The sequence below is a fragment of the Halobacillus massiliensis genome, from assembly GCF_900166625.1.
Classification (GTDB): domain Bacteria; phylum Bacillota; class Bacilli; order Bacillales; family Halobacillaceae; genus Halobacillus_A; species Halobacillus_A massiliensis.
Map to the genome: position 1 here is coordinate 1,893,764 of NZ_LT800499.1, position 57,671 is coordinate 1,951,434.

Annotated in this window: 61 protein-coding genes, 1 other RNA gene and 2 other annotated features (2 of these 64 running past the window's edge); of the genes, 47 read left to right on the plus strand and 15 right to left on the minus strand. The window is 40.5% G+C overall.

Features of this window, described 5'->3' with window-relative positions; genetic code table 11:
• Window positions 1–314, minus strand: partial view of a TIGR04086 family membrane protein gene (locus B7E06_RS09365; RefSeq protein ID WP_082233724.1) — the 5' portion only. It extends 70 nt beyond the left edge of the window; 314 of the gene's 384 nt are visible here — the first part of the coding sequence; the start codon lies at window positions 312–314; its stop codon lies beyond the left edge, outside the window.
• A 108-nt stretch (window positions 315–422) separates the two neighbouring features.
• Here B7E06_RS09365 and B7E06_RS09370 point away from each other — a divergent pair, with 108 nt between their 5' ends.
• The 9 genes from B7E06_RS09370 to dtd all read left to right on the plus strand — a co-directional run bounded on the left by B7E06_RS09370 (window position 423) and on the right by dtd (window position 11,532).
• Window positions 423–1,709, plus strand: coding sequence for an ArsB/NhaD family transporter (locus tag B7E06_RS09370; protein WP_082233725.1), 1,287 nt, complete (start codon window positions 423–425; stop codon window positions 1,707–1,709).
• Between the two features lie 71 nt (window positions 1,710–1,780).
• A complete protein-coding gene (locus tag B7E06_RS09375) occupies window positions 1,781–2,431 on the plus strand; it encodes a DUF421 domain-containing protein (protein ID WP_082233726.1) in 651 nt (216 codons plus the stop codon).
• Between the two features lie 150 nt (window positions 2,432–2,581).
• Window positions 2,582–2,887 (plus strand): post-transcriptional regulator, encoded by a 306-nt coding sequence (locus B7E06_RS09380; protein ID WP_082233727.1) that lies wholly within the window; start codon window positions 2,582–2,584, stop codon window positions 2,885–2,887.
• 105 nt (window positions 2,888–2,992) lie between these two features.
• Window positions 2,993–5,266 carry a protein translocase subunit SecDF gene (gene secDF / locus B7E06_RS09385; RefSeq protein ID WP_082233728.1) on the plus strand — a complete coding sequence of 758 codons (2,274 nt, stop codon included), beginning with the start codon at window positions 2,993–2,995 and terminating at the stop codon, window positions 5,264–5,266.
• 218 nt (window positions 5,267–5,484) lie between these two features.
• Window positions 5,485–5,796: a LapA family protein gene (locus B7E06_RS09390; RefSeq protein ID WP_082233729.1), complete on the plus strand. Its 312-nt coding sequence runs from the start codon at window positions 5,485–5,487 to the stop codon at window positions 5,794–5,796.
• 55 nt (window positions 5,797–5,851) lie between these two features.
• Entirely contained in the window at window positions 5,852–8,176 is a 2,325-nt protein-coding gene (gene recJ / locus B7E06_RS09395) for a single-stranded-DNA-specific exonuclease RecJ (protein ID WP_082233730.1), read from the plus strand.
• Entirely contained in the window at window positions 8,166–8,678 is a 513-nt protein-coding gene (locus tag B7E06_RS09400) for an adenine phosphoribosyltransferase (protein ID WP_082233731.1), read from the plus strand. The genes recJ and B7E06_RS09400 overlap by 11 nt, the downstream gene beginning before the upstream one ends.
• Before the next feature lie 185 nt (window positions 8,679–8,863).
• Window positions 8,864–11,068, plus strand: a complete 2,205-nt coding sequence (locus B7E06_RS09405; protein ID WP_082233732.1) for a RelA/SpoT family protein — start codon at window positions 8,864–8,866, stop codon at window positions 11,066–11,068.
• A gap of 14 nt (window positions 11,069–11,082) precedes the next feature.
• The gene (dtd, locus tag B7E06_RS09410) at window positions 11,083–11,532 is read left to right on the plus strand and encodes a D-aminoacyl-tRNA deacylase (RefSeq protein ID WP_082233733.1); all 450 of its coding nucleotides are present in this window, start codon (window positions 11,083–11,085) and stop codon (window positions 11,530–11,532) included.
• 103 nt (window positions 11,533–11,635) lie between these two features.
• On the opposite strand, the gene B7E06_RS09415 is transcribed toward dtd, so the two are convergent.
• Complete coding sequence (locus tag B7E06_RS09415; protein WP_082233734.1) at window positions 11,636–13,090, minus strand: N-acetylmuramoyl-L-alanine amidase family protein; 1,455 nt, start codon at window positions 13,088–13,090, stop codon at window positions 11,636–11,638.
• Between the two features lie 158 nt (window positions 13,091–13,248).
• Window positions 13,249–13,473 (plus strand) — a binding site (T-box leader).
• Window positions 13,474–13,531: 58 nt separating this feature from the next.
• On the opposite strand from B7E06_RS09415, the gene hisS reads away from it, so the two are divergent.
• From hisS to ssrS, 3 genes are all read left to right on the plus strand, one after another.
• Window positions 13,532–14,812, plus strand: a complete 1,281-nt coding sequence (gene hisS / locus B7E06_RS09420; RefSeq protein WP_082233735.1) for a histidine--tRNA ligase — start codon at window positions 13,532–13,534, stop codon at window positions 14,810–14,812.
• Window positions 14,809–16,578 carry an aspartate--tRNA ligase gene (gene aspS, locus B7E06_RS09425; RefSeq protein ID WP_082233736.1) on the plus strand — a complete coding sequence of 590 codons (1,770 nt, stop codon included), beginning with the start codon at window positions 14,809–14,811 and terminating at the stop codon, window positions 16,576–16,578. The genes hisS and aspS overlap by 4 nt, the downstream gene beginning before the upstream one ends.
• 75 nt (window positions 16,579–16,653) lie before the next feature.
• Window positions 16,654–16,841, plus strand: a non-coding RNA gene (gene ssrS / locus B7E06_RS09430) — 6S RNA.
• 53 nt (window positions 16,842–16,894) lie between these two features.
• On the opposite strand, the gene B7E06_RS09435 is transcribed toward ssrS, so the two are convergent.
• On the minus strand, window positions 16,895–17,521 hold the full coding sequence (locus B7E06_RS09435; protein WP_082233737.1) for an RsfA family transcriptional regulator: 627 nt from the start codon (window positions 17,519–17,521) through the stop codon (window positions 16,895–16,897).
• An 86-nt stretch (window positions 17,522–17,607) separates the two neighbouring features.
• Entirely contained in the window at window positions 17,608–18,882 is a 1,275-nt protein-coding gene (locus B7E06_RS09440) for a replication-associated recombination protein A (RefSeq protein ID WP_082233738.1), read from the minus strand.
• Between the two features lie 127 nt (window positions 18,883–19,009).
• On the opposite strand from B7E06_RS09440, the gene B7E06_RS09445 reads away from it, so the two are divergent.
• The 19 genes from B7E06_RS09445 to B7E06_RS09530 all read left to right on the plus strand — a co-directional run bounded on the left by B7E06_RS09445 (window position 19,010) and on the right by B7E06_RS09530 (window position 35,822).
• Complete coding sequence (locus B7E06_RS09445; protein WP_082233739.1) at window positions 19,010–19,690, plus strand: YczE/YyaS/YitT family protein; 681 nt, start codon at window positions 19,010–19,012, stop codon at window positions 19,688–19,690.
• Window positions 19,644–20,063: a cysteine metabolism transcriptional regulator CymR gene (gene cymR, locus B7E06_RS09450; RefSeq protein ID WP_082233740.1), complete on the plus strand. Its 420-nt coding sequence runs from the start codon at window positions 19,644–19,646 to the stop codon at window positions 20,061–20,063. The genes B7E06_RS09445 and cymR overlap by 47 nt, the downstream gene beginning before the upstream one ends.
• Window positions 20,064–20,076: 13 nt before the next feature.
• The gene (locus B7E06_RS09455) at window positions 20,077–21,213 is read left to right on the plus strand and encodes a cysteine desulfurase family protein (protein ID WP_082233741.1); all 1,137 of its coding nucleotides are present in this window, start codon (window positions 20,077–20,079) and stop codon (window positions 21,211–21,213) included.
• Window positions 21,214–21,225: 12 nt separating this feature from the next.
• Window positions 21,226–22,338 carry a tRNA 2-thiouridine(34) synthase MnmA gene (gene mnmA / locus B7E06_RS09460; RefSeq protein ID WP_082233742.1) on the plus strand — a complete coding sequence of 371 codons (1,113 nt, stop codon included), beginning with the start codon at window positions 21,226–21,228 and terminating at the stop codon, window positions 22,336–22,338.
• 64 nt (window positions 22,339–22,402) lie between these two features.
• Window positions 22,403–23,065: a tetratricopeptide repeat protein gene (locus B7E06_RS09465; RefSeq protein ID WP_082233743.1), complete on the plus strand. Its 663-nt coding sequence runs from the start codon at window positions 22,403–22,405 to the stop codon at window positions 23,063–23,065.
• 21 nt (window positions 23,066–23,086) lie between these two features.
• Window positions 23,087–25,411 (plus strand): SF1B family DNA helicase RecD2, encoded by a 2,325-nt coding sequence (recD2, locus tag B7E06_RS09470; RefSeq protein ID WP_082233744.1) that lies wholly within the window; start codon window positions 23,087–23,089, stop codon window positions 25,409–25,411.
• A gap of 55 nt (window positions 25,412–25,466) precedes the next feature.
• On the plus strand, window positions 25,467–25,643 hold the full coding sequence (locus B7E06_RS21860) for a hypothetical protein (protein ID WP_179134031.1): 177 nt from the start codon (window positions 25,467–25,469) through the stop codon (window positions 25,641–25,643).
• Window positions 25,644–26,717, plus strand: coding sequence for an AI-2E family transporter (locus B7E06_RS09475; RefSeq protein ID WP_082233745.1), 1,074 nt, complete (start codon window positions 25,644–25,646; stop codon window positions 26,715–26,717). It abuts the gene before it with no gap.
• A 43-nt stretch (window positions 26,718–26,760) separates the two neighbouring features.
• Window positions 26,761–26,972, plus strand: a binding site (T-box leader).
• A gap of 66 nt (window positions 26,973–27,038) precedes the next feature.
• Window positions 27,039–29,675: an alanine--tRNA ligase gene (gene alaS / locus B7E06_RS09480; RefSeq protein ID WP_082233746.1), complete on the plus strand. Its 2,637-nt coding sequence runs from the start codon at window positions 27,039–27,041 to the stop codon at window positions 29,673–29,675.
• 63 nt (window positions 29,676–29,738) lie between these two features.
• Window positions 29,739–30,008: an IreB family regulatory phosphoprotein gene (locus tag B7E06_RS09485; RefSeq protein WP_082233747.1), complete on the plus strand. Its 270-nt coding sequence runs from the start codon at window positions 29,739–29,741 to the stop codon at window positions 30,006–30,008.
• Window positions 30,008–30,424, plus strand: coding sequence for a Holliday junction resolvase RuvX (ruvX, locus tag B7E06_RS09490; RefSeq protein ID WP_082233748.1), 417 nt, complete (start codon window positions 30,008–30,010; stop codon window positions 30,422–30,424). The genes B7E06_RS09485 and ruvX overlap by 1 nt, the downstream gene beginning before the upstream one ends.
• A gap of 13 nt (window positions 30,425–30,437) precedes the next feature.
• The gene (locus B7E06_RS09495; protein WP_082233749.1) at window positions 30,438–30,722 is read left to right on the plus strand and encodes a DUF1292 domain-containing protein; all 285 of its coding nucleotides are present in this window, start codon (window positions 30,438–30,440) and stop codon (window positions 30,720–30,722) included.
• A gap of 131 nt (window positions 30,723–30,853) precedes the next feature.
• Window positions 30,854–31,945, plus strand: a complete 1,092-nt coding sequence (mltG, locus tag B7E06_RS09500; protein WP_245807713.1) for an endolytic transglycosylase MltG — start codon at window positions 30,854–30,856, stop codon at window positions 31,943–31,945.
• Between the two features lie 98 nt (window positions 31,946–32,043).
• Entirely contained in the window at window positions 32,044–32,673 is a 630-nt protein-coding gene (locus B7E06_RS09505) for an O-methyltransferase (RefSeq protein WP_143414478.1), read from the plus strand.
• 40 nt (window positions 32,674–32,713) lie between these two features.
• Window positions 32,714–33,358 (plus strand): uridine kinase, encoded by a 645-nt coding sequence (udk, locus tag B7E06_RS09510; protein ID WP_082233752.1) that lies wholly within the window; start codon window positions 32,714–32,716, stop codon window positions 33,356–33,358.
• A gap of 127 nt (window positions 33,359–33,485) precedes the next feature.
• Entirely contained in the window at window positions 33,486–33,965 is a 480-nt protein-coding gene (gene greA / locus B7E06_RS09515; RefSeq protein WP_082233753.1) for a transcription elongation factor GreA, read from the plus strand.
• Between the two features lie 124 nt (window positions 33,966–34,089).
• A complete protein-coding gene (locus B7E06_RS09520) occupies window positions 34,090–34,818 on the plus strand; it encodes a YrrS family protein (RefSeq protein ID WP_082233754.1) in 729 nt (242 codons plus the stop codon).
• Between the two features lie 18 nt (window positions 34,819–34,836).
• Entirely contained in the window at window positions 34,837–35,529 is a 693-nt protein-coding gene (mtnN, locus tag B7E06_RS09525) for a 5'-methylthioadenosine/S-adenosylhomocysteine nucleosidase (protein WP_082233755.1), read from the plus strand.
• 65 nt (window positions 35,530–35,594) lie between these two features.
• Window positions 35,595–35,822: a YrhC family protein gene (locus tag B7E06_RS09530; protein ID WP_082233756.1), complete on the plus strand. Its 228-nt coding sequence runs from the start codon at window positions 35,595–35,597 to the stop codon at window positions 35,820–35,822.
• Window positions 35,823–36,299: 477 nt separating this feature from the next.
• Here B7E06_RS09530 and sigK read toward each other — a convergent pair whose 3' ends face one another.
• The 8 genes from sigK to sda all read right to left on the minus strand — a co-directional run bounded on the left by sigK (window position 36,300) and on the right by sda (window position 42,855).
• On the minus strand, window positions 36,300–37,013 hold the full coding sequence (gene sigK / locus B7E06_RS09535) for an RNA polymerase sporulation sigma factor SigK (protein WP_082233757.1): 714 nt from the start codon (window positions 37,011–37,013) through the stop codon (window positions 36,300–36,302).
• 128 nt (window positions 37,014–37,141) lie between these two features.
• Entirely contained in the window at window positions 37,142–37,522 is a 381-nt protein-coding gene (gene mnhG, locus B7E06_RS09540; protein WP_082233758.1) for a monovalent cation/H(+) antiporter subunit G, read from the minus strand.
• Window positions 37,503–37,814: a monovalent cation/H+ antiporter complex subunit F gene (locus B7E06_RS09545; protein ID WP_082233759.1), complete on the minus strand. Its 312-nt coding sequence runs from the start codon at window positions 37,812–37,814 to the stop codon at window positions 37,503–37,505. Before B7E06_RS09545 ends, mnhG begins: the two co-directional genes overlap by 20 nt.
• Complete coding sequence (locus B7E06_RS09550; RefSeq protein WP_082233760.1) at window positions 37,814–38,290, minus strand: Na+/H+ antiporter subunit E; 477 nt, start codon at window positions 38,288–38,290, stop codon at window positions 37,814–37,816. Before B7E06_RS09550 ends, B7E06_RS09545 begins: the two co-directional genes overlap by 1 nt.
• A gap of 7 nt (window positions 38,291–38,297) precedes the next feature.
• A complete protein-coding gene (locus tag B7E06_RS09555) occupies window positions 38,298–39,785 on the minus strand; it encodes a Na+/H+ antiporter subunit D (protein ID WP_082233761.1) in 1,488 nt (495 codons plus the stop codon).
• Window positions 39,778–40,116 carry a Na(+)/H(+) antiporter subunit C gene (locus tag B7E06_RS09560; RefSeq protein ID WP_082233762.1) on the minus strand — a complete coding sequence of 113 codons (339 nt, stop codon included), beginning with the start codon at window positions 40,114–40,116 and terminating at the stop codon, window positions 39,778–39,780. The genes B7E06_RS09555 and B7E06_RS09560 overlap by 8 nt, the downstream gene beginning before the upstream one ends.
• 3 nt (window positions 40,117–40,119) lie before the next feature.
• Window positions 40,120–42,450, minus strand: a complete 2,331-nt coding sequence (locus B7E06_RS09565; RefSeq protein ID WP_082233763.1) for a Na+/H+ antiporter subunit A — start codon at window positions 42,448–42,450, stop codon at window positions 40,120–40,122.
• Between the two features lie 243 nt (window positions 42,451–42,693).
• Window positions 42,694–42,855, minus strand: a complete 162-nt coding sequence (sda, locus tag B7E06_RS09570; protein WP_082233764.1) for a sporulation histidine kinase inhibitor Sda — start codon at window positions 42,853–42,855, stop codon at window positions 42,694–42,696.
• Between the two features lie 333 nt (window positions 42,856–43,188).
• Here sda and B7E06_RS09575 point away from each other — a divergent pair, with 333 nt between their 5' ends.
• From B7E06_RS09575 to B7E06_RS09610, 8 genes are read left to right on the plus strand one after another with little or no spacing between them, the layout of a single operon-like run.
• Window positions 43,189–43,725 carry a YqeG family HAD IIIA-type phosphatase gene (locus tag B7E06_RS09575; protein WP_082233765.1) on the plus strand — a complete coding sequence of 179 codons (537 nt, stop codon included), beginning with the start codon at window positions 43,189–43,191 and terminating at the stop codon, window positions 43,723–43,725.
• A complete protein-coding gene (gene yqeH / locus B7E06_RS09580) occupies window positions 43,713–44,813 on the plus strand; it encodes a ribosome biogenesis GTPase YqeH (protein WP_082233766.1) in 1,101 nt (366 codons plus the stop codon). Before B7E06_RS09575 ends, yqeH begins: the two co-directional genes overlap by 13 nt.
• A 17-nt stretch (window positions 44,814–44,830) precedes the next feature.
• Window positions 44,831–45,670: a shikimate dehydrogenase gene (gene aroE, locus B7E06_RS09585; protein WP_082233767.1), complete on the plus strand. Its 840-nt coding sequence runs from the start codon at window positions 44,831–44,833 to the stop codon at window positions 45,668–45,670.
• The gene (gene yhbY, locus B7E06_RS09590; RefSeq protein ID WP_082233768.1) at window positions 45,670–45,960 is read left to right on the plus strand and encodes a ribosome assembly RNA-binding protein YhbY; all 291 of its coding nucleotides are present in this window, start codon (window positions 45,670–45,672) and stop codon (window positions 45,958–45,960) included. Before aroE ends, yhbY begins: the two co-directional genes overlap by 1 nt.
• A 12-nt stretch (window positions 45,961–45,972) precedes the next feature.
• Entirely contained in the window at window positions 45,973–46,542 is a 570-nt protein-coding gene (locus tag B7E06_RS09595; protein WP_082233769.1) for a nicotinate-nucleotide adenylyltransferase, read from the plus strand.
• Window positions 46,532–47,098 (plus strand): bis(5'-nucleosyl)-tetraphosphatase (symmetrical) YqeK, encoded by a 567-nt coding sequence (gene yqeK, locus B7E06_RS09600; protein ID WP_082233770.1) that lies wholly within the window; start codon window positions 46,532–46,534, stop codon window positions 47,096–47,098. Before B7E06_RS09595 ends, yqeK begins: the two co-directional genes overlap by 11 nt.
• A 41-nt stretch (window positions 47,099–47,139) precedes the next feature.
• A complete protein-coding gene (gene rsfS, locus B7E06_RS09605) occupies window positions 47,140–47,493 on the plus strand; it encodes a ribosome silencing factor (RefSeq protein WP_082233771.1) in 354 nt (117 codons plus the stop codon).
• Window positions 47,490–48,215: a class I SAM-dependent DNA methyltransferase gene (locus B7E06_RS09610; protein ID WP_082233772.1), complete on the plus strand. Its 726-nt coding sequence runs from the start codon at window positions 47,490–47,492 to the stop codon at window positions 48,213–48,215. Before rsfS ends, B7E06_RS09610 begins: the two co-directional genes overlap by 4 nt.
• A gap of 79 nt (window positions 48,216–48,294) precedes the next feature.
• On the opposite strand, the gene comER is transcribed toward B7E06_RS09610, so the two are convergent.
• A complete protein-coding gene (comER, locus tag B7E06_RS09615) occupies window positions 48,295–49,098 on the minus strand; it encodes a late competence protein ComER (protein ID WP_082233773.1) in 804 nt (267 codons plus the stop codon).
• A 74-nt stretch (window positions 49,099–49,172) separates the two neighbouring features.
• Between comER and B7E06_RS09620 the strand changes: the two genes are divergently transcribed.
• The 3 genes from B7E06_RS09620 (at window position 49,173) to B7E06_RS09630 (ending at window position 52,649) form a co-directional block, all read left to right on the plus strand.
• Window positions 49,173–49,739, plus strand: coding sequence for a helix-hairpin-helix domain-containing protein (locus B7E06_RS09620; protein ID WP_245807714.1), 567 nt, complete (start codon window positions 49,173–49,175; stop codon window positions 49,737–49,739).
• Between the two features lie 64 nt (window positions 49,740–49,803).
• Window positions 49,804–50,382: a ComE operon protein 2 gene (locus tag B7E06_RS09625; RefSeq protein ID WP_082233775.1), complete on the plus strand. Its 579-nt coding sequence runs from the start codon at window positions 49,804–49,806 to the stop codon at window positions 50,380–50,382.
• A complete protein-coding gene (locus B7E06_RS09630; protein WP_082233776.1) occupies window positions 50,379–52,649 on the plus strand; it encodes a DNA internalization-related competence protein ComEC/Rec2 in 2,271 nt (756 codons plus the stop codon). The genes B7E06_RS09625 and B7E06_RS09630 overlap by 4 nt, the downstream gene beginning before the upstream one ends.
• A gap of 48 nt (window positions 52,650–52,697) precedes the next feature.
• On the opposite strand, the gene B7E06_RS09635 is transcribed toward B7E06_RS09630, so the two are convergent.
• The gene (locus tag B7E06_RS09635) at window positions 52,698–52,832 is read right to left on the minus strand and encodes a YqzM family protein (protein WP_082233777.1); all 135 of its coding nucleotides are present in this window, start codon (window positions 52,830–52,832) and stop codon (window positions 52,698–52,700) included.
• Between the two features lie 332 nt (window positions 52,833–53,164).
• Here B7E06_RS09635 and holA point away from each other — a divergent pair, with 332 nt between their 5' ends.
• Window positions 53,165–54,166 (plus strand): DNA polymerase III subunit delta, encoded by a 1,002-nt coding sequence (gene holA / locus B7E06_RS09640; protein WP_245807715.1) that lies wholly within the window; start codon window positions 53,165–53,167, stop codon window positions 54,164–54,166.
• 151 nt (window positions 54,167–54,317) lie between these two features.
• Here the strand turns inward: holA and rpsT are convergent, their stop codons facing one another.
• A complete protein-coding gene (gene rpsT, locus B7E06_RS09645) occupies window positions 54,318–54,578 on the minus strand; it encodes a 30S ribosomal protein S20 (protein ID WP_082233779.1) in 261 nt (86 codons plus the stop codon).
• 153 nt (window positions 54,579–54,731) lie between these two features.
• Between rpsT and gpr the strand changes: the two genes are divergently transcribed.
• The 4 genes from gpr to lepA all read left to right on the plus strand — a co-directional run.
• Window positions 54,732–55,829, plus strand: coding sequence for a GPR endopeptidase (gpr, locus tag B7E06_RS09650; protein WP_082233780.1), 1,098 nt, complete (start codon window positions 54,732–54,734; stop codon window positions 55,827–55,829).
• A gap of 78 nt (window positions 55,830–55,907) precedes the next feature.
• Window positions 55,908–57,056 carry a stage II sporulation protein P gene (spoIIP, locus tag B7E06_RS09655; RefSeq protein ID WP_245807716.1) on the plus strand — a complete coding sequence of 383 codons (1,149 nt, stop codon included), beginning with the start codon at window positions 55,908–55,910 and terminating at the stop codon, window positions 57,054–57,056.
• Between the two features lie 12 nt (window positions 57,057–57,068).
• Window positions 57,069–57,323, plus strand: coding sequence for a hypothetical protein (locus B7E06_RS09660; protein WP_082233782.1), 255 nt, complete (start codon window positions 57,069–57,071; stop codon window positions 57,321–57,323).
• Window positions 57,324–57,443: 120 nt separating this feature from the next.
• Window positions 57,444–57,671: the 5' portion of a translation elongation factor 4 gene (lepA, locus tag B7E06_RS09665; RefSeq protein ID WP_082233783.1), read on the plus strand. It continues 1,587 nt past the right edge of the window; 228 of the gene's 1,815 nt are visible here — the first part of the coding sequence; its start codon is at window positions 57,444–57,446; its stop codon lies off the right edge, out of view.

Consider the following 57,671-nt stretch of genomic DNA (forward strand, 5'->3'; position numbering starts at 1 on the left):
CCTCCAAAATAGCTTAACTGAGCTACAGATACCCACCGGTTCTCAAAGACAACCTGGAATAATACAATCATTACTACAAACGAGAGTCCTGTCGTCAAGCCGGTAAGCCAGCCTTTTTTCTCACCTTTGTGAGCCGCCATTAATCCTCCAATCAGCAAAGTACTCAATCCCGCTAATAAGGCTAATTGATTTAGAGAATCCGTATTCATAGTAGTAAACCTGAGCAGTCCGGAAAGAACAGTGGAAAATAAAATCATTAAAATTAAAATCGTTCCTATCCCATAGCCAAAGACCCCTTGCAACCACTTTTTCATCTTCCAACCTCCTTAATTAGCTTGTCTTAATTACTATATGCATGCATATAAATGAGTTAGAAGCAGAATTATGAGCAATGGAATATTAGATGAAAAAGGGGCAGATATATGACAACAGTTTTGTCGATTCTTATTTTTATTATCAGCTACCTTCTCCTGATGGTAGAGAAATGGAACCGCGCGCTCATTGCTCTTACAGGAGGAGTCCTGCTTCTAGTGTGTAAAGTGTATGAGTGGGAAGATGCATTTGAATTTATCGATTGGGAAACAATCTCCCTTCTTTTTTCGATGATGATTCTCGTATCGATAACGAAAAAAACAGGGGTTTTCAGCTATTCTGCGATCCGGCTTGCCCAGCTTGTAAAGGGCAGACCTATTCCTTTATTAATTGTTTCTGGTTTATTTACTGCTATAGGCTCAGCTTTCTTAGCGAACGTAACTATCGTTTTAATATTCGTACCCATTCTTTTATCTCTGGTAAAAGAGCTAAAGCTTCCTGCATTTCCATATTTGCTTACTACCATATTTGCCTCGAATATCGGAGGAGCTGCTACACTGATAGGCGATCCCCCAAATCTTATGATTGGCCAGGCTGTTAATCATTTTACTTTTTTGTCCTTTATTAACCACTTGGGATTGGTGACGGTGATCGTTTTATGTGCAACTTTATGGATTACGATCATTATTTTTAAGAAACAGCTTATCTGTGATGAGGAAAGAGCTCAGAAGATACTCGAAATGGATGCCGGAGCATATCTTGTTAGAAGCTCTCTTCTCTATAGATCTGTTAGTGTAATGCTGCTTACGATTGCCGGTTTTATGCTGCATTCTTTTATCCATATGGACTTGACGACAATTGCCGTTTGCGGAGCGCTGCTGTTAATGTTTCTGACAGATAAGGAAATTGAAGTAGAGAAGATTTTTCATGAAGTCGAATGGGTGACATTGTTTTTCTTTATCGGGTTATTTATGCTCGTCGGTGGATTGGAAACAGTCGGTGTCATAGATGAATTTGCGAGAGGAATTATATGGGTTTCAGGAGGGGATCTTCCTATAACAGCCATGATCATGTTATGGACGTCCGGCATACTTTCAGGAATCGTTGATAATATCCCATTTGTAGCCGCAATGATTCCGGTCGTGCAGGAGCTGCAAGGTTATGGAATGATGAACGTTGATCCTATCTGGTGGTCACTGGCCCTCGGGGCATGTCTGGGTGGAAATGGGACATTGATTGGTGCTTCTTCCAATGTAGTGGTCGCTGGGTTGGCTGCCAGTTACAGGGAACCGATTCCGTTTTTTAAATATGCGATGTACGGTATACCAGTTCTCTTGTTATCTCTAGTAATCAGTACAGTTTACATTATTATTAGATATCTGCTTCCATTTTTTTAAGAGAGTAATGTCATAAAATAATAAATATAGGTCATCTTAAGATATAGAGTTTATGAAGGGTTTGATGACCTATGGTAATTGGTGAGTTAGTATTTCGGACGTTAATAACCTACTTACTGATCCTGTTGATTTTCCGAGTGATGGGAAAGCGGGAAATCGGGGAGTTAAGTGTGATGGATCTCGTCGTTTTTATCATGCTTGCAGAAATTGCAGTATTTCTAATTGAAAAGCCGGGCTCTTCGATATGGAATGCGATTGTACCTATGGCTGTATTGCTGCTTGTCCAGTGGGGATCGGCTTATTTTTCACTGAAAAGCAAAAGATTTAGAGAATGGTTTGATGGAAAACCGACGATTATTATAAAAAACGGAAAAATCGATGAACGCGAAATGAGAAAACAGCGTTATAATTTTTCAGATTTGCTAATTCAATTAAGAGAAAAAGGCTATCAGCATATAGATGACATTGACTATGCTATTCTTGAACCTTCCGGCAAGCTTTCGGTTTTTGAAAAAGATGATAACAACGGCTCTAACTATGCTGTTGTATTAATTGCAGATGGGAAAATACAGTATACCGGGCTTAAATCCATTCAGAAAAATAAAGACTGGCTAATGAATGAAATAAAGAAACAAGGATTTCGTTCTTTTTCGGAAGTTTCGCTTTGTACGTTGAACACAGAGGGTGAATTAGCCATCGACCGGAATAATGAAGAAGAATAATCAGGGAGAAATCCAGCGGCAGCTGGATTTTTTTGTGGGGAGAGACCCGGGTTTTTGGAATGTTCCTTCTCAAAGGTATGAAATTCATATACAATAAAAACGTGCTGATAATATCGTATATTTTATTATACATAAAAAGGAGAACTAGACATGGAGGAGCAAATGCCAGTCAGCCTGTGGAAAGACACCGTACAGCCGGTTTTAGAAAGTAAAGCTGAAGAGTTTAAACATCTTGGATACAGTAATACTGATAAGGAAGCCATATGGAAATGCATGATGAAAAAGGTTTGGAAAAATAATCCTAATAAACGTATACATGAGGTCGTCCAAGATATTTTTCACTTAAGTACTAATCAGTATATCAGTTTCATTACAGTAGAAGCTTATCAAAACGATGATCTGATGGCGTCCATCCATGCAGTAAATACTCATTCAGATAAAAAAGCTAAGTCTTGATTCTTCATAAGATAGTAGTAAAATTGGAAAAGTAATCAAAGTAATAGGGCTCGCTGTGTTTTATACATATATACGAGATCGTTTTGAAGTGAAAGGGGAAGAGTTATGGTTAAGAGAGGGCGGATTGTTGCCTTTTTTCTAATAGTTATATTAATAGCAGCTATGATTGGAACTACAACGACAGGAATTACAAAGAATATTAATCTGGGATTGGATCTCCAGGGCGGTTTTGAAATTTTGTATGATGTGGAGACAGTAGATGAAGACCAGGAAGTTAATGAACAAGTTCTGCAGGCTACTGTGCAATCATTAAATGAACGTGTCAATGTACTGGGGATCAGTGAGACAAACATTTCTATAGAAAGCGGAGATCGGATCCGGGTCCAGCTTGCTGGCGTAGACAATCAGCAGCAGGCACGGGAACTACTTTCCACTACAGCTGAACTATCTTTTAGAGATGTTGAAGGTAACGAGCTGATGAGCGGTTCCGATGTTGTCGAAGGGAGTGCCCGGCAGTCCTATGACCGAAATAATTCACCAATAGTCACACTCGAAGTAAAGAGTGCTTCAGATTTTTATGACATAACAAGTGAAGTTGCTAATAAGGAACCGATCAGCGGAGCACCTTATCCGCCAAACTTAATGGTCATCTGGCTGGATTATGATGAAGAGATTTCCTTTGAAGAAGAATACTTATCCGATGACCCTGCTTATATCTCTGCGCCATCAGTTAAGCAGGGAATTAGAAGCAATACTGTCCAGATTGAAGGGAATTTCACTCAGGAATCAGCCCAGCAGCTGGCAGATATTTTAAATGCCGGTTCTCTTCCGGTTGAACTAGAAGAAACTTATTCTACTTCTGTAGGAGCCCAATTTGGAGAGCAGGCCATGGATAAAACTATTTTTGCCGGTGCTCTCGGAATAGCCTTAATCTTTATTTTCATGGTAATTTTCTATCGATTCCCTGGACTAATTGCTGTAGTTACTCTATCGGCGTATATTTATCTCATATTATTAGTGTTCGAACTGTTAAATGGTGTTCTTACACTTCCAGGTATTGCAGCCTTAATTTTAGGGGTTGGTATGGCTGTTGACGCAAATATTATTACTTATGAAAGAATTAAAGAAGAATTAAAATCTGGGAAATCAGTAATGTCTGCATACAAATCAGGTAATCAGCGTTCTCTTTCAACGATTCTAGATGCTAACATTACTACATTAATTGCTGCTGGTGTTCTTTTCATTTTCGGAACGAGTTCTGTTAAAGGTTTTGCAACCATGCTTATCATCAGTATTCTCGTAAGTTTTGTCACCGCTGTTTATGGTACACGGCTTATGATGGGTCTTTGGGTGAAGAGCCGATTCCTAAATAAACGTCCAGGCTGGTTAGGCGTTAAGAAAGAGGATATTCATTCCCTGGAGGAAGGCAAAGAAGTAGAACCGAAGTTTTTAAACAGGAAATTCGATATTGTGAAGCTTCGAAAACGCTTCTTTATCATTTCGCTGCTTCTCGCTGCGATTGGCGGTGTTTCTCTCGGATTGTCCGGTTTAAACTTAGGAATTGATTTTACCAGTGGATCCAGAGTGGAAATTATGTCTGATCAATCATTGGATGCAGACGACCTGGAACAGTCTATAGAGGAGGAAGTGGGCGTTTCTCCACAGCAGGTTGTGCTTTCAGGAGATAATAATGATCGAGCAATCGTACGATTTGGAACGGATTTATCTCAAGCTCAAATTGCCTCCATGCAGGACTACGTTTCGGCGGAATACGGAAGTAACCCGAATGTCAGTACAGTATCACCGGTAGTTGGACAAGAACTGGCTAAGAATGCCGCCCTTGCTGTGCTATATGCATCGATAGGGATTATTCTCTATGTAACGATAAGGTTCGAAATATTCTTTGCCTTAGCCGCTATTCTGGCACTGTTACATGATGCATTTTTCATGATAGCTTTCTTCAGTATTACAAGACTGGAATTTGACGTTACAATTATTGCTGCAATCCTGACTATTGTCGGTTACTCTGTAAATGATACGATTGTTACGTTTGACCGGATCAGGGAAAACTTGAAAATGCGTAAGAAAGTCAAGTCTTTCAAAGAACTGGCTGTAATCGTTAATAACAGTCTGCTTCAAACAATGACCCGCAGTTTGAACACTGTTCTAACGGTTATCTTTGCAGCGGTTATGCTTGCTGTCTTCGGAGCATCTTCGATTACGTACTTTTCCCTGGCTCTCGTCGTCGGATTAGTAGCTGGAACCTATTCTTCTTTGTTTCTTGCCGCTCAAGTTTGGCTTGTATGGAGAGGAAAGAATATTAAGGAAAAACCGATTGAGTACGTAAAGAAAAAGAAACCATCAGGACCACAGGTATAAGCAAAATGCGAAGTCTGCAGAAAAACTAATCAGTTTTCTGCAGACTTTTTGATTAAAAATTTCTGCGAGGCAGAAATAATTACTTTTGAGAAGGTATAGATTTACTAAGTATTTTCTTCGAAAGAAAGAGAGATTCTTTTTTACTCTGTATACTCTCCCGATTATAAGAGATTTAAAAAGGGTATAAATTTAAGAAGATTTAGTAAAGGAGGTCAATTATGAAAGGACAGTCCTACATTATTCTTGCACTTATTTTTGCTTTAATAATTGCAGTGTTTGCGGTTATAAATGTAGACGCAGTTGAAGTGAATTATTTATTCGGCACAGGGGAAGCCCCGTTAATTTTAATTATTTTAGTTTCTGTGCTGTTAGGAGGGATTACCACAGCTTCTGTAGGTGCCGTGAAATACTTTCGTCTGAAGCGGGAGAATAAGTCTCTCCATCATCAGTTGAAAAATGAAGAAAAATCTGCGCCGACAACAGGAATAGATACAGATGAAACAAATACTCGGGCACATGATTTTGAATAAGTTGATTGATACCCCTTTTCCCCTCTAGTATAATAGATGGGTCAGGGGTGAATTTATGTTACGAAGTAAAATGAAATGGAACTTTACATATACAGAGGAACAGGAGCAGGGTTCCTCTTTTAAAGGCATGACTGATTTAACCGAACAGCTTTTGAAACAACGTCATTTGAAAGACCCGGATGCAATCGATCGTTTTCTGCATCCGTCTGTTAACGATTTACATGATCCTTTCTTACTGAGCGGTATGAAAGAGGCAGTTGAGCGTGTGAATAGAGCTATAGAAACTGGAGAAAGTATTTTAGTTTATGGCGATTATGATGCCGATGGTGTCAGTTCTACCACCGTTATGGTTGAGGCACTGAGGGAAGCAGGCGGGATTTGTGAATTTTATATTCCGAATCGTTTTACGGAAGGATATGGACCTAATGAAACAGCATTTCAGGAAGCGGCAGAAGCAGGATTCGGTCTAATTATTACGGTAGATAATGGGATTGCAGCAGAATATGAGGCAAAGGTTGCTAAAGAACTGGGTATTGATTTAATTATTACTGATCACCATGAAGTGCAGGAGGTACTTCCTGATGCTTATGCGATCATTCACCCGAAAACATCAGAGAATTATCCATTTAAAGAATTAGCAGGTGTAGGAGTGGCCTTTAAGTTTGCGCAGGCCCTGCTTCCTGAATTTCCTAAGCATTTGCTTGATCTAACTGCTTTAGGGACAGTAGCAGATCTCGTCCCGTTAAAAGATGAGAATCGGGCGCTCGTATATCTCGGTCTTCAGGCGATGAACAACACAAAAAGAATTGGTCTGCTTGCTTTAATCGAAACATGCGGCATTGACGGAACAATTGATGAAGAGACGATAGGGTTTACAATTGGTCCCCGCGTAAATGCTGTCGGCAGGCTTCAGGATGCCTCGCCAGCGGTAGAACTCTTTCTAACTGAAGATACAGAAGAGGCTGTTCAGCAGGCAGAAATGATAAATGAGCTCAACCAGGAGCGGCAAAAAATTGTGGCTGACATTGCAAAAGAAGCAGAATCTATGCTCATGAGTAACGAACAGGAGCTTGGAGAAGTTATTGTTGTGGCAAAGGAAGGCTGGAATCCGGGTGTGCTTGGAATTGTTGCTTCTAAGCTGGTACGTACCTTTGACCGTCCGGCCATCGTGCTGGGAATAGATGAAGAAAAACAGCAGGCAAAAGGATCAGCTAGGAGTATCGAAGCTTTTGACTTATTTTCGAATTGTATGGAAATAAGAGAATTGTTTATTCATTTTGGCGGTCATGCTCAAGCTGCCGGAATGACCGTTGAACTCGACAAAATCTCCCAGATTAGAAGCTCGCTTTGTAAGTTAGCCAAAGAGAAATTAACTGAAGAAGATTACCAGCAGACCTTAAATATAGAAATGTCGATTGGACTTGAAGATGTTTCTGTTCAACAGATTAAGGAGATTTCAAAGTTTCGTCCATTTGGTATGGGAAATCCAAAGCCCCTCTTTCATGTGAAAGAGACACCTAAAGAAATCCGCTTAATCGGCAGCCGGCAGAACCATTTAAAAATGCAATTTATCAATGAAAAAGGAAAGCTTGACGGAATAGGATTTGGCATGGGAGATTGCTACCATAAAATCGGCTCCTCAAGTGAACTGGAAGTCGTAGGAGAACTCAATATCAATGAGTGGAATGGACGAAAAAGCCCTCAAATTATGATCAAAGATCTGCAAGTGGCTCATTGGCAGCTGTTTGACCATAGAGGTTCTAAACATTTGGATAAGCAGCTAAGTCATGTAGATAGCGAGCGTACTGCGGCTATCCATTTTACAGATCAAAAGCTGCCTGCTGTTCCGTGTAATGTATATCATTTTGCAGATATCCATAATACTCTAAGTGCAGACAATATTGATGGGATAATCTTACTAGATTTACCTATACAGCTCTCACAGCTGTCAGAAGTGATACAAAAGCTTAATCCTTCCCTTGTTTATGCCTGTTATCAGGTAGAAGACGGTGCTTTTTTTCAATCGCTCCCTACACGTGAACATTTTAAGTGGTTTTATGGTATGCTTGTGAAGCGGGAAAATTTCAATCTTACCTCAGATAAAGAACTTCTTGCCAGAAAAAAAGGCTGGAACCGATCGATGATTGATTTTATTTCCCAGGTGTTTTTTGAACTGGGTTTTGTTAAAATGGAAGACGGGAAAATCAGCCTTCATTCAAATCCGGTTCAAAGGGACTTAGGTGAGTCGGACCTTTATAAGCAAAGGAAAGAACAACTGAACATAGAGCAGACTCTCTATTACTCCACATATAAAGAATTAAAAGACTGGTTGAACCAACAGAGAAAGACCGTCAGAGAGGAAGTATTAAATGGATTATAAAAAACATATAGCGATCGTAGAAGACTGGCCTAAAGAAGGTATAAGATTTAAAGACATTACTCCATTGATGGACAATGGAAAGGTTTTTAAATCGGCGGTTGATGAGATCGTAGAATATGCCAAAGATAAGGAAATCGAAATTGTCGTTGGACCTGAAGCACGCGGCTTTATCGTAGGATGTCCGGTCTCTTACGCTCTTGAAGTCGGATTTGCTCCAGTTAGAAAAGAAGGCAAGCTGCCTCGGGAAACAATTAAAATAGACTATGGCCTTGAATATGGTAAGGATGTCCTCACTATTCATAAAGACGCCATAAAACCAGGACAGCGAGTGTTAATTGTAGATGACTTGTTAGCTACCGGCGGAACAATCGAAGCCACAGTAAACCTTGTGGAACAGCTGGGCGGAGTAGTAGCAGGATGTGCTTTTCTTGTGGAACTAACTTACCTCGAAGGCCGCAGCAAGCTAGAAGGATATGATGTTTTAACACTAATGCAATATTAATGATTTGATGAAGAGTGCCCTCCTAATTTAGGGCGCTCTTTATTTTAAAGGGTAGAGACTCCGCTGTGCTAAAGACGAAATCGATAAAAAAGCACCATTTTCCTTTACAATTGCAGCGCTTTTTTTGATAATGAGAGGAAACTACTAATTAATTTGAGAAAGCAAAGAGGAATCAGGGTGATTGAATGGCTAAAGACAAAATCTTAACAGCCGAAGAAGTGATTGAGCAGGCGAGCGTTTATATGAATGAAAGAGACCTTGCATTTATCCGCAAGGCTTTTGAGTTTTCCAATCAAGCTCACAGTGAACAATATCGCAAATCAGGGGAACCTTATATAATTCACCCTATCCAAGTAGCAGGCATTCTCGTTAATTTAGAGATGGATCCTGAAACGATAGCTGGTGGGTTTCTTCATGATGTAGTAGAAGACACTGATTTTGGCTTGGAAGATATTGAGAGAGAATTTGGAGAAGAAGTCTCCATGCTTGTCGACGGAGTAACGAAACTAGGGAAGATCAAATATAAGTCTAAAGAAGCCCAGCAGGCTGAAAATCATCGTAAAATGTTTGTGGCTATGGCTAAAGATATGCGTGTGATTTTAATTAAGCTTGCGGACAGGCTTCATAACATGCGAACACTGAAACATCTTCCTTCTGAGAAACAGCGCAGAATTTCAAACGAAACATTAGAAATCTTTGCACCGCTTGCTCACAGGCTCGGAATTTCCGCAATTAAGTGGGAGCTTGAAGATACAGCGTTAAGGTACCTGAATCCTCAGCAGTACTATCGAATTGTTCATTTAATGAAGCAAAAGCGGAATGAGCGAGAATACTATATTGAAGATGTCATTAACGAAATCCGAAAGCAATTGGCGGATGTTGATATTGAAGCGGACTTGAATGGACGGCCGAAACACCTTTACAGTATTTACCGTAAAATGGTGCTGCAAAATAAGCAGTTTAATGAGATTTATGATTTGCTCGCTGTACGAATCCTCGTTAGCAGTATAAAAGACTGCTATGCTGTGCTTGGAATTATTCATACGTGCTGGAAGCCGATGCCGGGAAGGTTTAAGGATTATATAGCGATGCCAAAACCTAACCTCTATCAGTCGCTTCACACTACCGTTATTGGTCCAAAAGGAGATCCTTTAGAAGTTCAGATCCGCACTCATGAAATGCATGAGATTGCTGAGTATGGTATTGCAGCACACTGGGCGTATAAAGAAGGAAAACAAGCGGCCTCCAACCATTCTTTCGAAGAAAAACTGACATGGTTTCGAGAAATTTTGGATTCCCAGAGTGAAACCCATGATGCGGAAGAATTTATGGAATCATTAAAAGTTGATTTGTTTTCTGATATGGTCTATGTGTTTACTCCTAAAGGGGAAGTCGTGGAACTTCCTTCGGGATCCGTTCCGATTGATTTTGCTTATCGAATTCATACCGAAGTCGGCAATCAGACGATTGGAGCGAAAGTAAACGGAAAAATGGAGCCGCTTGATTATGTGCTTAATACGGGTGACATTGTAGAAATGATGACATCCAAGCATTCCTATGGTCCGTCAAAAGACTGGATAAAGCTGGCACAGACATCACAGGCAAAAAATAAGATTAAACAGTTCTTTAAACGCCAGCAAAAAGAAGAAAATGTTGAAAAAGGGCGTGAAGCTGTAGAACGTGAGATTCGAAACATGGGTCTACAACCGAAAGAAGTGTTTACAGCGGACAATTTAGACAGGGTCTCAGAAAAATTTAATTTCGCTAATGAAGAGGACATGTTTGCTGCCGTAGGCTACCAAGGTATAACAGCTGCACAAATTGCGACAAGGCTGACGGAGAAGCTGAGAAAGCAAATACAGAAGGAACAGAATCTAGAGCAGACACTGGCAGACGTATCGACAACTGAGATAAAGACTTCTGCTTCACGCGGAAAGAAAGATTCCGGAGTAAGAGTAGAAGGTGTAGACAATCTGCTCGTCCGCTTATCTAAATGCTGTAATCCTGTCCCAGGAGACGAGATTATTGGTTATATAACGAAAGGCCGCGGAGTTTCCGTTCACCGTACAGACTGCCCGAATGTTCATACAGAAGAGGCCAAATCACGACTGCTTACCGTTTATTGGGAGAAAGGTTTCACTGACAGCAAACAATATCACGTGGATCTTGAGATCTGGGGCTATGACCGCCGAGGCCTCCTCAATGAAGTCCTGCAGGCAGTTAATGAAACAAGAACAAATATAACGGCGGTTTCCGGGAAATCAGACCGAAATAAAATGGCTACTATTCACATTACTATCTTAATACAAAACACAGAGCATTTAAGAAAAATAGTTGAACGAATAAAGCAGATTCAAGAGGTATATACGGTTAGAAGAGTGATGCAGTAATTGGAGGATTTAAGATGAGAGCAGTAGTGCAGAGGAGTAATAAAGCTTCTGTTACCGTAAACGGTGAAGTGGTTGGGGAAATTAATCACGGGCTTGTCGTTTTATTGGGAGTTACCCATGAGGATACTGAAGAAGATGCCAAGTATTTAGCTAGTAAAATTCCTCACCTTCGTATCTTTGAGGATGAAAATAGCAAGATGAATTTATCTTTATCCTCTATAGAAGGAAGTCTTTTATCTATTTCTCAGTTCACTTTATACGGTGACTGCCGAAAGGGAAGAAGACCTAATTTTATGAACGCTGCAAAGCCTGAGCAGGCACTTGAGCTTTATGAAACATTTAATCAGCTGATAGCCGATGAAGGGGTTCATGTAGAAACTGGAACTTTTGGAGAGATGATGGATGTCCAGTTGACAAATAGTGGACCGGTGACGCTTATTTTAGACAGTAAAGAAAGAGGCTGAGGCAGAACGACTGGCTGACAATGGCTCCGGCTATTTGAAAAATATGAAGCGGTTTTGGTGAAGGATAGGAGAAGAAACAAGGGGTACTATACCCCTTGTTTTTTTAATTAAAATATTGGATAAGACCGTTTGTAATGCCTTGGCTTACTTTATTTTGATAGCTTGGCGTTTTCACCATTTTTTCTTCGTTGACATCAGAGGTAAAGCCTAATTCCATTAAAACCGCAGGTGTATTGCTGTAACGCAGGAGATGAAAACTTTCATTTATAATTCCGCGGTCTCTTTGACCCGTAGCTCGTGCTGCAGAGGATTGGACCAGGGAAGCTAAATAGCTCGAGTTGGAGCTGTAAAAGAAAGTGGAAATACCATTTGCTTTAATCGAAGAAGGGACACTGTTGAAATGAAGACTAATAAAAGCATCACCATTGGCCGCGTTCGCAATGGATGTTCTTAATGCCAGTGATACGTAGGAGTCATTCGATCTAGTCATAACCACTTTGGCTCCATTACTTTCCAGGTCAGCTTTTAGTTTATGAACGGTTTTTAATGTTAAGGTTTTTTCGTAGCTGCCGCTTCTTCCAATGGCTCCTGGATCAAATCCTCCGTGGCCTGCATCTAAAATAATGGTTTTGCCTTTTAAGCTTCCTGATGTGGAAACTGGTGCTGCGTCGGAGGTTTCTTTAACAATCCAGCCGGCAACGTATGCTGATTTATTATTGTAGGATACTTTAAACCATTGACCGTCTTTTGCGATTACATTAAATTCTTCTCCTTTATTAGCTCTTCCAACAATTTTATAACCCGTAGACGGACCGCTTCGAATGTTCGTTGCATTATATTCCAAGGAAATCTTCGTGCTGCTTCTTTTTGGAGTAGAAGCAGATGATTCGCTCCCGGTAGTGACAAGCCATCCTGCAACCCAGCCCGTCTTACTGCCGCTTAGCTTAATTTCATACCAGCCTGATTTCTTTTGAATATAATCAAAACCTTCATTTTTTCTTACCTGTCTTAAGATTGAGCTGCTTGTAGTACCACTAGCTCTTACATTTAAGACAGCCGCAGTGACTTTAAGCTTTCCTGCAGATTTCTTGTTGTTTACTGCGGGAGCATTAGAGTATGTACTCAAATAATCTCGGTGTACCCAACCGGAACTTTTGGCGCGGCTGATTTTTATCCAGTCGCCTTTCTCGTCAATTTTTGTTACTGCTTCATTTTTCATAAGATAGTCTTTTACTGTTCCTGAGAGACTGCCGGTTGAGCGTACTCTTAAGTAATCAGCTTTTGACACGACGGTTGCGGATTTCTTTAAGGAAACTAGCCAGCCGGCAACCCAGCCGGAACGCTTTTTCCACCTAATCTTTAGCCAGTCACCTTTTCGATCTTCTACTGTAAACGTTTCATTCTTATGAACTTTCCCAAGAATTGAATCGGACAGACCAGGGCCTGACCTTACGTGTAAGTTATTCACTTGTACGGTGGCTGAATCGGCATTCACTGCCCCTGGAAAGAATAGGATAAAGCCGGTGAGAAGAATAATAAATGACAGCCATCCTTTCATAAACTTGTATACACCTCCATTTTTTAGTAATGCTATGACTAATTCGACAAAATTCTATGGTTTCCTTCATTTTTTTTAAAAAGCCTTTTCCCTTTAAATAAACTTGACATTGTATTCATAAAACCATTATTATAGTATCCATATCGAAATTGAAACGAATAAAACCATTGAGGAAAAAAGTAACACGGATATTGTCATAACAGAGAGAGAATGCCGTCTGGCTGGAAGCATTCTTTTTGACGCCCGGGTGAAAGACATTTCCTAGGTGCCCCATTGAAACCATAAGGCAGTAAATGAGGACGTATGCAGGCGTTAACTGTATCGAGTGGAAGCGCACAAAGCTTCAACTAGGGTGGCAACGCGGGTAAAGTCCCGTCCCTTTCTATTAGAGAGGGACGGGACTTTTTTGTGTTATAAAGCTATATTTAGGAGGAAAATTAAATGAGAGCACCTCGAGGAACTCAGGATATCTTGCCAGGTACTTCAGAAAAATGGCAATTTGTTGAGAAGAAGCTTATCGACCTTTGTCGTCGTTATAATTATAAGGAAATTCGTACACCGATTTTTGAACATACGGAACTATTCCAGCGTGGAGTAGGCGACAGCACTGATATCGTTCAGAAGGAAATGTATACATTCGAAGATCGGGGAGGAAGAAGCGTCACATTAAGACCTGAAGGAACCGCCTCAACCGTTCGTTCATTTGTACAAAACAAATTATTCGGTCTTCCTAATCAGCCGACAAAACTGTTTTATATTGGACCAATGTTCCGTTATGAACGTCCACAGCAAGGAAGGCTGAGACAGTTTGTTCAATTTGGAATTGAAGCAATGGGCAGTGAAGATCCGGCTATAGATGCTGAAGTGATGGCCTTAGCCATGAACTCCTATAAGGAGCTCGGATTAAATTCTTTAACTTTAGTGATAAACAGTCTTGGAGATAAAGAAAGCCGCCAAAATCATAAGGAAGCGTTAATTTCCCACTTCACACCATATCGTGAAGAGCTTTGTTCAGATTGTCAGGTGCGTCTTGAACAGAACCCTCTGCGAGTTCTTGATTGCAAAAAGGATAAAGATCACCCAGCAATGAAGACAGCACCATCCATTCTTGAATATTTAAATGAAGAATCTCTAGAATATTTTGAAAAGGTTAAAGCATTTCTCGATCTTATGGAAATTGACTATGTAGTTGATCCAAATCTTGTTCGCGGGCTGGATTATTACAATCACACAGCTTTTGAAATTATGAGCAATGCGGAAGGTTTTGGAGCAATAACCACACTAAGCGGAGGAGGCCGTTACAATGGTCTTGTCGAAGAAATAGGAGGTCCACAGACGAGCGGCATCGGTTTTGCGATGAGTATTGAACGCTTGCTGATGGCACTTGAAGCAGAGAATATCAAGCTTCCTATCGAAGAAACCCTCGACTGCTATGTTGTAGCCATGGGAGAGAAAGCAGAGCAGGAAGCTGTACGCTTAACCTACCAGCTTAGACAATCGGGAATTCAGGTGGAGAAAGACTACCTGCAGAGAAGAATGAAAGGCCAGTTTAAATCAGCTGACCGTTTAAAAGCTAAATATGTCATCGTTATTGGTGACAATGAACTTGAAAATAACGCCGCTACTATGAAAGATATGAACAGTGGTGAACAGAAAGAAATTAAGCTGAATGAAATTACAGATTATTTAAGGGATAAGCTGGCAGGAGGGAAAGTTATATGAAACGTACACCGTGCGGAACATTAAGAACAGAAAATAAAAAAAGTAAAGTTAAGTTAAAAGGCTGGGTGCAAAAACGGCGTGATCTTGGAGGAGTAATATTCATTGATCTTAGAGACCGTTCAGGCACTGTGCAAGTTGTATTTAATCCTGAAACCTCTGAAAAAGCTCTTGAAACGGCAGAAAATATCCGCAGCGAATACGTCATTGAAGTAACTGGGGAAGTCGTCTTGAGAGAAGAAAATACTGTTAACCCGAATATGAAAACTGGCCAGGTTGAAATTCTTGCCTCTGAGGTTGCTGTTTTAAATAAAGCAAAGACTCCTCCATTTATGATTGAAGATGAAACGGAAGTTTCTGAGGATATCCGGTTAAAGTACCGCTATCTTGACCTGCGACGCAAGGAAATGCAGGAGACGTTTAAATTACGTCATCAGACTACCCAGTCGATCCGGCAGTTTTTAAATGAAGAAGAATATCTGGAAATGGAAACACCAATGCTTACTAAAAGTACACCGGAAGGAGCACGCGACTACTTGGTGCCAAGCCGTGTTCATGAAGGAGAATTTTACGCTCTGCCACAGTCTCCACAATTATTTAAACAAATGCTGATGATGGGAGGCTTCGAAAAGTATTATCAAATCGCCAGATGTTTTCGCGATGAAGATTTACGAGCCGACCGACAGCCTGAATTTACCCAGGTAGATATTGAGACATCTTTCATGTCTAAAGAAGAAATCATGGCAATGACTGAACGCATGATGGCGCGTGTAATGAAAGAGGTAAAAGGAGTGGAGATCCCGACTCCTTTTAACAGAATGAGCTATGATGAAGCTATGGAACGCTTTGGCTCTGATAAGCCGGACACTCGTTTTGGGCTAGAGCTAGTGAATCTTTCGGAAATGATGAAAGACAGCGGCTTTAAAGTATTTAACAGTGCTGTTGCTTCTGGAGGTAAGGTAAGTGCGATTAATGTCAAAGGGAAAGCTGATGAGTTCTCCCGTAAAGACATTGATCATTTAACGGAGGATGTTAAAGTTTATGGAGCAAAAGGGTTAGCGTGGATGAAAGTTAAAGAAGGTAAACTCAATGGCCCAATTGCCAAGTTTTTTGAGGGAGAGGAAGCGGAGCAGCTTCTAAAAGCGCTTGAAGCAAAGAATGGTGACTTGCTGCTGTTTGTAGCTGATCAGCCATCGATCGTTTCCGATAGTTTAGGAGCCCTTCGTTTGAAGCTTGGAAAAAGGTTAGGTTTAATTGATGAATCGAAATTTAATTTCTTATGGGTAGTTGACTGGCCGCTGTTTGAATATGATGAGGAGCTTAATCGCTTCTTTGCCGCCCACCATCCATTTACTATGCCTGAAAATGGCGATGTAAGCCGTATTGTTGAGGATCCGGCCAATGCCAGAGCGGAAGCCTATGATATCGTATTAAATGGGTATGAACTCGGGGGCGGTTCGCTGCGTATTTATCAAAAAGAGATGCAGGAGCGTATGTTTGAAGCGTTAGGCTTCTCGAAAGAAGAAGCAGAGGAACAATTTGGTTTTCTTCTTGAAGCCCTTGAGTACGGCACACCTCCACACGGGGGGATCGCTTTTGGTTTAGACCGTTTAATCATGCTGCTGGCTGGAAGAAATAATTTAAGAGATACTATTCTTTTCCCGAAGACAGCATCTGCTCAAGATCCTTTAACAGATGCACCAGGGCGAGTAAGTGATGCCCAATTAAGAGAACTCAACCTGCAGGTGACAACGAAAAAACAGGTCTGAAGACTCACTCATAAAGCGTCGTTCTTTGCTTGATTGCAATAATTTTTTGTGCTATGATTTGATTACAATAAATAACCAATCCTGATGTGTGCGTTGTTCGAATGTACGTTTTGACCGAACATTTTTGAAACGGGAGCCTGACGTCTTCACATGGAATGCAAGCCTCTTATCGATAGTGGAGGACGCAAGAAGTGTGGAGCAGGGCACCCACCTGCCTGGAGCGGGTTCAAAACTCATGATACGACGGCACAATTGGGATTGGTTTTTTGTTGTTAAAAAGGGCTGTTTCCAATAGGAAACAGCCCTTTTTCTCTTGTTATTTAGCTAAATGTTCCATGTGACCCCCTGAATCCATTCCAAACAGTGGATGGCTTCTAAAATCCTGGTCATCAAACATTGTCATTTTACGAGCACGATCCATTAGGGAAATAAAAGCCTGATAATCTTCTTTTAAAGATTGAAGCTGAGACTGCAGCTTCTCGTTTAATGCTTTCAGCTCTATATTTTCCTCTTCTAATTCTTCTACTCTTTCATTTAACTTCGGCTGGATGCTAGTGTCAGCTTGTACGTTTTCTAAGAAAGCGATGACTTGAGACATATCCAGTTCTCCTGCAGGCACTGGTTTTTCTTTAGATTGCTGAACGACAGGTGAAGCTGCTTTTTCAGTTTTAGAAACTTTAACTGCAGCCGGCTGCTCGTAGACAGCTTCTTTCCTTTTCTTTTCTTTCCGTTGTTTTTTTGCTAATTCAACGGCTTGCTCATATTTTTGTCTAATTTCAGCATTCCATCTGAATCCGCAGGCGGCGGAAGTTCTGTTTAACACATCTCCTACTTCATCGAAAGCTTTTAACTGTGTGCTTCCTTCACGTATATGTCTAAGGACAGTTTCTGCTAGTAATAAATCATCTTCATGAGACCAGGCATCTTGTCTTACTTTTGGCATATTAACCCTCCAGTTTAAACTATGAGAACAATAGTTTCTCAGATTTTGATACTAGTTTGACCAAAGGGTAAACGTTTTATACTTGCTTAAGATTTTTGGCTGTTAATATTTTCATACACTTGTTTTAAAGCTTGTTCAAATTTGCCGGTAGCTTTAGGTTCATAATATTTTTTCTTTTTGAGTGGATCAGGGAGATACTGCTGATCTACCCAGGCATTCTGATAATTATGAGGGTATTTATACTCTATACCTCTTCCAAGCTTGGCGGCACCTTGATAATGAGAATCCTTCAAATGGGCCGGTATGTTACCAATATCTCCTTTGCGTAAATCGGCGAGCGCTGCATCTAAGGCTTTATAAGAACTGTTTGACTTAGGTGACAGAGCAAGTTCAGTGACCGCCGATGCAAGCGGAATTCTCGCTTCAGGGAAACCAAGTCTCTCAGCTGCATCGACAGCAGCGAGAGCCCGCGGCCCTGCCTGTGGATTTGCCAGGCCGATATCTTCATATGCAATGACGACGAGCCGCCTGGCGATGCTGTCTAAGTCTCCTGCTTCAATGAGCCGGGCTAAATAATGAAGAGACGCATTTACATCACTTCCTCTAATAGACTTTTGAAAAGCGGAAAGAACGTCATAGTGTGCATCGCCATCTTTATCATGAGAAAAACTTTTTTTCTGCATACATTCCTCAGCTATTTGAAGGGTGATATGAATGGTTCCTTCTTTATTCTCAGGAGTTGAAAAAGCGGCAAGTTCAAGCCCGTTCAATGCTGAACGCATATCTCCGCCCGCACTTTCCGCAAAGTGATTAAGAGCCTCGTCTGTAAGCTTTATGCTATAGTTTCCTAGCCCTTCCTTTTGATTGGTCAGCGCCCTGTTTATCGCTTCTTTTATATCTTCTGGAGTTAATCGGTACAGTTCAAAAAGATGACAGCGGCTCCTGATCGCAGGATTTATTGAATGATAAGGATTGCTCGTCGTACAACCGATTAATGTCAACCGGTTACTTTCTAGATGCGGGAGAAGGAAATCCTGTTTGCCCTTATCCAGCCTGTGAACTTCATCTAGAATGAGCACCATCTGGCCGTGCATCTTTGCCTCTTCTACAGCGATCTCCATATCTTTCTTTTTATCCGCCACGGCATTCAGCGTTTTATATGGCAGCTTAAGGCTTTTAGCTAAAGCCATAGCCATGGATGTTTTTCCAGTGCCCGGAGGGCCGAATAAAATCATAGAGGCCAGCCGCTGGGCTTTTACCATACGATTTAAAGTTTTACCTTCAGCGACTAGATGTTTTTGGCCGATGATCTCTTCAATAGTTGAAGGTCTCATTCGAAAAGCCAGTGGTTGTATACTCATAGGTTTAGAACTCCTTTATTTGTCTTCACTATTTTTAAGAGTAGATTCAATTCTATAAAAATGCAAGAGGGTTGCCATTCGTGCTATAATAACGTTTGGTATAATTGAAGAAGGAGATAGATCAGCTATGCAATTGACTCTGAAAAAGCCAAATTTAAGGCTGCGCTGGTCTTTTTTTATCGTGGGCTTAATTCTGCTTGCACTTGGTATATCCATGACAATGCAAGTGAAGGATTTTGGTATTGGCCCCTGGGATGTCCTGCACTACGGGCTTTTCATCCAACTTGGCCTGTCAGTAGGGACGTGGTCGATTATTGCAGGTTTGACCATTGTCATTATTACATCCATTGTATTAAAGAGACTTCCGCAAATCGGAACACTATTAAATATGGTATTAGTCGGTCTATTTATAGACTTATTTAATTTTATTTTAGCAGAGCCGGAATGGCTGCCGGCCAAAATCATTTTATTTATATTAGGGACCCTCGTGACTGCCGCAGGTATAGGGATTTACGTTGCTCCTAATATCGGGGCAGGGCCGCGTGACAGTTTAATGCTTGTGCTGACAGATGCGCTGCAATGGAAAGTTTCAACTGTCAGGAATGCCATTGAAGTTACGGTGGGTGTATTAGGATGGCTTCTCGGTGGTCCTATAGGCATAGGTACGGTATTCATTGCACTATTTTTGGGTACATTTGTTGGTAAAACACTACCGATTTCCAAAAACTTATTGGATTACTTTATAAAGAAGGGTGAAAGCTATGAAAATTTCAACAAAAGGACGCTACGGATTAACCATCATGATTGAACTTGCAAGAAAGTATGGGGATGGACCTATTTCTCTTAAACAGATTGCCAGAGACAATAATTTATCTGAACACTATCTTGAGCAGTTAATCGCACCTCTTCGAAATGCAAGCCTCGTAAAAAGTGTCAGAGGAGCATATGGGGGATATATGCTTACAAAAGCCCCTCACGAAATAACTGCAGGGGATGTTATTAGAATCCTTGAAGGTCCCATTACTCCTGTGGAAGGAATCGAAGATGAGGAACCAGCGAAACAAGCTTTATGGAAGAGAGTAAGAGATGCTGTAAAGGACGTACTGGACACGACAACGCTTGAAGATCTTAAAGATCATGTAGATGATCAGACACAGGATGCGTATATGTTCTATATTTAAAGGGGTGAGGAGAATGGAACCAATATATTTGGATCATGCAGCAACAACTCCAGTAAATCCAGGTGTTATGGAAGCCATGATATCTGTCTATCAGGAAACATTCGGCAATGCATCGAGTGTTCACCAGTTCGGCAGGAAAGCCAGAAAGCTTCTTGATAATGCGCGTTTAACCATAGCTGAAAGCATCCATGCAAAAGAAAAAGAAATTATTTTCACTAGCGGCGGAACGGAAGCAGATAATTTAGCAATTATAGGAACAGCATTGGCCAATCAGCATAAGGGGAAGCATATTATTACGACTTCTATCGAGCATCATGCTGTATTGCATGCTGTAGAATATTTAGAAAAAGAAGGCTTTGAAGTAGAGTATCTCCCAGTGGATGAAGCTGGACAGGTTAGTATAAAAGATTTTCATTCGAAGCTCCGGGACGATACAATATTAGTAAGTATTATGATGGTCAATAACGAAACAGGTGCAGTGCAGCCCATCGAAGAAATCGCGGAGATTACAGCCGAGCATCAGGCCTATTTGCATTCAGATATTGTCCAGGCTTACGGCCTTTATTCTATTGACGTGGAAAAACTTCCAATTGATATGCTTACGGTTTCAAGCCATAAGATAAACGGGCCTAAAGGAATAGGCTTTTTATATGTAAGAGAAGGAACTTTGCTTCAATCCCTTCAGTATGGGGGAGAACAAGAGCGCAAGAGACGGGCAGGTACTGAAAATATTCCTGCAGCCGTCGGTTTTGAACAAGCTGTAAAGCTCCTTTTAGAAAATAGAACCGACAGACTCAATCACTATAAAAAAATGAAGCATGTCTTTTTAGAAAAACTCGGAGAAGAAACAGTATTTAACATAAACGGCGAGGAAGAATCAACAGTGCCTACAATTGTGAATGTCAGCTTTCCGGGAATGAACGTGGAAACACTATTAACGAACTTTGATTTATCCGGAATTGCAGCTTCAAGCGGCAGTGCATGTACAGCAGGTTCAGTCGAGCCGTCACATGTACTATCAGCGATGTTTGGGTCTGAGGACCCGAAAACTACAAATTCGATTCGATTTAGTTTTGGCTCAGCCAACACGGAAGAAAATGTAGCAGAAGCTGCCATGCGTGTCGGGCAAATCGTGAAGAGACTGAGTTAGGAAGGTGAAAACATGAAAGACCCTAAAGATACAAGAGTAGTTGTAGGGATGAGCGGCGGTGTCGATTCATCTGTTTCTGCTCTTCTACTTAAACAACAAGGGTATGACGTTATCGGTATCTTTATGAAAAACTGGGATGATACAGATGAAAATGGAGTGTGTACAGCAACAGAGGATTATGAAGATGTTATTCGAGTCTGCAACCAACTTGATATTCCGTATTATGCGGTGAACTTTGAAAAGCAATACTGGGATAAAGTGTTTACCTACTTTTTAGATGAATATAAAGCCGGAAGAACGCCAAATCCTGATGTGATGTGTAATAAGGAAATAAAGTTTAAAGCATTTATGGAGCATGCGATGTCCCTGGGTGCCGATTATTTAGCAACCGGCCATTACGCCCAGGTTCAGGAAGTCAATGGTGAGTATCAGATGCTTCGTGGTGTGGATAATAACAAGGATCAAACTTACTTTTTAAATCAACTTTCCCAGGATGTGCTCTCAAAAGTCATGTTCCCATTGGGACATCTGGAAAAAAAGGAAGTACGCCGAATCGCAGAAGAACACGAACTTGCTACGGCCAAGAAAAAAGATTCAACTGGCATTTGCTTTATTGGCGAGCGAAACTTCAAAGAATTCCTCAGTGAATATCTTCCTGCACAGCCGGGAGAAATGCAGACTCTTGAAGGTGAAGTTAAAGGAAAGCATGACGGCCTGATGTATTACACACTCGGCCAGCGTCAAGGCTTAGGCATTGGCGGGGCAGGAGACCCCTGGTTTGTTGTCGGAAAAAACCTTGAAGATAACATTTTATATGTTGGTCAAGGATACCATCATGAGGCGCTTTATTCTGACGGTTTAACCGCTGTGGATGCAAACTGGACGAGAGGTGCTGCCCCTAAAGAAGCTTTTGACTGTACAGCGAAGTTCCGCTATCGTCAGGAAGACAGTCCTGTCACTGTATATCCTCAGAAAGATGGAACCGTTCAGGTTGAATTCAAAGAAGCGGAGCGCGCCATTACTCCTGGCCAGGCCGTTGTATTTTATGAAGGCGATGTGTGTCTTGGTGGAGCTACAATTGATAAAATTATTAAAGAAAATAAACCGCTGACTTATGTCGGCTGATTAAGAGTAGATTAATGGCCATGTCCATATGGTAGGGGACATGGCCTTTTTAGGAGGAATACTAATGAACAAGTTAGAACAGGCCATTGAGAATATGCAGCAGCAAAACTTTGAAAAAGCCACTCAGCTTTTTACGGAAGCTATCGATGAAAATCCAAAAGATCCGGTAGGCTATATCAATTTTGGAAATCTGCTTATCCATGTAGGGGAGTACGAAAGAGCAGAACGTTTTTTTAACAGAGCTATTGAACTTGATGAAACAGCTGCTACTGCTTATTACGGATTGGGAAATGTTTTTTATGAACAGGAAAAATACACAAAGGCCCAGGCTCAGTTTCTGCAGGCGATTGAAAAAGGACTTGATGAAGCAGATGTTCATTTTATGCTTGGAATGACATTCGTTCATCAGGATTATACGAAGCTTGCTCTGCCATATTTGCTTCGCGCGGCCGAGCTTAATTCTGAGGATGTGGACATTCAGTTTCAATACGGGCTCTGTCTTGCCCAAAATGGCCAGTTAGAAGCAGCTGAAGAAGCTATGAAGTCTGTGCTAAAATTAGAAGAAACACATAGTGATGCCTATTATAACTTAGGGGTTGTGGCTCTTCACCGTGAGGATGCTTCAGGAGCACTTAAATATTTCCGCAAAGCACTTGAACACAACCGTGAGCACATGCTGGCTGCCCATGCGAAAGCACAAGTTGAACAAGCATTAGGCGAAGAATAATTTAAAGGGGAACATAAAGTCATGGAAGAACATACGCTTTTTTCAACGTCCGGTGAAGAAGAAAAGCCTTTTATTAAAGGCCGGTTAAACCGAATGATTTTTCATAAAGAATCAGAGGTTTTCTCGATCGCTTTAATTCAGGTTACGGAATCAAGCGAAGATGTCGAAGAGAAAAGTATAGTGATTAAAGGACATTTTCCTCCACTTGAGGAAGGGGAAACGTATGTTTTTTATGGGACGCTTCAGAACCATAAAAAGTTCGGCCGCCAGTATCAGGTGGATTTTTATCAGAGGGTAATGCCAGAAACGAAGGATGGTATTATTGCTTACCTTTCTAGTGATCTGTTTCATGGGATCGGAAAGAAAACAGCCGAACGAATTGTAGAAGAATTAGGGGATCAAGCGGTTTCTATGATTTTGAATAATGCCGATGTGCTTGACCGTATCCCGAAGCTTGCTAAAGAGAAAAAGAAACAGCTGCATGATGCTCTTCTCGAACATCAAGGATTTGAGCATGTCATGATCCATCTTAATAAGTACGGTTTTGGTTTGAAGCTGTCGCAAAAAATTTATCAGGCGTTTAAAGATCAGACATTAAGTATTATTGAGGAAGATCCTTATCAGCTTGTCTTTGAAGTGGAAGGTTTCGGGTTTCACCGAGCAGACGAGATGGCAAAGGTCCAGGAGCTTCCAGAAGATCACCCAACAAGGCTGAGGGCGGCTTGTATTTACATTATGCAGCAAAGCTTATCTGCAGGCCATGTTTATTTGCCAACAGAAGTCTGCCTCACTCAAGTGGAAACATTATTAAACCGCGGCAGTTCTGAAGCAAAAGTTTCATTTGAACAGCTTTCCCAACAGGTAATCGAGTTAGCGGAAAATCGTTATGTTTTTATTGAAGAAGACCGTATATACCTGCCTTCTTTATATTACGCGGAAAACGGGTTCTGTCATCAGCTCGAACGGATAACATCAGATGAGCTCGAAATTGAATTTACCCAGGCGGATCTCATGAAAATTATCGGAGATATTGAAGAAAAAGAATCTATCAGCTATGGGGAAGATCAATTTAATGCGATTGAAAAAGCTCTCCATTCGAAAGCCATGATCTTAACAGGGGGACCAGGTACTGGAAAAACTACGGTTATCAAAGGGATCATACAGTCTTATGCAATACTTAATGAACTGTCCACTGATCCTAAGGATTATGCTCAGGGTGATCCATTTCCTTTCATTCTTGTTGCGCCAACAGGAAGAGCGGCCAAGAGAATGACAGAATCAACTGGACTTCCGGCAAGTACGATCCATCGGTTATTAGGCTGGGATGGGCACGAAACTTTTGATAAAAACCAAAACAATCAGCTGGAAGGCCAGATTTTAATTATTGACGAATTTTCAATGGTTGATATGTGGCTTGCGAATCAGCTGTTTCGAGCTATCCCCTCAGATATGCAAGTGCTTATTGTAGGAGATGAGGATCAGCTTCCCTCTGTGGGCCCGGGCCAGGTCCTTGCAGACTTGTTAAAGTCTGGTTCGGTGCCGTCCGTTAACTTGAAGGAAGTATACCGGCAAAAAGAAGGTTCAAAAATTATCCAGCTGGCCCATGAAATAAAAAATGATGAGTGTACGGCAGCTTCCTTAACTAAAGACAATGACTTTAATTTTATACCAGCCGGTGAGCATCAAATTAAAGAGCTGGTTACAAACATTGTTAAAAAAGCGTTAGACAAAGGGATTGAACTTCGTGAAGTCCAGGTTTTAGCCCCTATGTACCGCACCGATGTCGGCATTCACCAATTAAATGAAGAGATTCAGAATACCGTCAATCCAAAAAGCAGTCAGAAGCGAAACATTACATTTAAAGAAGTGGATTATCGAAAAGGCGACAAGGTAATCCAACTGGTCAATCAGCCGGAAGATGGTGTTTATAATGGGGACATCGGAGAAATAGCTGCTATTTTCCGTGCAGAAGAAAACGTCGATCAAGTGGAACAAGTAGTCGTTGAATATGATAACAAAGAAGTCGTTTATCCCAAAAAGGATTTGAACAATATCATGCACGCATACTGCACATCCATTCATAAGTCACAGGGCAGTGAATTCTCGATCGTTATTCTTCCGGTGGTCAGAAGCTACCGTAGGATGCTTCGGAAAAACCTGTTATATACGGCAATTACAAGATCTAAACAATCCCTGATTATATGCGGGGATCAGCAGGCTTTTCTTGAAGGAGTACAGACGACAGATACAAACCTAAGGTATACCCATCTGGCAGAAAAGCTTCAACAAGAAGAGATGCCGGCCGTGGAAGAAGAGGAAGATCTATCACCTTATGATTTTATGTAATGTATAAATTGGAATTCATAGGGTTAGACTAGCAGACAAAAAGGAGTCTGCTCTTATGAAGTGTCCAAATTGTCAAGGGAAAAACCTTGGGCGTATCGGAAATGAACAATATTACTGCTGGACATGTTGTATTGAACTGTCTGTAAATAAAGACAAAATTGACGTTCATCAAATCGAGGAAGACGGCAGCTTAAGCTCACTAAACGATCTATTTTATCAATCGGGATCTTAAATGAATAAAACAATTGTGAAGTGGGGAGTGCGGATTTCAGTTTTTTTCGTCGTCCTGCTCATGCTGCTCTTCCTTGCCTGGATATTTCCTTATTATGACCATGTAGTAATGGTGATTCTCAGAATTATCACCCCTTTTATTATTGCTATAGTCATCGCCATGCTCCTTCATCCTGTAGTAAAGTATTTGCAGCAATTTGGATTGAATCGGGTGCTGGCAATCCTGTTCATTTTTATCATTTTTTTTACATTGTCAGGTTACGGGATTTACCGCGGGTATCCCCATCTCGTCCAGCAGGTCAAGCTGTTAAATGATCAGCTTCCATCGGTTATCGAAGCCTATCAGAACTGGACACGGGAGTTCTATAAACAGACAGAGCGTCTACCCGACGGGCTTCACGAAAGAGTAGAAGACGGCTATCTGCGCCTTGAAACGTGGCTGAACACAAAGCTGATGGCAATAATGTCAGGAATGAGCGGTATTTTTAACCTTATCGTACTCCTTGCAGTTATTCCTGTCATGACTTTTTATTTTTTAAAAGACTATCATTATATTATGAATGCTCTGCTAAAACTTTCTCCAAGAAAGTGGCATAGGGAAGCTGTCAGGCTGACGAAAAAATTGAACCACTCGCTCGGCGGTTATATTAGAGGCCAACTGGTTATCAGTTTGTTTGTAGGTGGACTTGCATCGATAGGTTTTTGGCTGGCAGGACTTCCGTATCCACTCGTCCTTGGTGTGGTGGCCGGTATCACTAATATCATTCCCTACTTCGGGCCATTAATCGGAGCCGTCCCAGCTTTAATCGTGGCAGCGACAATCTCTGTGAAGGTCATCCTTTTAACAGTGATTGTAATCGTAATTATTCAACTTACAGAAGGGAATCTTTTGTCCCCTTATATTATGGGGAGGAGTATTCATATCCACCCGCTTCTTATTATCTTTGCACTTCTAGCGGGGGGAGAATTGGCGGGCGTACCGGGTATGGTGCTGGCTGTACCTGTCTTAACATGCATAAAAGTAATCATGGAAGAGATATATCATGCCCGCGCGGCCCGAAACGTTGACAGATAAACATAAATTTTCTATAATTACGCATATCTACACTATATGAACGATGAATACGAAGAAGGAAAAAAGTAAACAGCCCGCCGTTCTAAAGAGAGGTTCTTCCCCAGGCTGAAAGAAGAACTGAAAAGGCCCTGTTGAAAGCTATTCTTGAGTGCGGCTAATCACCGCCGGTCTTTCGCGCCGTTATCCGCGATATGAGTGACAGGCAATTTTGCTTGTAATCAGGGTGGTACCGCGGATTTAAATCCCGTCCCTGCCAAAATCGGCAGGGACGGGATTTTTTCGTTTGTATAGAGATTGAATCAAACCAAGGAGGCTTATTATATGAAAAACTTAACATCAGCAGACGTAAGACAGATGTTCCTGGACTTTTTTAAAGAAAAAGGTCATGACGTGGAGCCGAGTGCTTCTCTAGTACCGCATGAGGATCCTTCTCTTCTATGGATAAACAGTGGGGTAGCTACCTTAAAGAAGTATTTCGATGGACGGGTTATTCCGGAAAATCCTCGAATTGTTAATGCACAAAAGTCCATTCGAACGAATGATATTGAAAATGTAGGGTTTACGGCCCGTCACCATACGTTTTTTGAAATGCTGGGTAACTTCTCTATTGGTGACTACTTCAAAGAGGAAGCCATTGAATGGGGATGGGAATTCCTTACAAGCCCTGACTGGATTGGATTTGACCCGGCTAAGCTTTCGGTAACTGTCCATCCTGAAGATGACGAAGCTTATGCGATTTGGAAAGATAAAATAGGAATTGATGAAGAAAGAATTATCCGTATCGAAGAAAACTTCTGGGATATTGGAGAAGGTCCGAGTGGTCCAAATACAGAAATTTTCTACGACCGTGGGGAGAAGTACGGCAATGATCCGTCTGACCCTGAACTTTATCCGGGAGGCGAAAATGAAAGGTATCTGGAAATCTGGAATTTAGTATTCTCCCAGTTTAATCACAATCCAGATGATACCTATACTCCGCTGCCGAAGAAAAACATTGATACTGGAATGGGTCTTGAACGTATGGTCTGTGTTATTCAGAATACAGAGACAAACTTTGAAACAGATCTATTTCTTCCAATAATTCAGGCTGTTGAAAAAATCTCCGGCGTACCGTATGGCGAAAAACAGGAACAGGATTCAGCCTTTAAAGTAATTGCCGATCATATGCGGACTGTCAGTTTTGCAGTGAGCGATGGAGCACTCCCGTCAAATGAAGGGCGAGGCTATGTGCTCAGACGCCTGCTTCGCCGTGCTGTAAGATTTGCAAAGCAGATCAATATAAATGAGCCGTTTATGTTCAAACTGGTTCCTGAAGTGGCTGGTATTATGAATGACTTTTATCCGGATATCCGTAAGAAACAAGAATTTATTCAAAATGTGATTAAGACAGAAGAAGAGCGATTCCATGAAACTTTAAATGAAGGACTTACGATTCTGTCTACTATTATGAAAGAAGAGACAGCCAAAGGAAGTAATGTGTTCCCAGGAAGTGAAGTGTTCCGCCTCTATGATACGTTTGGGTTTCCTAAAGAACTAACGGAGGAATATGTGGCCGAGGCCGGGTTCACTATTGATGAAGAAGGCTTCCAGAATGAAATGGAAAAACAGCGGGAGCGTGCTAGAAGTGCCCGCCAGAAATCAGACAGCATGCAGATTCAGGATAGCGTACTTGGCGATATAAATGTGAAAAGTGAATTCGTCGGTTATGAGACATTGAGCGCAGAAGCGACCGCAGTTGAGATAATTAAAGATAATGAGCTTGTAGAGTCAGCAGCTGAAGGGGATACGGTTTACCTCTTTTTAGATCAAACTCCTTTCTATGCAGAAAGTGGTGGACAGATTGCTGATAAAGGGATGCTGAAGAATCAAGACACAGAGCTAGAGGTAACGAACGTTCAGAAAGCTCCTAACGGGCAGCATATGCATGAAGCAATTGTTCTAAAAGGTATGATCAAGAAAGGGGCTCAATTCACAGCGGTAGTAAATAAAGAGACCCGTTCTTACATCGTGAAGAACCATACTGCTACACATTTGCTTCACCAGGCCTTGAAAGATGTTTTAGGTGAGCACGTAAATCAAGCCGGATCGCTTGTAGCTCCTGACCGACTTCGATTTGATTTTTCACACTTCGGTTCAGTTTCAGAAGCTGAAATGGAACAAATCGAACAAATGGTAAACGAAAAGATATGGAAATCTATTCCTGTAAGTATTGAAACTAAATCACTAGAAGAAGCAAAGGAACAAGGGGCAATGGCCTTGTTCGGCGAAAAATATGGTTCTGAAGTACGCGTTGTGCAAGTTGGTGATTACAGTTTGGAACTGTGTGGAGGCTGCCATGTTGTTAACACGGCAGAAATCGGATTGTTTAAAATTATCAGCGAGACAGGTATTGGTGCTGGTACAAGACGTATAGAAGCTGTAACCGCAAAAGGGGCTTACGAGTATTTAAGCGGTAAGGAAGCTCTTTTAAAGCAGGCCGGCGAACTGCTTAAATCTAAGCCTAATCAGCTGATTGATCGTATTTATAGCGTGCAGGATGAGATAAAATCCTTACAGCGAGAAAATGAATCATTAGCCTCAAAATTATCGAACATGGAAACAGCCTCAATTTTTGAAGAAATCGAAGCTGTTGAGGGAGTTAACCTACTGGCTAAAAAAGTGGACGTTAAAGATATGAATGCCTTACGAAATATGATGGACGATCTCAAACAGAAGACAGATTCGGGCGTATTTCTCCTTGCTGCAACGAGTGGAGAAAAAGTTCAGCTGATCGCAGGAGTTTCTAAAGATCTCATTGAAAAAGGCTTTCATGCAGGCAACCTAATTAAAGAGGCTGCAGCGATCTGTGGAGGCGGAGGAGGCGGCCGTCCTGACATGGCACAGGCAGGCGGTAAAGATCCTTCCAAAATTTCCGAAGCTTTAGCATATGCAAAAGAATATGTAAAAAGCAATGCTTAGTTTTTAAATTATAGTAAATAAGTATATAATGAAAGAAACATTAAAAGTGCGAGGTGATCTTAAATGAGTTCGATGGATAAAACAATGCGATTTAATTTCTCAGAGGAGCCATTTGATAAGGATGTCCGATCCCTGCTGCTTTCTGTTCACAATTCTTTAGAGGAGAAAGGCTATAACCCTATTAATCAAATTGTAGGCTATCTGTTATCTGGAGACCCAGCATATATTCCTCGCCACCAGGATGCAAGAAACCTTATTCGCAGAATGGAAAGAGATGAATTAATCGAAGAATTAGTGAAGTTTTATTTAGAAAAGAATAAAGAGGAAGCTTAATGAAGAAAATAGGTTTGGACGTAGGAGAGAAAACAATAGGAATTGCCTTGTCGGATGCCATGGGTTGGACAGCGCAGGGAATTACTACTCTCCATTGGGATGAAAATGATTATTCCACAGTAAAGGAACCTTTGCGAAAAGTGTTGGAAGAAAATGAGGTTACTGAAGCGGTAATAGGTCTTCCTAAAAACATGAATGGCACAATTGGTCCTAGAGGAGAGGAAAGCCAGAGGTTTGCGAAATGGCTGGAGAGGGAATTCCAAATTAAAGTCCGGCTCTGGGATGAACGATTAACAACGATGGCGGCCGAACGCGTATTAATCGATGCAGATGTTAGCAGAAAGAAGCGTAAACAAGTGATTGATAAAATGGCAGCCGTTATCATTCTTCAAAGTTATTTAGACTCTATTCAATAAAGGAGGCCTTTTTATGGCTTTAGAAAAAGAAGAACGTATTATTATTCCCGATGAGAACGGAGAAGAGCATTTATTTGAGGTGCTTTTCACATTTGATGTAGATCAGACGGAGCAATCCTATATTGCCGTTGTACCGGCTGAACAAAAGGAAGGCGATGAAGTAGAAGTATATGCTTTCCGCTATGAAGAGAAGGGCAACGAAGAGGATGATCTGGCACTGTACCAGATTGAATCTGATGAAGAATGGGAAATGGTTGAAGAGATGTTAAATACTCTTACGGAAGAAGATTTAACTTAATAAGGTGTTAAAATAAAAGCTTAGGGCATTATAGCCTTAAGCTTTTTTTAAATCATTTGTTAAAATCCAATACGGTTAGATTATAAGTCGAAATTTGTAGTATAATGTAGCGGATGAAAGGAGGAGCTTTGGTGTCTGATTCGAAATTTAAAACAAATGAAGAAAGAAGCAAGGTACGAAGAATAGTTATTATTGTATTGGTTTCCTTGTCCGCATTATTATGCATTAGTGTCATCGCCGGGTATCTGTTCATACGTTCAGCTTTACAGCCGGTTGATTCCCAGGATGACAGTCAGATCCATGTTGAAATACCAATCGGATCTTCAACAGCACAAATTGCATCCACGCTGGAAAAGCATGGAGTTATAAAAAATGACCTCGTTTTCAGACTATATACGAAGTATAAAAATGTATCAGGCTTTCAAGCAGGTAATTATCAATTTACAGCTTCCATGACACATGATGAAATTATTGAGTCTTTAAAAGAAGGTAAACTCATAAAGGAGGCTGCTGTAAGTATAACGATTCCGGAAGGACGTAATATGGAGCAGATAGCCGAGAAGTATGCAAAGGAGTTTGAATTCACTAAGGATGAATTTTTGGAAAAAGCAAATGATGAAGGTTTTTTAAAGGAAATGATGGATAAGCATCCAGAACTTTTGAGTAAGGATATTTTAAATGAAGATATTCGTTATCCTCTTGAAGGATATCTTTTCTCTACCACTTACCAATATGAGGTGGAAAACCCGGGGATTGAGCAGATTATTGAAGATATGCTGATGGCTACTGAGGAAGTTGTTCTACAATATAAGGAACAGATAGAGGAAAGAGATTTAACTGTTCATGAAGCTCTTACAATGGCCTCGTTAGTAGAAAATGAAGCAAGAACAGAAGAAAATCGCAAAAAAGTGGCCGGAGTTTTTTACAACAGACTTGATGAGGACATGATGCTTCAGACAGATCCTACGGTTTTGTATGCGTTAGGTAAACATAAAGACCGGGTGCTGTATGAAGATCTTGAGGTAGATTCTCCTTATAACACATATAAGAATAAAGGACTTCCATCAGGACCAATCTCAAGCTTCAATCGCAATTCCCTTGAAGCAGCGATAAATCCGATTGAATCTGAATATCTCTATTTCCTGGCCGACGGTGAGGGAGAGATTTATTACTCAGAAACTTTAAAAGAACATAACAAATTGAAGAAAGAACACATTAACTGACAAAAGGAATGCGATTAATCCTCGCATTCCTTCTTTTGTATATGTTAAAATAATAGGGTTGCAATATAGAGTTTTATTTAGGAAGGGGTATTCTTTCCATGAATACATTTGAATACTTGCAGTCATTACTGCCCGAGCCCTCGGATAATGTAAAACAGCTGGAAGCCTATGCAAAAGAACATAATGTTCCGATTATGGAGCCGTTAGGTATAGATTTTTTAATGCAGTTAGTTAGAATGCATAAGCCTAATTATATTTTGGAGATCGGTACAGCTATCGGTTATTCTGCTTTACGGATGCTAGAAGCATCTCCGCACAGTCAAATCGTAACGATTGAAAGAGATGAACAAAGAATCAAAGAAGCAGAAAGTAATTTCCGTGCGTTTGAAGTTGAGGACAACGTGACCATTCTAAAAGGGGATGCTCTTGACTTAAAGAAAGATGCGGAAAAATCAGCTCCTTATGATATGTTATTTATTGATGCGGCTAAGGGCAAGTATGAAGATTTCTTTAATCTATATGCCCCTCTTCTTACGGAAAAAGGAATTATCATTTCAGATAATGTACTGTTTAAAGGATACGTGGCCGATCCATCTTCAGCCAACAGCCGACTAAATCAAATAGCTAAAAAGATAAGAACCTTTAATGAGAAGTTAAATGCTCGTGAGGATTATCATACAACCATCATCCCGATCGGTGATGGGGTAGCAATTACAGTGAAAAAATAAGAGAATACTGTAGTTGACAGGAAAGGAGATCCCGGAACAAATGAGTGATAAACCTGTTGTAATTGGTGTGGCCGGAGGAACAGGCTCAGGAAAAACAAGTGTTACTCGTTCGATTATCGAAAGATTTACAGATAAGACGTTATTAATGATAGAACAGGATTACTATTACAAGGATCAGAGTCATCTTCCAATGGAAGAGAGACTGAAAACCAACTATGACCATCCGCTTGCTTTTGATAATGATTTATTAATTGAACATATAAAACAGTTAATTGATCAAAAGCCAATTAGCAAGCCGGTTTATGATTACAAAATTCATACACGCTCTGATCAAACGATTCAGGTCGAGCCAAAAGAAGTTATTATCTTAGAAGGTATCCTCGTCCTGGAAGACGAGCGGCTGCGTGATTTAATGGACATTAAAGTATTTGTGGATACGGATGCAGATGTCAGGATTATTAGAAGAATGACAAGGGATATTAATGAGCGGGGCCGGACACTTGATTCGGTAATTGACCAATATATCAATGTGGTAAGACCGATGCATCTTCAGTTTGTGGAACCGACAAAGCGCTATGCAGATATTATTATTCCGGAGGGCGGACAGAATCATGTGGCCATTGATTTAATGGTGACTAAAATTCAGACTGTGCTGCGCGAAAAAGGTCAGATTATAAACAAATAAAATAGTTGAAAACTTGAATGAAATCTGGCATAGTTTGGATTAGAAGTTCTAGGTAGCCTGGCATTTGTATACCTTTATAGCACAAACTGGTTATCTATATTGTCGGATAGAAGGAGTGTAATGGAAAATGGCTCAAGAAAAAAATTATTATATGACAGAAGATGGAAAAAGAAAATTAGAAGAAGAACTCGATTATTTAAAAAATGAGCGCCGTAAAGAAGTTGTGGAAAGAATAAAAGACGCCCGCGGCTTTGGAGATCTTTCTGAGAACTCCGAATATGATGCAGCAAAAGACGAGCAGGCTTTTGTAGAAGCAAGAATTCAAACGGTTGAAAATATGATAAGAAATGCAGTAATTATTGAAAGTGATCAGGATAACCCGGACAGGGTCTCTATGGGTAAATCCGTTACTTTTCAGGAACTTCCAAATGGAGAAGAAGAAACTTACACAATAGTAGGAAGTGCAGAAGCGGATCCATTTGAAGGAAAAATTTCAAACGACTCACCTATGGCACAAAGTTTAATCGGCCATGAGGTAGGGGATCAGGTGTCTGTAGCCACCCCGGGTGGAGAGATTTTAGTGAAAATTGTAACGGTTACATCCTAATAGATGCAGAAGGCAGGGGGAATCCCTGCCTTTTTTACTATTTATTATTCAATTTTAAACGGTCGCAGGTTTTCATTCAGTTACGAATGAATTATGGTGGAATGAATCATAAGGAGGTAGCACAATGGCTGATAAGAGATCAACAAAAAGAACGGAACGTTTAGAAGAAAAAAAGTTAAGAGGAAAAAAACTAATGGTCTGGCTGGCAGGCATTGCAGCTATATTACTCATCGTTTTTATTTTTCAGCTTGCTGCAGGCGGAGATAATTCAGAGCAAAGTCAGGAGACAAGTACAGAAGATACTCAGAAGACGGATGATTCTGAAAGTAATGATGATAAGCAGGAGCAAGAGCAAGAGCTAAAAGTAGAGACTAAAGATGATGAAAAGGATTCAGACTCCAGTAAAGATAAAGAAAAAGATAAAGAAAAAGATAAAGAAAAAGATAAAGACAAAAAAGATAAGGAAAAAGAAAAAGAAAAAGATAAGAAAGAAGATAAAGACCGTAAAGTTGAAGAAGGAACCGAAGAAAACGTTGATAAAGTAATTACACAGGACTGGGAACCCGTAGGCACAGAACAGGATGTCTCAGGAAATCATAATCCAACCTTCCAGCAGGGCTCACAGGATTGGAATGAAATTATAAAAGCAGCAAGCGATGCAAGTGGTCTCAGTCAGAATGATATGATTCAGTGGAGAGTAGAGAACGCAGGCAATGGAAAGGTCAGTGCTACGCTTTCTGATAAGTCTCAGGACAATGTATATCGTGTGCTGGTGGAATGGGCCAATAATAAAGAAGGCTACCGGGCTGTTCAAGTCGAGGAGCTAAATGAAGTACCGTCACAATATAGATAATAGGGGGATTTCTCAACAATGGCTATTGGAATTATTGGAGCAATGGATGAAGAAATTGAATTATTAAAAAGTGAAATGAAAGTAAGGGAAGTCCATCATGCCGCAGGCAGTATTTTTATAGAAGGTGAATTAAAAGATCATTCAGTTGTGCTCCTGAAATCCGGAATTGGAAAAGTAAATGCTGCGATCGCCGCCACTATTCTTCACGAACGGTTTGATGTGGAAGAAGTTATTAATACAGGGTCTGCCGGTGGATTCGCAACAGATCTTGAAGTTGGGGATGTAGTAATCTCCACTACGGTCGTTTACCATGACGTAGACGTTACGGCATTCGACTACGATTACGGACAAGTTCCCGGCCTTCCCGCGGTCTTTACAGCAGATGAAGAAATGGTGAACCGGGCCTTCCAGGCAGTAGAAAACACTAATGCAAAAGCCCAAAAAGGTATTATTGCCACAGGAGATTCCTTTATGCAGGAAGAAACTCATGTTGAAACGGTAAGAGGCAGATTTCCAGATATGATCGCAGCAGAGATGGAAGCTGCCGCCATCGCTCAAGTCTGCCACAAATATGAAAAGCCATTTGTCATTATACGGGCGCTTTCGGACATTGCCGGCAAGGAATCTTCCATATCTTTTGATCAATTCCTTCCAAAAGCTGCGGAAAATGCAGCGGCAATCATTATGGCAATGCTTGAAAAGAAAGATTAGTAGGAATTACCACTTCTTAGGAGGCTGATTTATGTTACAATCATAGACAGCAGGAGGTGGGTAGAATGGACTCTAATAAGGTGCTAGAAGGCAAGGCTGCTGACTACAAAAGGTTTACCTTAACTTTGCTTATACTAAGTGGGTATTTGTATATCGGTGTGTTAATCAGTATGTTTGAGTATCATTCAACCGCATACAATTATCTCTTTGCTTTAATAGCCCTGTTATTAATAGCTGCTTTTCAGTTTGTTAGAAAGCTTCAATATATACAAAAAAAATTGTCCGAAGAATAAATACAGGAGCGGCTGTCAACTGACAGCCGCTCCTTATATTTTTAAAACTTTTTCTTTGTCCCGTTTGCTGGGCACGCGAAACGATTCACTTTCCATTGTCGAACGGTGAGCTTCCTCAGGCTAAAGCCCTCCGGGATCTCACCCTGTTCTATCCTCCCATATGAGTCTCGCCGTTTCCCCTGGCCCTTTATGTTTTTTTGAGTAACGGAACATTGAGTAGGAGAAGATTATTTCCATTAGAACGGTTACTGAAGCTACATTGTTCCGTTTATACTATCAATGGTAAAGAGAAAGTGAAATGGCGAGACTCCTGCAGGGAGATAGAGCTCAGGAGAAATCCGTGAGTGGAGCTAGCTCACCGGCTCCCCGTGAAAACGGGTCATTTCCCAGCCTTGTTTTCCATACCAATTAATCAGAACAGCCGGTTATTTCGATCAATTTAATAAATCATCTATAGATTAGATCCAAACGGTCAATCTAGCCGGACTGACCGTATTTACTCTGCTTGTAGAACTCATGAAAAATCTTCATAAGTGCTCTTTTTTCAATTCGAGACACGTAGCTTCTGGAAATACCGAGCTCTTTAGCAATTTCTCTTTGGGTACGTTCCTCTTCATCATTTAACCCATAGCGGTAAACAATCACTTCTTTTTCCCTTTCATCAAGAACTCCGATATATTGTTTAATCTGTTCGATTTCCATATGAAGCTGTATTTCCTCTACGATGTCAACGCCATCTGCCTGCAAAATATCGAGCAGGTTTAATTCATTTCCTTCTTTATCATGACCGATAGGATCTTGCAGTGAAATGTCCTTGCTCATCTTCTTAGTGGAACGTAGATGCATCAGGATTTCGTTTTCAATACACCGGGCAGCATAGGTGGCTAATTTAGTTCCTTTGCCTGTAGAGTAGCTCTCTATCCCTTTTATAAGGCCTATGGTTCCGATTGAGATCAGATCTTCAAAGTCTTCTTTAGTATTTTCGAATTTCTTCACTATGTGAGCAACAAGACGCAGGTTATGTTCGATCAGCTTATCTCTTGCTTCTTTATCCCCCTGATTCATGAGTTCCAACTGCTTAGCTTCTTCCTCTTTAGATAAAGGGTTGGGAAACGCCTGATTTTTGACATAAGAAAGAAAAAACAACGATTCTTTGAAAAAGTATAACAGGGAAGCGATCAAACTGCTCAAACACATACACCTCCTAATAAATTGGGCAACTGCCTACCTCAAGTGTATGTGCCGTAAAGTTATCACGTGCCTGTACGGCAGAAAATAAAAAACAGCCAGCGTGGATGCTGACTGTTTTAAACAATTTTTTAACTGTTCTCTTTTTGCTGCTCTTTCTGAATATGGTCTTTCCACTCATCGTACCCGCTTTTCTCCCAAAGTGGGACATCGCTTTTATACGCTGCTTTTCCTATCATATGTCCAGCTACAGGTGCGGTAAGCAAAATAAAAAATATCCCTAACAAGAGCTTTCCGCTGACATTTCCTGTCTCGACATACATAAAGATGAAGGCTCCTATAAGTATGCCTGCAACACCAAGGGTTGCGGCTTTAGAGGCCGCATGCAAACGGGTGTATACATCTGGGAAGCGAATAACACCAATAGAGCCAGATATTACAAAAAAGGTACCGAGAAGCAAGAACACTCCTATTACAATATATAAGATGAAATCAATCCATGTCCCGGTCAATAATAACACCCTTTTCTTCAAATTTTGTTAAAGCTATCGTTCCAATGAACAACAATATTCCTATAAGCAGAATGACATCGTTTAAGTGATTTGTGACCAGGAGAATAGCAATGAGACCGGCCAGTCCCATTACGTTTACGCCCAATCCATCTACCGCCATAATACGGTCCGGATTCGAGGGGCCGAAGACCACTCGATAGAGTAAAAGGATGACTGAGAATGATATGCCAAAGATAGAAATAATAGTAGCAATTTCTACAAAAAAGCGGGCCGATTCCAGTGCTTGTTCCATCAACGACTCACCTCCATAATTGCTTTTTCAAAGGTTTCTTTGATTTCTCTAATAGAGGACTCTAAGTCTTGTATATCCATCGCATGGATGAAAATAGTGGACTTATCCTCGCTGACCTCAAGTGAAAGGGTGCCGGGTGTCAGGGAAATCAGGTTGGCAAGCAGTGTAATCTCCCATTCTTTTTTAAGTTCTGTCGGGAGACCGAATATTCCGGGTTTTACGTCAATTTTAGGTTTATATACAAGTTTAACAATATCGATATTCGAGAGAATCAATTCTCTTATAAACAATAGAACCAGCTTTATGATACTAATAATACTCTGGAAATAAAATCGACCAGAAGTGAAACGATTCATCAAAAATAGGAGGGTAATTCCTAAAATATAGCCTACGGCAAATGTGGAAAAGGTATAGGATTCGCTTAAGAACATCCACATGATGGCTATTATAATATTAAGCACAATTTGAAATGTCATAAGTCTATTACTCCTTTAGTACAGAATCAATATAGATTTGCGGATCCATTAGATATTCTCCCATCCATTCAATGGAAGGATAAAACCATTCTGCACCTACCCCAAGCAGGATAGTAAGTGAGAGTAATACTCCTATCGGCCAGCTCATTTGCTTCACTATATGGCTTCTCTCTGGATGAGGAGGTGTTTCTGTACGTTCTCCCCAGAATCCACGGATGAAAATCCGAATCATTGAAAAAAGAATAAGCAGGCTAGAAACGAGAGAAGTAATGACAATCATAATCTGTTCCTCTGCCAGACCGCCCTGTATAAGCAGAAGCTTTCCTATAAAGCCGCTGAATGGCGGAATCCCTGCAAGTACGAGGGTTGCTATAAACATAAACCATCCGAGTACTGGATAGTGGTGGAGTAATCCGCCCATCTTCCTTAAATCCGAAGTGCCAGCTACATAGACAACAGCACCAATAAGCAGGAAGAGAGCACCTTTCACAATCATATCATTAATTAAATAGTAAATGGTTCCGCTTATTGAAGTCTCAGTAAAGATCCCTATCCCCATCAGCATAAATCCAACAGCAGGGATAATATTATAGGCTACAATTAACTTCACATTATGAGTAGATAAGGCTCCAATTACACCGAAAATCATAGTAAAGGCTGCCAAATAAATAAAGATTGTATGGGTAAGATCCGTCTCCCCGACAAAGATGAGTGTAAATACTCGAAGAAGAGAATAGACTCCTACCTTTGTCAATAATGCCCCAAATAAAGCAGAGACAACTGGATTAGGAACGATATAAGGTTTAGGCAGCCAGTAATAAAGCGGAAATACGGCTGCTTTTGTGGCAAAGACAAAGAAAAATAAAATCGCTATTGTCGTTAGGACGCCCGGCTGGTCTACTTCCTGTACACGCTGGGCCACCTGTGCCATATTTACCGTACCTACTACAGAATATAGAAACGCAATGGTTGTTACGAAAAGTATAGAGGAAAAGAGGTTGATCAGCACGTATTTTAAAGATTCACCAAGCTGTACTTTTCCATTTCCTAAAACGATCAATCCATAGGAGGCCATAAGGAGAACTTCGAAGAATACGAAAAGATTAAACAAGTCTCCTGTCATGAAAGCACCGCTTACTCCGCTGATCAGCATGAAGAAGAAGCTGTAAAAGTAAAAAGACTCCTGCTGTTTTGTAAGAGATTTAGGTGCGTAGAAGAGACAGGCAGCCGCCACAATGTTTGTCGTTAAAACTAAAGCTGAAGACAGCAAGTCGCCGACTAAAATAATACCAAATGGTGCTTCCCAGCTGCCGGTCTCCAATATAATTGTTCCATTGTTAAGCACGTAGACAAATACGTATGCCGCAAGGGCCAGGTTTAGTGTCATAAAAATCATGGAAGCTTTGCGTACGACAGGTGTATTTTTATTCAAAAAGGCCGCAAGTATTCCTGCTATGAGCGGCCAGGCTATTGTTAATGCAAGTAAGTTACTCATAATCGTTTCCCCTCAATTGTTCCATATTGTCTGTACCGTTCAGTTTGGAAGCCCGGTAAGCTAAGACAAGCAGTAAACTGGTTACCCCAAAACTGATAACAATGGATGTAAGGATTAACGCCTGGGGCAGGGGATCGGTATATTGTTCGATCCCCTCCGTTAAGATAGGAGGCGCACCGTGTTTTAGTTCCCCCATTGTCAGGATAAATAAGTGGGCCCCATGAGAAATTAAGGCGGTTCCGATAATGATTCGAAGCAATTGTTTCTGCAGGAGGTTATAGACGCCGGCAGCGAACAAAAAACCGGCTAAAATGACCATAGTTAATTCCATAGTTTATTCCTCCTTTTCTCTGCCTAAACGAATTAAACTGAAAATCGCCATAGCGGCTATACCTAACACCGCAATTTCAAATAGAGTATCCATTCCCCTGAAGTCTACTAGAATAACGTTAACGATATTATCTCCGCCGCCAAGTTTATAGGCATTGTCCACAAAGTAGCTTGAAATTGAATCAAATAGTTTATTACTGTGAGCGGAGATAGCTGTCATTATTAATAACAAACCAAAGCCGCCCGCTATTACTAAATTCGTTATTTCTGCCGTTACCGGTTCCTTGCGTGTTTTAAGGTCAGGCAAATGCCGGAATACAAGCATAAACAAAGCAACGGTTACAGTCTCAATAATAAATTGTGTAAGAGCCAGATCTGGTGCGCGATAAATAACAAACAGCATAGCTAGCCCATAACCAACCACACCAAGACTAAGGATGGCGGCCATTCTCTTATTAGAAACACTCGCTCCCACAGCTGAGATAATCATTAAAGCAGCGATCAATAGCTCGGGGATGGTTACCTCTGAAAGGTTATCATAAGAAATAGAAAATCCATCGGTAATCGCCATTACACTAAATGTCACTATTATAATAGCCGCAATAATTAACCGGACATAACGTCCCAGAGAGCCATTCATGTATCCATTGGTAATTACAGCAGAGTACCTTTCAGTTCGGTCTACTAAACCATCGTAGAATTTGTTCAAACTTAGTTTTCCTGGTACAGCTTTATATACCGGTGCCCATTTTGTACGGGTCAGGTAAAGAATTGTTCCGAATACCAATACAGCGATCGACATAATAAATGGTGGAATTATACCGTGCCAGAAATAGATTTTCTCTGCTATCACTGTACCTCCCACCGCGGAGGCCGCATGTTCAATAAATGGTTTATTGATCAAATCCGGGAACAGCCCAATGATGATAACACCTGCTGCTAAGATTATGGGTGAAATCAACATACCGATAGGAGCTTCATGAGGTTTTTTAGGCAGCTCATTAATTTGTGCTTGTCCCCTGAACGTCCCAAAAAAGAAATACATAGAGTAAACAAATGTGAAGATACTTCCAAATACCGCTAAGTATGGGAGTAGTGTTTGTAAAACACCGGAAAAGCCCCCAGCTGCAGCTTCCAGGTGTAAGGAAGCATCAAAGAAAAATTCTTTACTATAGAAACCATTTAGGAAGGGCAGGGGTACACCGGCCATTGAGAATGTTCCAAATAAAGCAAGAGTGGCGGTAATAGGAAGAAATGTCATAAGTCCGCCCAGTTTTCGAATATCACGCGTTCCTGTTTCATGGTCGACGATCCCTGCCACCATAAATAGGCTTCCTTTAAAAGTTGCATGGTTTAAGATATGGAAGACAGCGGCAAAAATGGCTACTTCTGTTCCAAAGCCAAGCATAGCCATGATCATCCCGAGTTGACTAATGGTTGAAAAAGCTAAAATTGCTTTTAAGTCTGTCTGTCTTACTGCCATGTAAGAACCCCAGCACAATGTTACGATACCAACAGTCGAAACGATCAGGAAAAACCATTCAGAAGAGGATAGCATTGGCGAGAAGCGGGCAACCAGGAAAATTCCCGCTTTAACCATCGTTGCTGAGTGCAAGTAGGCACTCACGGGAGTAGGAGCTTCCATAGCATCTGGGAGCCAGATGTGGAATGGAAACTGTGCAGATTTAGTGAAGGCTCCTAAAAGAATAAAGCCTAAAATCAGCGGGAAAAATTCGTGATTTAAAATCAGCTCCTGCTGACCGAGCATTTCCTGAATACTCGTTGTGTTTGTAATTACACTTAAGAAAACAAGTCCGCCGAGGAGGCTTAACCCCCCAAAGACGGTAATCAGCATTGATTTTAAAGCTCCGTAACGTGAAGCTTCTTTGTAATTCCAAAAACCGATTAATAGAAATGATGATAGAGATGTAAATTCCCAGAAAGTATAGAGTACAAAAACGTTATCTGAGAGAACGACTCCAAGCATAGATCCCATAAATAAAAGGAAATATACATAAAAATGACCCAGCTGCTCCGATTTATGTAAATAATAAATCGAGTAAAAAGCAACTAGGGAGCCAATACCACTAATGAGTAATACAAATAGTAAGCTCAATCCATCCAGGTGAAATACTAAATTCATATCCAAAGATGGCACCCATGTATATTCTTGCGTAACAGGTTCAAACCCTGTTCCTAAGAATTGTACAAAATAGATAAAAATTATTGCAGGGACAGCTGTTGCTGCGAACCCCGTATGAAATTTATCCTTCCATTTGCTTAGAAATGGAATAAAAATTGCGATAATAAAAGGCAATAATACAGCCAGTAGCATCTGGTTGTTCCTCCCTCGGCCAAAGATCATAGAAATTGTTATTGTTTCACTCAATTGTAATCAAAAAATGATGGATTATTCAACTATATACTATTCCCCTAGCGTATTGAGTGAATTCATTTTTTAATTCTTATAAATAAGAAGAGATACGTAAAAGTTAATTTAAAAAAAACCAATAAAAAAACGCCATTCCCCTTAATGGCGTTACTTGAATTTCATAATTTAATCCTTTTATGGAAATTTTTATCCCACTTGAAACGTTGACCGAGATTTTCGATCTACCAGATGATAGAGCTTTCTTTCGATGATTTCATTTTCTATTTGTTTAATGAATTCTCTTGATAGATTGAGCTGAAGTGCTTTGTGGTAAGATTGAAGTAACAGGGTATCAGATAATTGTTTCATCTATTTCTGCCTGAATCGGCAGCCACCTCCTGTTTATAAAAACGATAATGTTTTATTACTATCTCACCATATCACGGGAATGAGAAGCCTACAATAACCGGTTTATCTACAGTTAATTGTAGATAACTTTATTGAGTAACTATGCATTACCCTATTCTAATCATCGTTAAGGAGTGTGGAATATGTGTATAAACTTATCCACAGGCCCTCGCTGTCGCGATTTGTCGAACGATTTATTGCATTTCTTAAGAAATATAAGGATTGTTTTGAAACGCAGACTTATTTTGTATATGATTAGTAGGGAGATTTTGTCGTTAAGGATGGAGTGAAATTATGTTAAAGTTATTTCTACCTAACGAACACGTAGAAAGTGTTCATCATATAGACCCTGTAGAATTGAAAAATAAAGGAATAAAAGGTGTTATCACAGACCTTGATAATACACTGGTTGCCTGGGACCGGCCTGATGCTACTGAAGAAATTATTGAGTGGTTTAAAAAGATGGATGATCAGGGAATTCGGGTTATTATTGCTTCAAATAATAATGAAAAAAGAGTTAAACTCTTTTCAGAACCTCTGGATACAACTTTCATCCATAGTGCCAGAAAACCATTGGCACGGGCTTTTAAGAAAGCCCAGAAGGAGATGAAAGTAGATAAGGATGAACTCGTCGTCGTCGGTGATCAGCTCATGACTGACGTACTTGGAGGCAATCTGGCTGGTATTTATACGATACTCGTTGTACCAATAGTTAAAACTGATGGAGTTTTCACAAAGATCAACAGGAAAATTGAGCGGAGAATTCTAAAGTGGATGAAACGTAAAGGTAAAATCACCTGGCAGGAGGAAAAGGAACAATGGAAGAAATAATTTGTCAAGGCTGCGGAATTGCCATCCAGACTTCGGAACCCTCTGAACCGGGATATGCACCAAAGGCAGCTTTAAATAGAGAAGAAGTCATTTGTAAACGCTGCTTTCGCTTAAAACACTATAATGAAGTGCAGGATGTTCCTTATACGGACGATGACTTTCTTAAAATGCTGCAGGAAATCAGCGGCAGCAAGGCCCTTGTTGTTCAGCTTGTTGATATCTTTGATTTTAATGGAAGCTTTATTCCAGGGCTTAAAAGACTCACAGGCCAAAATCCCGTCGTGTTAGTTGGTAACAAAATAGACGTTCTTCCCCATTCCGCCAACCCTAATAAGGTAAAGCAGTGGCTGAGAGCTGCTGCTAAGGAGCAAGGACTTAAAGTGGAAGATGTCTTTCTTATCTCTGCCCAGACAGGACAGGGAATCGATGAACTTTCCTACTCGATAGATAAATACCGGGATGGAAGAGACGTATATGTGGTGGGAACGACGAATGTAGGGAAATCTACCTTTATAAATCGGCTCATTAATCAAACATCCGGGGCAGAAGATATAATTACTACTTCTTATTTCCCTGGTACTACCCTGGGTTTTATCGACATTCCGTTAGATGGAAATAGCTCTATGTACGATACGCCAGGTGTTATTCACAGGCATCAAATGGCCCATTATGTTTCAGATCATGACCTGAAATTAATTACTCCAAGGAAAGAAGTAAAGCCAAAAGTTTACCAGCTGAATGCTGAACAAACATTGTATTTTGGCGGTCTGGCTCGACTGGATTTTGAGTCGGGAGAAAGATCATCGTTTATTTGTTATTTTGCTAATGAACTGATCATCCATCGGACTAAACTTGAAAAAGCGGATGAGCTTTATGATAATCATCTAGGCGAGCTTCTTTCTCCGCCTGATAAAGAAACAATCAAGATCCTGCCGCCTTTGAAAGCTCACCAGTTCAAGGTTTCTGAAGACAAAACAGATATTGTATTTTCAGGGCTGGGCTGGGTTACGGTTCCTGCGGGCGGAGTAACAGTTACAGCTCATGTCCCTGAGGGGGTAAAAGTCTCCCTTAGACCATCGCTTATATAGATAGAAGGAGAGATAAGATGCTTCAATTTGGATTAATTGGATATCCTGCGGCACATTCGTTGTCACCCTGGATTCATGACCAATTTATGCGTGATCAAGGGATACAGGGAACGTACGATATTTTTGAGATTCCACCAGAGGAATTTGATGAGAAAATAAAGAAGTTAAAAGACTCTTCGCTTGATGGGTTTAATGTAACAGTGCCTTATAAAGAGAAAATAATTTCTCAACTGGATGAAATTGATGTAGCTGCTAAATTTCTTGGTGCCGTAAATACAGTAAAAGTGGAAGATGGCAGATGGATTGGATACAATACGGACGGCCACGGATTTTATAATTCTGTTGCCATCCGTTTTCCTAAGGCATTGGGCGCTGATAAAAAAGTGCTTTTGATCGGAAGCGGAGGAGCCGCAAGAGGGATTTATTATGCACTTCTACAGCGGGAAATGAGCGTTATTGATATAGCTAACAGGACAAAAGAAAAAGCAGCTAAAATTATTTCTGAATTAGATGGCGGCCGTTTTTCAAATGCTCTTTCTATTTCTGATGCCGAGAAGGCACTTAATAATTACGATGTGGTCATCCAGACAACTTCTGTAGGGATGTCGCCTAATGAGGATCAATCTATCGTAAAAATTATGGAGATTAAAGCTGACGCGCTCTTTAGTGATATCGTATACCGACCGCTTAAAACAACATTTCTGAAGCAGGCAGAAGCGTTAGATGCAAATCTTCATTTCGGCCATGAAATGCTTTTACACCAGGCTGCCGGAGCCTTTACCATATGGACGGGTACAACGCCTGACACACAAGCCATAATGAAAAAATTTGAAAACAAGCTAAGAGGAGATTCTTAATGTTAACAAGTAAAGATAAAAAGTATTTACGTAAACTGTCTCATGAGATTCAACCGATTTTCCAAGTCGGAAAGTCTGGAGTAAATGAAAACATGACCACTCAAATTTCGGAAGCTCTGGAGAAAAGAGAATTAATTAAAGTAAGTGTTTTGCAGAATAATTTTGAAGATAATCGGGAAGTAGCTGATCAGTTAGCTAAGGAAACGGGTTCCCATATCGTTCAAGTAATTGGAAATACTATTATTCTCTATAAGGAGTCAGAAGAAAATAAACAGATTCATCTGCCGTAAAGGAGCGCATATATGAAACGGATTGGTATCCTGGGAGGAACGTTTGACCCGCCTCATATTGGTCACCTGCTTATGGCTGAACACGTTTATGAGCAAATGGAACTCGATGAAATTTGGTTTATACCATCACATATTCCACCTCATAAACAACAAGCTTCTGTTTCATCCATAGATCGTCTTCAGATGGTGAAAGAAGCAATAAAAAGCAACCCCCATTTTCATTTAAATTCAATTGAAATTGAGCGAGAAGGTAAATCGTATACGTACGATACGATAAAGGCGCTTATCGAGCAGTATCCAGATCATTCTTTTTCTTTCATCATCGGTGGTGATATGATTCAATACTTGAGCAAGTGGCATAAAATTGATGAGCTGGCAAGGCTTGTTCAGTTTATAGGTGTGGGGCGGGAAGGGTATGAGCCGGATGACAGGCAATATAATGTAAAAATGGCCGTTCTCCCGCGGATTGATATCTCTTCATCCATGATCAGGGATCGGGCAGCTAATGGTCAGTCAATCAGGTACTTCGTTACTGATGATGTATTTAATTATATAAAGGAGAATGCTTTGTATGGATTATAGTCGTGAAGAGCTTCTTCACTTTGTAAAACCCCATTTGAAGCAGTCGAGATTTGAACATACAATTCGAGTGGCGGATACAGCTATTATTTTGGCGGACAGGTTTGGGGCAGATGTTAAAAAAACAGAAATTGCTGCTATTTTGCACGATTATGCTAAACATAAGCCTAAGGAATTATTAAGAAAATGGATTGAAACCGATCGCCGCTTATCCAAAGATCTGCTTCATTTTCATCATGAACTTTGGCATGGCCCTGTAGGAGCGCTTATGCTCGAAAAGGAAGTCGGCTTAAACGATCACAGTGTTCAATCTGCGATTGCGTGTCATACTAGTGGGAAAGTAAACATGTCTTTATTAGATAAAGTTGTCTTTTTAGCAGATTATATTGAGCCGGGACGCAACTTTGAAGGAGTAGAGGATGTAAGAGATCTCGCAAAGGAGAGGCTCGATTCAGCTTGCCTGCTGGCACTGCGGAATACGATGCAATTTTTAATTTCTAAGGAGCAAACAGTTTATCCTGACACACTCCATGCATATAATCAATTAGTAAACGGGTAATAAGAAGAATAAAATGGTAATAAATAAACAGGAGGAATTATATGGAAAGTAGAGAATTAGTAACGATTGCAGCAAAAGCGTGTGACGAAAAAAAGGCTCAAGATATTGTGGTACTGGATATGGCAGAGGTTTCGTTAATTTCAGATTTCTTTTTAATTTGTGAAGGATCAAATGAACGTCAAGTACAAGCCATTGCTCGCGAAGTGAAAGAAAAAGCAGAAGAACATGGGATTGAAGTTAAAAGAATGGAGGGGTTTGATAAAGCCCGTTGGATTCTTGTGGATTTAAACGGTGTGGTCTGTCACATTTTCCACAAAGATGAACGTCACTATTATAATCTGGAGAGACTATGGGGAGATGCCGCCACAGTACCGCTAAAGGAGATTCACGGTTGAGCTACCGGCGAATGGCCCAGGTTTACGACCGGCTGATGCAGGATGCTCCCTATGGGAAATGGATAAGGTGGACAAATCAAACGTTAGCCTCGTCTTCTAAAGAGATAAAGAGCATTCTTGATCTAGGGTGTGGAACCGGCGAAATCGCAATTGATCTTTCTCAGGAAGGATACCAGGTAACGGGAGTAGATTTATCGGAAGACATGTTATCTGTAGCGTCGCAGAAAGATACAGAAAGAAAAGTCCAATGGCTTCAGCAGGATATTACCAAACTAGAAGGTTTAAGCGGTTATGATTGTGTGGTAAGTTATTGTGATGTGATAAATTATATTCCGGATGAAGCAAAACTTCAGTCTGTATTTTCTAACACGTACACGGCCTTAAATAAAGGCGGGTTTTTCTTATTTGATGTCCACTCTATCGAGCATATTCAGCAAAATTTGTATGGACAGACTTTTGCTGAAGTCTATGATGATTTATCTTATATTTGGTTTTGTGATCCTGGAGAAACGAAGTATTCCCTCATTCATGACCTTACATTCTTCATAGATAACGGGAGAGGATTCGAGAGGTTCGACGAAACCCATGAGCAAAAAGGTTATCCAAAAGAAACTTTAAAAAATCTGCTTGAGAATACAGGATTTTTTGTGGAATCAATCACTGCGGATTTTAAAGAGGCTGCTTCTGGAGATCGTTTATTTTTCATTTGTAAAAAACAGTAAGTTGTAAAGGGATGCAATACAAGCATCCCTTTTATTTTGAGATAATGAAGGGTTTTCGCTCTAGTTGTCGAATATATATTTACAATCCCAATGATTTCTTATCTGAAAAATGTTTATAATGTGTGGCTTTAAACATCTCTGGAAAAGTCTCATTTATATTATTTTCAAGTGCTTTAATTCCTTCTCCCGTTACCCCGCCTTTTACGGTAACCTTCTTAATCAGCTCAGGGAAAGTAAAGATTTTTTTCTCTAATAACCCTCCTAACCCTACAACCATTTCCTGTGTTAATTCTGTTGCTTTATCAACGGGTATATCCCCCACTTCATGAGCTGCTTCTATCATTCGTTCCAATAGGAATCCTACAAAGGCAGGACCGCACGATACAATATCTGAAGCTGCACGGATGTATGCTTCTTCAATTTCCACTGGACGCGAAATATAGGAAAATAAAGACAAGAGCTCTTTTTTATATTCTTCCGTCACTGTGCTGCCAAAAGTAAATAGGCTGACACCTGCATGAGCTTGGTTGGTTATAGAAGGTACTATTCGAACAACCTGACAGGGCAGCTTTTCTTCTAAATCTTCTACAGATACAGGACTGGTAATAGAAACGATACATTGGTCAACAGATGGTGAAAGCTGGCTTAAAATATGGTGATAGTCATGGGGCTTTACACAGATAAATAAAACATCGCTTTCTTCCTGTAATTTCTCAATGGAAGGAGAAACCTTCAGCCCGTTTATGACTGATTGTAAACGTTCAGCTTTTTCCACCGTTCTGTTATAAACAATTACCTGTTCTGTTTTCACGGCTCCGCTCGAGATTAAAGACTGAGTGAGCAGGCTCCCCATGTTCCCTGTGCCTATGATTCCATAGCGCATAAGAATCCCTCCTAAATGTTTACCTAACCACTTTATTCATTAATGTCAAAAATATGAAAGGAGACTGGATTTTTGTGATTTTGCTTAGAAAATACGGATGGCTTCTGCTTCTTCCTATGATTGTTATAGCGGGCTATTTTTTTCAAACGAAAGATGAGACGGATGAGCTGCAAATAAGTGAAACAACGACCAAAAAGCCGGATCTGCCAGTACCTTCTGAGAATAATGGGAAATGGGTAGTAGATGTGAAAGGAGAAGTGGTTCACCCTGGGATTTATGAAATGGATCAGGGAACAAGAGTGAATGATGCTGTAAAGAATGCTGGTGGTTTTACAGAAAAAGCGGATAAAAACAGTATTAATCTTGCTCAGAAGCTGCAAGATGAAATGGTCATCCTTGTCCTGTCTATTGATCAGATGAGTCAAGAAAGTCAATCAGTTTCAAATGAAAAAGTGGCTGTTAATCGAGCGGGTATTGATGAAATTCAAAATCTTCCAGGGATTGGTCCATCTAAAGCAGAAAAAATCTTTCAATACCGTGAAGAAAACGGTGGTTTTCAATCTGTGGAGGAGCTGCTTGAAGTGCCTGGGATTGGCGAGAAAACGTTAGAGAATATGAAAGAAATGATTCAAATCCCTTAATATTGACGGTTTCGATTGGAGCGGGGTACACTAAAAACAAATACATATAAAAAGGAGAACTGTTATGAAACGGATCTCATGGAACCATTATTTTATGGCGCAAAGTCATTTATTGAAATCAAGAAGCACGTGCGAACGACTGGCTGTCGGTGCCGTTATTGTCAGAGATAAACGCATGATTGCCGGAGGTTATAACGGCAGTGTGAGCGGGGGCGTACATTGTATAGATGAAGGTTGTTATGTCATTGACGGCCACTGTGTAAGAACAATTCATGCCGAAATGAATGCAATTATTCAATGTGCTAAATTTGGAGTAGCAACAGAGGGAGCCGAGATTTATGTAACTCATTTCCCTTGCCTTCACTGTACAAAAGCCATTATTCAGGCTGGGATTAAAGCAGTGTATTATAGTGAAGATTATCGTAATGATCCCTATGCCATTTCAATTCTCGATGAAGCTGGGGTAAGAAAAGTAAAAGTGGAATATCAGCCATCTGTTCAGGAAAAAACGCACGACACAGAATCTCTCTTAGATGAACTATTTCAAAAGTTAGAAGAAAATAATACGGCACCTGAGGAGATTAAGAAGCTGAAAACAAAAGCCGATCAAATTTTTCAAAACCAACAGCACTCAATAAAATGAGGGGAACACATCACCTTGCCGCTATCGCTTTTATAGCGGGTGCGGTAACTTCAGAATTTGAGGGATATCATCGTTTCCTTCTAGGCAGTATAGTTATTATATGGATAAGTTCATCTCTTTTTTCATGGAAATGGAAAGGAAGCCTCCTTATTTGCTTTTCGGCAGGAGCGCTTCTTGCCATTTCAAATTCTTCACCCCCTCCAATCGAGGTCACAACTGATACTCCACTTTATGTAAAAATCGTATCGCCTCTAAAAAAATCTTCCTCAGCATACCAGGCTGTTCTCTATCACCCCTCTTCCCGACATAAAATTCAGCTTTCCTTTTTAATAACCGATAAATCTGAGAATGAGGCAAGAAACGCAAAAAACCAATTGAAATATGGAGCGGAATGTACATTAACAAGTGAAGTGCTGCCTCCAGATAAAGCAAGAAACTACGGGCAGTTTGACTATCGAAAGTATTTGGAAAACCAAGGAATTTATTATCAGAGTGTTGTTTCTTCTTCTAATGAGATTCTTTGCGAGGGTGAAGGGTTTTATCAAAGTATTTTGGATGCACGAGAGACCATTATCGACAGAGTAAAAAACTCTATGGATTATGATTTATTTAAGTGGACATCTGCTCTTATATTTGGAGATACTTCTTTATTGGATGAAGAAACAATTACATGGTTTCGGCAATTCAGCTTATCCCATATTCTGGCTATATCCGGCCTTCATATCGGCCTGTTTATAAGCGGGCTTTATGTTCTTTTTTACCGGTCGGGATGGATTACGATAGAGCAGACTCATTGGATTGTACTTATTATTCTCCCTTGCTACAGTTTTCTGGCAGGTGGAGCTCCCTCAGTACTTCGGGCTTCTTTTATGGCGGTCGTCTGTCTTTTGTTGATTCAGGGTAAACTGCGTTTTCCAGTTACAGATGTACTAGCATGGGCAGCCGTTCTTTTGCTTCTGTGGAACCCTAATTATCTGCATAACATAGGGTATCAATTTTCTTTTCTCGTCTCATTTGGTTTAGTTTTGAGTGCGTCTTTTTTAAAAAAACAGAGTTCCTGGAAGCTTCCTGCAACGGTCAGCCTTATCAGTCAGCTGACCATCCTTCCCCTCCAGCTTCATTACTTTTATCAATTTAATCCCTTATCTTTGTTCGCCAACCTTTTACTCGTTCCTTATTTTTCTTTGCTGGTCATTCCTTTATTATTTCTGCTTGTAATTCTAAGTATGATTACTGGCGAGTTAATTACGAGGTTTTTATCAGGTATGCTATCTCAGCTTCATGAAGGTTTTCTGGCTTTTACTATGGAAATAGGGAAACCATTTAATATACAGTGGACGGTGGGGGAATTTCCCTTTGAATGGATCGGTATTTACTGGATAACTTTTTCTTTCATGATGTTTTTTTGGGTTCAGGAAAAAAGAAAACCGGCTTTTGCTTATTCTGTTTTAGCCGTTGGAATTATGGCTGCGTATTCACTGCTTCCCTATATTTCTCCTAAAGGTTCTATAACGATGCTGGATGTCGGGCAAGGTGATACATTCGTCATTGAACTGCCTTACAGAAGGAGTGTCATTCTCATCGATGCAGCTGGATCACCGTCATTTTCAAGCGATAAGAATGCCGTATTTAACTACGTTATTGATCCTTATTTATTGTCAAGAGGAATACGCACAATTGAAGCAGTTTTTATTTCTCATGAAGACAATGATCACAGTGGAAGTCTTGATTCATTAATACAAAATTATAAGATTGGACACATATTTACACATCCCTATTCTTTAAAGGGAAAAGGAGAACGTCACTTTTTAAAAGCTGAAAAAGTGGTGCAGATTTCTGGAACTGAATTTCATATACTCCATCCATCAAACGATTTAAAGGATGAAAATGACAACTCTTTAGTCCTGTATGTAGAGCTCGGCGGAAAGAAATGGCTGTTTACCGGTGACATCTCAAAGCATGTGGAAAAAGATATTATAGAAAAATACCCTCAGCTCGAAGCCGATGTACTGAAACTTGCGCATCATGGGAGTAATACTTCAACCTCCCTTGAATGGATAAGGGGACTTAATCCTTCTGTTGCTTTAATATCAGCAGGGGTGAACAATCAGTACGGGCATCCTCATGAAGAAATTATAGAACTGGTGGAAAATGAGGAGCTCCTGATTTTAAGAACGGACGAGCATGGTGCTGTAACCTACCGTTTCACGAAAGAAAAAGGAACGTTTTCAACTTACCTGCCGTATAATGCGAAAAAGAAGCCTTAAAAAAAAGACTGCCAGCTGCAGCCTTTTCTCTCCCTCACAAATTAGGTATTACTGACCGATCACAGAAAATATAACCCCGATTGTGAAAATAACGAAGAAGAATACGAATGAAGCGACAAAACCGATCCCAGAATCGAGGACGTCATTCGTTTTAGATTGAATATCTTTTCTGAATTCATTCATTGTTACCCCTCCTATGTCAACTTACATTATAGATGATAACCCATTAAAAATCCACATTCTTTATATGATAATTGTTCTTCCTCAATAACTTATTCATTGCCTCAGTTAGCAAGACTTGTCACAGATAATTATTCCTCAGCCGGTCACACTATAATTATGAGGGAGACAATATCGTTTGCTTTTTTAGCGTCCGGGGCTGAAAAAAGCGGCGTTTATATAGATTTATGCGGTGGTGGAATTTTGACAGAACGGCCGTTCACTCATAAAATGAAATCAAAATGCCCCTCTTATGGGACACCACCGCATTTTTGTTTTACGAAGGGAGTCATTTTGTGACTAAACGCATTTTCTTATTATACGGACCTGAAGATTACCTTATTCAGGAAGAAAAGAATAAAATTATCGAATCCGTTCTTCCTCCTGAAGATCGGGAATTTAATATTTCTCATTATGATCTTGAAGAAACGCCTGTAGAAGAAGCGGTAACAGATGCAGAAACGTTTCCATTCTTAGGGGATAAAAAGATCGTGATTATGCAAAGTCCTGTTTTTCTAAAAGCAAAACCAGACTCTTTGCCTTTTGAGCACAATGTGGAAACACTGGTGGAATACCTAAACCATCCAGCTGAGTACACAACATTAATTGTGATAGCTCCTTATGAAAAAGTAGACGAACGTAAAAAAGTGTTTAAACTTTTGAAAAAGAATGCAAAAGTAATTTTATGCCAGTCTGTGAAAGAATGGGACATGGATAAGTGGATTCAATCCATAGCCAGTGATTTACATATAACAATCCCGGAATCGATTCATGAGCTATTTGCACAGGAAATTGGAACCAACCTGTTAGCTTTACGCAAGGAGATCGAAAAACTTGCTTTAAATGTTGGAGAAGGTGGACTCGTTACAAGAGAACTTGCTGAAGATCTCTTATCACATAGCGCAGAAGCATCGGGTCTCAAAATGGTAGATGCCGTCATGGAAAAGGATTTGGGACGAGCGGTTAAACTTTTTAAAGACCTGCTAAAAGTAAATGAAGAGCCGATCGCTCTTATTGCGTTATTAGCTTCACAGTTCAGAATTATCAGCCAGGTAAAAACGTTAAAGCAGAAAGGTTATGCTCAAAATCAAATGAGGGACTATATAAGGTCCCACCCTTATGTCATTAAGATGGCTTTGAAAAGAGAAAGAGGGTTTACTTCCGAAGAACTTAACCGGATTATTCAAGAACTGGCAGAAGCTGATCTTGCGATGAAGCAGGGACAAATGGATAAAGTTCTTGCTTTTGAAATGTTGTTATATCGTTTGATTCATATTAAAAAGCTTCAGGAGATATAAAAAGAGCAATTCTGTTTAGGATCTATTGGTAAAAGAAATTAAGGGCCCCACCTGCAGCATACAGGTGAGGCCCTTTTTTTACAGAGGAGATTTAATAAAAAAACGACCCTTGAAGAAGGATCGTTTGTGTTGGTCATAAAAAACTAAATGATTAGATGGCGTTAACTTTTTTAGATAGACGGGACTTTGTACGGTTTCCGTTGTTTTTATGAAGGGCACCGCGTTTTACCGCTTTATCAATTTTCTTAACAGCAACAGTAAGAGCTTCTTTAGCTTGGTCCGTATCTTTACCGGCTGCTAATTTTTCTACACGTTTAACGGCCGTACGCATGTCTGATTTGAAAGCGGCATTTAGCGCGCGAGCATCGTTGTTTACACGTACACGTTTTTTAGCTGATTTAATGTTAGGCATAGTTTCACCTCCTAGGTAAAAACAATCAAACTCGTTCATATCGAACAAGAGACATTTTACCAAAGCGTAAGGCTGTTTTCAATAGCTTTCTACTTCTGGGGTCGTATAGTTTTAATCCTATCAGGAAAAATTATGGGAAAGGAGGTTGGAACTATGTCAATAAATGATGATTTTTCAGTCCGTACAGACTTGGCTCTGGAAGCTCAGGAGATGAGAGTTCAACCAGAGCAGAGCAAGAGTCAGCCGCAGGATGGGGTCACTGTGGATGAAGAGAATGTAGGAGATATTACATTAACTTATGTAAAGGTTGATGAAGCAGGCGCCGAAAGAATTGGGAAAAAGCCGGGGAATTATATTACTTTAGAATCTTTGGCCATTCGTAAGCAGGATACAGAGCTTCAGGCTGAACTTGCTAAATGCCTTTCCCGGCAGCTGATAAAAGTTTTGGACTTATGTGGTATTAAGGAAACAGACACATGTTTGATCGTGGGGCTTGGCAACAGAAATGTCACACCAGACGCCATAGGACCGCTCGTCATGAATGAAGTTCTTGTCACGAGCCACTTGTTTGAGCTTCAGCCGGAGACGGTCGCAGAGGGTTACAGATCTGTGTCAGCCGTCGCTCCTGGAGTAATGGGAGTCACAGGTATTGAAACGAGCGATATGATTCATGGAATTATTCATGAAATTAACCCGGATTTTGTTATCGCAGTAGATGCTCTGGCTTCACGATCCATTAATCGTATTAATGCTACTATACAGATTTCCGATACCGGTATCCATCCGGGCTCCGGAGTAGGAAATAAACGCAAGGAAATCAGTAAGGAAACTTATGGGATTCCTGTGATTTCTATCGGTGTGCCTACAGTAGTAGATGCAGTAACCATCACTAATGACAGCATTGATTATATGCTGAAACATTTTGGCAGGGAATGGAAAGAGAAAGACAGCCCTTCGAATGTTTTATCTCCTGGGATTAACCCATTTGAAAGAAAGACATTGACAGAAGAAGATATGCCAGGGGAAGAAAAACGGCAGGCTATTATGGGAATGATAGGGCAGCTGGACACAAATGAAAAGAAACAGTTGATTAAAGAAGTACTCACACCTCTCGGGCATAATTTAATGGTAACCCCTAAAGAAGTCGATTCCTTCGTCCAGGATATGGCCTATGTGATCGCCTCGGGTATTAACAGCGCACTTCATAAGGAAATAGATGAAGGAGAAGCTCCTTCCTATACGAGATTTTAATATATTTTAAGAGTGAACCCGTTCTATTTATATGATTCCTCTCATATGGATTAGTAGAGTCCATAATAGGAGGAATTCATGATGGGGACTATACGCAAGTGGGAAAATAAAAAAAATAATATATTTAGAAGGTGGACATTCTGGGTGGCCTCTGCTATGTCCGTCCTTCTGCTTTTATTTATTGCAATCGGTATAATGACAGGGGCGAAATCTACATACAAGCTCTACTCCACAACGATCCAGAACTTTACGACACAACTTGATGGAAGCTCGTTTATTTACTTTTTTGAAGCGGAAAATAAAGTGTATGCCAAAGCCCATCCGGAAGAAAAGAAACTGCCGGGGCTTTCTTCTTTATCTTTTCAGCTGCTGACGAGTATTAAACCAAATGACCTTCGAAGTCTTTTGGGACGAGAGATTCCCGGGCTTTCTTCTTATCCCAGTGAAATTATTATCGCAGGTGAAGGAACTGATTATACGACTTTACCATATGAATCGCAGCCTCCTCTTGATATCGTCCTGGAAGACAGGGAAGCGATTGATCATGAGGATCAGGAAGAAGAACAGCCCCCTGCAGGCAAGGAAATTAAAGATAAAAGCGTATTTATTTACCATACTCATAACCGTGAATCCTTTTTTCCTCATCTTCCAGAAGGAACTGAGCATGCTTATCACGATGAAGTTAATATTACAAAAGTCGGCGAGCGCCTAGGAAAATCTTTAGAAAAGCACGGAATTGGGGCAGTGGTTGATAAAACAGACATTACGACGACTTCAAAAGAAAAAGGGTTAAAAGATTATGATGCTTCACGAGAAGTCGTTCAGGCAGCTATGGCTGACAACAATCAAATTAAATATATTTTCGACTTGCACCGTGATATGGTCTCGAGGGAAGTAACAACTAAAGAAATTGACGGTAAAAATTACGCTAGAACAATTTTTGTTGTAGGCGCAGAGCATCCGGATTATGAAAAGAACTTAAAGATCGCTACAGACCTCCATAAAATGCTGGAAGAGAAATACCCAGGATTAAGCCGAGGTGTATTGACGAAAAAAGGAAGTGGTGTTGACGGAAAATACAATCAGGACTTATCAGAGAATGCAGTGCTGATTGAATTTGGAGGAGTTTATAACAGTCTGGAAGAAACTTACTTAACAGCCGACGTGATCGCCGAAATTTTCAGTGAATATTACTTTGAAGCTGAAAAAGTTTCCGGTGGGGAGTAGGGAGGCATACAGATGAGGGGTCTTATCTTAATCATGCTTTGTCTGCTTTTATTTACAGGAGGAGCCTTGTTTGGAATTAATCGAAGCCAGCCGGTGGATAAGCTCCCGGCAGTTGAAAGAGTAGAAGAAAAAGAATCCGGCAGCTGTCTGTCCCCGGAATCATCCGAAGATCCCTTTATTGCAGAAGTAGCTGTAGGTGTTGGGGAAGGTGTAAGTAGGAGCTTCGACCTATTCCTTCTTCTTCTCTATGGTTTTACAAAAGGTTAATAATAAAAGCGCTGCCACCTTTAGGACAGCGCTTTTATTTTGCTTTAGATTGAATCCCTGCTCTCCTATTGCTATAATCAAGCTAGACAACTGTGTCGTAGAAAGTAGGAGTGATTAAGGATGAAAACCCAGCCTAACCAGGAAAGGGTACGCAACTTTTCGATCATTGCCCATATTGATCATGGGAAATCGACGCTTGCGGACCGTATTCTGGAGAAAACGAATGCGCTGACACAGCGCGAAATGAAAGAACAGTTTTTAGATGCGATGGATCTTGAACGAGAACGGGGAATTACCATCAAGCTGAATGCTGTGCAATTAAATTACAAAGCAAATGATAATCTGGAC

Coding starts and splice junctions, on each gene's coding strand:
- B7E06_RS09440 (WP_082233738.1), bottom strand. CDS start 18,882: ATGAGTATACAACCACTGGCTTTTCGAATGAGACCTTCAACTATTGAA.
- B7E06_RS09390 (WP_082233729.1), top strand. CDS start 5,485: ATGAAAGGACAGTCCTACATTATTCTTGCACTTATTTTTGCTTTAATA.
- comER (WP_082233773.1), bottom strand. CDS start 49,098: ATGCGCTATGGAATCATAGGCACAGGGAACATGGGGAGCCTGCTCACT.
- gpr (WP_082233780.1), top strand. CDS start 54,732: ATGTCAATAAATGATGATTTTTCAGTCCGTACAGACTTGGCTCTGGAA.
- mtnN (WP_082233755.1), top strand. CDS start 34,837: ATGGCTATTGGAATTATTGGAGCAATGGATGAAGAAATTGAATTATTA.
- B7E06_RS09625 (WP_082233775.1), top strand. CDS start 49,804: ATGAAACGGATCTCATGGAACCATTATTTTATGGCGCAAAGTCATTTA.
- secDF (WP_082233728.1), top strand. CDS start 2,993: ATGGTTAAGAGAGGGCGGATTGTTGCCTTTTTTCTAATAGTTATATTA.
- B7E06_RS09445 (WP_082233739.1), top strand. CDS start 19,010: ATGCAATTGACTCTGAAAAAGCCAAATTTAAGGCTGCGCTGGTCTTTT.
- B7E06_RS09465 (WP_082233743.1), top strand. CDS start 22,403: ATGAACAAGTTAGAACAGGCCATTGAGAATATGCAGCAGCAAAACTTT.
- B7E06_RS09560 (WP_082233762.1), bottom strand. CDS start 40,116: ATGGAATTAACTATGGTCATTTTAGCCGGTTTTTTGTTCGCTGCCGGC.
- B7E06_RS09555 (WP_082233761.1), bottom strand. CDS start 39,785: ATGAGTAACTTACTTGCATTAACAATAGCCTGGCCGCTCATAGCAGGA.
- B7E06_RS09435 (WP_082233737.1), bottom strand. CDS start 17,521: ATGCCAAAAGTAAGACAAGATGCCTGGTCTCATGAAGATGATTTATTA.
- greA (WP_082233753.1), top strand. CDS start 33,486: ATGGCTCAAGAAAAAAATTATTATATGACAGAAGATGGAAAAAGAAAA.
- alaS (WP_082233746.1), top strand. CDS start 27,039: ATGAAAAACTTAACATCAGCAGACGTAAGACAGATGTTCCTGGACTTT.
- B7E06_RS09375 (WP_082233726.1), top strand. CDS start 1,781: ATGGTAATTGGTGAGTTAGTATTTCGGACGTTAATAACCTACTTACTG.
- B7E06_RS09550 (WP_082233760.1), bottom strand. CDS start 38,290: ATGACATTTCAAATTGTGCTTAATATTATAATAGCCATCATGTGGATG.
- udk (WP_082233752.1), top strand. CDS start 32,714: ATGAGTGATAAACCTGTTGTAATTGGTGTGGCCGGAGGAACAGGCTCA.
- recJ (WP_082233730.1), top strand. CDS start 5,852: ATGTTACGAAGTAAAATGAAATGGAACTTTACATATACAGAGGAACAG.
- B7E06_RS09565 (WP_082233763.1), bottom strand. CDS start 42,450: ATGCTACTGGCTGTATTATTGCCTTTTATTATCGCAATTTTTATTCCA.
- dtd (WP_082233733.1), top strand. CDS start 11,083: ATGAGAGCAGTAGTGCAGAGGAGTAATAAAGCTTCTGTTACCGTAAAC.
- B7E06_RS09520 (WP_082233754.1), top strand. CDS start 34,090: ATGGCTGATAAGAGATCAACAAAAAGAACGGAACGTTTAGAAGAAAAA.
- B7E06_RS09400 (WP_082233731.1), top strand. CDS start 8,166: ATGGATTATAAAAAACATATAGCGATCGTAGAAGACTGGCCTAAAGAA.
- B7E06_RS09635 (WP_082233777.1), bottom strand. CDS start 52,832: ATGAATGAATTCAGAAAAGATATTCAATCTAAAACGAATGACGTCCTC.
- rpsT (WP_082233779.1), bottom strand. CDS start 54,578: ATGCCTAACATTAAATCAGCTAAAAAACGTGTACGTGTAAACAACGAT.
- aspS (WP_082233736.1), top strand. CDS start 14,809: ATGAAACGTACACCGTGCGGAACATTAAGAACAGAAAATAAAAAAAGT.
- rsfS (WP_082233771.1), top strand. CDS start 47,140: ATGGAAAGTAGAGAATTAGTAACGATTGCAGCAAAAGCGTGTGACGAA.
- B7E06_RS09660 (WP_082233782.1), top strand. CDS start 57,069: ATGAGGGGTCTTATCTTAATCATGCTTTGTCTGCTTTTATTTACAGGA.
- B7E06_RS09405 (WP_082233732.1), top strand. CDS start 8,864: ATGGCTAAAGACAAAATCTTAACAGCCGAAGAAGTGATTGAGCAGGCG.
- B7E06_RS09475 (WP_082233745.1), top strand. CDS start 25,644: ATGAATAAAACAATTGTGAAGTGGGGAGTGCGGATTTCAGTTTTTTTC.
- B7E06_RS09595 (WP_082233769.1), top strand. CDS start 45,973: ATGAAACGGATTGGTATCCTGGGAGGAACGTTTGACCCGCCTCATATT.
- hisS (WP_082233735.1), top strand. CDS start 13,532: ATGAGAGCACCTCGAGGAACTCAGGATATCTTGCCAGGTACTTCAGAA.
- sda (WP_082233764.1), bottom strand. CDS start 42,855: ATGAAACAATTATCTGATACCCTGTTACTTCAATCTTACCACAAAGCA.
- recD2 (WP_082233744.1), top strand. CDS start 23,087: ATGGAAGAACATACGCTTTTTTCAACGTCCGGTGAAGAAGAAAAGCCT.
- B7E06_RS09455 (WP_082233741.1), top strand. CDS start 20,077: ATGGAACCAATATATTTGGATCATGCAGCAACAACTCCAGTAAATCCA.
- B7E06_RS09485 (WP_082233747.1), top strand. CDS start 29,739: ATGAGTTCGATGGATAAAACAATGCGATTTAATTTCTCAGAGGAGCCA.
- B7E06_RS21860 (WP_179134031.1), top strand. CDS start 25,467: ATGAAGTGTCCAAATTGTCAAGGGAAAAACCTTGGGCGTATCGGAAAT.
- B7E06_RS09380 (WP_082233727.1), top strand. CDS start 2,582: ATGGAGGAGCAAATGCCAGTCAGCCTGTGGAAAGACACCGTACAGCCG.
- B7E06_RS09575 (WP_082233765.1), top strand. CDS start 43,189: ATGTTAAAGTTATTTCTACCTAACGAACACGTAGAAAGTGTTCATCAT.
- B7E06_RS09415 (WP_082233734.1), bottom strand. CDS start 13,090: ATGAAAGGATGGCTGTCATTTATTATTCTTCTCACCGGCTTTATCCTA.
- yqeK (WP_082233770.1), top strand. CDS start 46,532: ATGGATTATAGTCGTGAAGAGCTTCTTCACTTTGTAAAACCCCATTTG.
- B7E06_RS09530 (WP_082233756.1), top strand. CDS start 35,595: ATGGACTCTAATAAGGTGCTAGAAGGCAAGGCTGCTGACTACAAAAGG.
- B7E06_RS09505 (WP_143414478.1), top strand. CDS start 32,044: ATGAATACATTTGAATACTTGCAGTCATTACTGCCCGAGCCCTCGGAT.
- spoIIP (WP_245807716.1), top strand. CDS start 55,908: ATGATGGGGACTATACGCAAGTGGGAAAATAAAAAAAATAATATATTT.
- aroE (WP_082233767.1), top strand. CDS start 44,831: ATGCTTCAATTTGGATTAATTGGATATCCTGCGGCACATTCGTTGTCA.
- B7E06_RS09495 (WP_082233749.1), top strand. CDS start 30,438: ATGGCTTTAGAAAAAGAAGAACGTATTATTATTCCCGATGAGAACGGA.
- cymR (WP_082233740.1), top strand. CDS start 19,644: ATGAAAATTTCAACAAAAGGACGCTACGGATTAACCATCATGATTGAA.
- B7E06_RS09545 (WP_082233759.1), bottom strand. CDS start 37,814: ATGGAACAAGCACTGGAATCGGCCCGCTTTTTTGTAGAAATTGCTACT.
- yhbY (WP_082233768.1), top strand. CDS start 45,670: ATGTTAACAAGTAAAGATAAAAAGTATTTACGTAAACTGTCTCATGAG.
- yqeH (WP_082233766.1), top strand. CDS start 43,713: ATGGAAGAAATAATTTGTCAAGGCTGCGGAATTGCCATCCAGACTTCG.
- B7E06_RS09630 (WP_082233776.1), top strand. CDS start 50,379: ATGAGGGGAACACATCACCTTGCCGCTATCGCTTTTATAGCGGGTGCG.
- ruvX (WP_082233748.1), top strand. CDS start 30,008: ATGAAGAAAATAGGTTTGGACGTAGGAGAGAAAACAATAGGAATTGCC.
- B7E06_RS09370 (WP_082233725.1), top strand. CDS start 423: ATGACAACAGTTTTGTCGATTCTTATTTTTATTATCAGCTACCTTCTC.
- mnmA (WP_082233742.1), top strand. CDS start 21,226: ATGAAAGACCCTAAAGATACAAGAGTAGTTGTAGGGATGAGCGGCGGT.